Below are 56,805 nucleotides of genomic sequence, written 5' to 3'. Positions count from 1 at the left end.
CTCACGGGCCTCGCCGAGCACCTTGGCCGCATCGGCGACCCAGGCGCGGCGGAAAAATTCACGCCGGCGTCGACATGGCCGTAGAGCCGGTGCGGAACCAGGGCCTCCTCGCTCACGGTCGGCCGCGCCGTGATGATCCGGAGATCGCGATAGACCTGCATCGAGTCGGTGTTGATCACGACCCCGCCGGTGCGCTGCGCCAGCGCGAGCGCCAGGGCCGACTTGCCGCTGGCGGTCGGCCCTGCGATAAGCACTGCCTTGTCCAACAATCCCGAATGCGCCTGCATGTCCCTCGTTGCCACGCTGATCTGCAATCCTGCAAGCCCCGCGCTCGACTCCACCATCGTCGACGGGGCACGGGCCGTGCTGCCCTCACCCGGCCCGGCGCAGTGGCTGTTCAACGAGGTTGCCGTCGACATTCCGTTCGAGCGTGAGAACCCCAGCCGGGACGACATCAAGGCGATCGAGCTGCAGCTGCGCCAGGCCCGCGGCGACCTGCCGATCGACATTGTCGTGCAACCTCGGATCGGCCGACGCAAGAAGCTTTTTCTGGCCGACATGGATTCCACCATGATCGGGCAGGAATGCATCGACGAGCTCGCCGATTTCGCCGGGCTGAAAGCTCACGTCGCAGCCATCACCGAGCGCGCGATGCGCGGCGAGATCGCGTTCGAGCCGGCGCTGCGCGAACGGGTGGCGCTGCTCAAGGGCCTGCCGGTCGGCGTGGTCGACGAGGTGCTCGACAAGCGCATCACGTTGACGCCGGGCGGCCGCCAGCTGGTCATGACCATGCGCGCGCAGGGCGCCTACACCTGCCTGATCTCCGGAGGCTTCACGCTGTTCACCAAGGTGGTCGCGGAGAAGGTCGGCTTCCAGGAGAACCGCGCCAACCAGCTGCAGATCGAGAACGGCAAGCTGACCGGCGAAGTGATCGAGCCGATCCTCGGCCGCGCCACCAAGCTCGCCACCCTGATCGAGCTCACCGAATCCTTCGATTTGGACGATATCGACACGCTGGTGGTGGGCGACGGCGCCAATGATCTCGGCATGATCCAGGCCGCCGGCCTCGGGTTTGCCTATCACGCCAAGCCGGCGGTCGCGGCCGCTGCCGCGGTCCGGATCGACCACGGCGATCTCACCGCACTGCTGTATGCGCAGGGCTATCGGCGGGATGAGTTCGTCGAGGGATAACTCGCTTGTCGTCCCCGCGAAAGCGGAGACCCATACTCCGTGGCGAATGTGGTCACGAGGACTCGTCGTTCGACGATCGCGCAACAATGACCATCTGTGGTTATGGGTCCCTGCGTTCGCAGGGACGACGATGAGGATGGTTCGCAATTCAAGACGTCAAGCAACACGGCGGCATCCCCCGCTTTCGCGGGGGATGCCAGTTTATGAGCGAGGCACCGACGCGCCCTACTGCACGCCAAGCGCCACGAAGCGCAGCTCGCCGTCGCCGTTGGAGACCAGCAGCAGCACGGACTTCTTGCCGTCCTTCTTGAGCTGGTCGACGCGCTTCTTGATGTCGGCGGCGCTGGACACCGCCTCCTGCGCCACCTCGACGATGACGTCGCCGGCCGACAGCCGCTTCTCGGCGGCATCAGAGGCGTTGTCGACGCCGGTGACGACGACACCCTTCACGCTGTCCTTGATCTTGTACTTGGTGCGCAGGTCCTTGCTCAGCGCCGCGAGGTCGAGCCCGAGCGCCTTCTGGGTCACCGGTTTCTCGGCGGTGTCGTCCTTGGGCTTGGCGTTGGCCTGCTGAACCTTGTCGTTGTCCTCGAGCCGGCCGAGCGTGACCTTGCGGGTCTCCTCATTGCCCTTGCGGATGATGACGACGTCGACTTCCTTACCGACCGCGGTATCGGCCACGATGCGGGACAGATCCTTGGGGTCCTTGACGTCCTTGCCGTCGAACTTGACGACGACGTCGCCGGGCTCGATGCCGGCCGGCTTGGCCGGGCCCTTGTCGTCGACGCCGGCAACCAGCGCGCCGCGCGCCGGCTTGATGTTGAGGCTGTCGGCGATCTCGTCGGTGACCTGCTGGATGCGCACGCCGAGCCAGCCGCGACGCAGCTCGCCGAACTTCTGCAACTGGTCGACGACACCGGCGACCGTCTTCGACGGCACCGCGAAGCCGAGACCGATCGAGCCGCCGGTCGGAGAGATGATCAGCGTGTTGACGCCGATCACCTCGCCATCGAGGTTGAACAGCGGACCGCCCGAATTGCCGCGATTGATGGCGGCGTCGGTCTGGATGTAGCTGTCATACGGGCCCTGGCTGATGTCGCGGTTCTTGGCCGAGACGATGCCCGCGGTCACCGTGCCGCCGAGGCTGAACGGATTGCCGATCGCGACCACCCAGTCGCCGAGGCGGATCTTGTCGCTGTCGCCGAACTTGACCGCGGTGAGCGGCTTCGGCGGCTTGAATTTCAGGACCGCGAGGTCGGTCTTCTTGTCGACGCCGACCACCTCGGCCTTGATCTTGGTGCCGTCGTTGAGGATGACGTTGATCTCATCGGCGTCGGCGATGACATGGTTGTTGGTGACGACGATACCCGCGGTGTCGACGATGAAGCCCGAGCCGAGCGAGTTGGTCTTGCGCGGCTGGAACTCGCCGCCCTTCTCGCCGCCCTTGCCGCCCGGTCCGCGGCGGTTCTTGAAGAAATCGTCGAAGAATTCCTCGAACGGCGAACCCGGCGGCAGCTGCGGCATGGCGCCGCCGCCCTTGTTGGCCTCGATCGTCTGCGAGGTCGAGATGTTGACGACGGCGTCGATCACCTTCTCGGCGATGTCGGCGATGCCCTCGGGACCGCGCGCGAACGCCGGCGCAGAGCTCAGCATGCTCGCAGCACCGATCGAGATCGCAGCTCCCATCATGCGGAGGCGACGGCTCAGGGCTGGTCTGGCAGCGATCATGTCGGAGTTTCTCCAGGCAAACGGGTTCAAATTAGCTGGTCGCAGTGTGCGCCCGTGGTCGCAGCTTGCGCCCGAGGTCGCAGGTATGCGCCCGAGGCCGCAGAGTGCGCCCGAACGGGCATTTGGCGCAAGCATCTCAGCCGGGCATTTCGGCGAAAAACCGGCCGCGTCAGGCTCACGATTATGTTCATTACGGCGCGATCTGCGCGATGGAACAGGCAACGCTCAGCGCCGCACCACCCAGATCAGGATCAGTCCCGCGACCGCCGAGCCGATGCCGACGATGCGCAGGATGTTGTCGGGCGTCGCCAGCGCGCTCTTCATTGCCCGGCGCATCCAGGCGGGGCTTGCCGCGAACAGGATGCCTTCGAGCACGAACAGGATTCCCAGACCGATGAGGAAGTCGCCGAACGCTATTGACCTCATCGGATGGCAACCTCCCGCTCGATGATTGTTGTTCTTTAAGTGACGGCGGCGCGTTGTCCGCGCCGCCGTTCTGTCGTGAACTTACTGTTTCGGCGCAGCCGCCGCCTCAGCCGGCTTGCCGCTGGCACTGCCGAAGTATTTGAAGAATTCCGAGTCCGGCCGCAACAGGAAACGCGTGTCGCTGGACTTGAGGCCGTTCTCATAGGCCGTCATCGAGCGATAGAACGCGAAGAAGTCCTTGTCCTTGCCATAGGCCTCGGCGAACAGGCGGTTGCGCTCGGCATCGCCCGCACCGCGGGTCTGATCCGCAGCCGAGTTCGCCTCGGCGACGATCACGGTCGCTTCGCGATCAGCCTTGGAGCGGATTTCCTGCGCCTTCTGGTCGCCCTGGGCACGGAACTCGGCCGCCTCGCGCTGACGCTCGGTCTTCATCCGGTCGTAGACCGCCTGGCTGTTCTGCTCCGGCAGGTCGGCGCGGCGGATCCGGACGTCGACGACCTCGATGCCGTAGCCGTCGGCTTCCTTGTCGAGCTGTTCGCGAATCCGCGACATCAGCTTCTCGCGCTCGTCACGCACCACCGTGATGAAGTTGACCTCGCCGAGCACGCGGCGCAGCGCCGCGTTGAGCAGCGTGGTCAGCTGCAGGTTGGCCGCCTGGATCGAGCCGACGCTGGTGTAGTAGCGCAGCGCATTCTTGATGCGGTAGCGCGCGAACGCATCGACCACGAGCCGCTTCTGGTCGGAAGCGATCACTTCCTGCGACGGGTTCTCCAGATCGAGGATGCGCTTGTCGACGTTGATCACCGAATTCCACGGCGCCTTGAAGTGCAGGCCGGGGTCGGTGACGATGTCGACCGGCTCACCGAACCGCAGCACGATGGTCTGCTCGGTCTGCTGCACGGTGAACACCGAGCTGTAGCCGACGGCGAGAGCGATGAAGAGAACGATCAGGGCCAGAATGCCGGTGACAGGGGACCTCATCGGGTGGCTCCCTGCTGGCCGGTGGTGGCCGGCGCTGCCGCCGGCGGACGCCGCGGCGTCAGCTCGCTGAGCGGAAGGTAGGGCACGATGTTCTGGCCCTGGCCGTCGAAGACGAGCTTCTCGGAGCCGCCGAGCACGCGTTCCATGGTCTCCAGATAGATGCGCTCGCGCGTCACGTCGGGTGCCTTCTTGTACTCTTCATAGACTTTCAGGAAGCGGGCGCTCTGGCCCTTGGCTTCGGCGACCGCCTGCTCCTTGTAGCCTTCGGCGGCCTGCTGGATCTGCGCGGCACGGCCGCGTGCTTCCGGCACGATCCGGTTGGCGTAGGTCTGCGCCTCGTTCTGCTTGCGCTCGAGGTCGGCGCGCGCCGCCTGCACGTCGCGGAACGCGTCGATCACCTGCGCCGGCGGATCGACCTTCTGCATCTGCACCTGCGTGATCTGAATGCCGGCGTTGTAGGAATCCAGCGTCTTCTGCATCAGCTCCTGCACGTTCTGCTCGGTGACGTTGCGCGCCCCGGTCAGGATCGGCTGGATCTGCGAGCGGCCGATCACCTCGCGCATCGCGCTTTCGGCAACCGCCTTCACGGTGCCTCGGGATTCTGGATGTTGAACAGATAGGCGCCGGCCCCGCCCTGCTTGATGCGCCACAACACGGTGAAATCGACGTCGACGATGTTTTCGTCGCCGGTCAGCATCAGGCTCTCTTCCGGCACGTCGCGCATCGAGCGGCCGCGCCGTGCGGGATCGTCGATCAGGGTCATGCCGATCGAGATCGTGTTGACGCGCAGCGCCTTCGGCAGCAGCACCGTCTCGATCGGATATGGCAGGTGATAGCGCAGGCCCGGCTGCGCATCGCGGTCATACTTGCCGAAGCGCAGGACGACGCCGAGCTCTTCGGACTGGACGCGGAAGATGCCGGTCGCAAACCAGATCGCCAGCGCAGCAACCAGCACCAGCGCGATGCCCATGCCGCTGAAATGCCCGCCGGGCAGCCACTGCTGCAGCCGGTCCTGGCCGCGCCGCAGCAGATCCTCAAGATCCGGCGGCCTCGGCCCGGCCGACTGCGGACCGGTGCCCCACGGTCCTTTCGGACCCGAGCCCCACGGCCCCCCGCCTTGATTTTTCCACGGCATCAAACATCTCCTCGACAAGTCCGGACGGGACGCCCGGGCTCGAATGTCCGGCCCGGTTATAGGGGACCGCCAAGGCCCTTACAACGCAAGCTTCCTGAGCGGACGAGCTATGCGCCGGGCCATAATTGTCAATGCAAACATTGGTTAACGTTGGCCGCGCCGACGATATGTCACATAGGAGAAGTCGACGCTGTCGTCCGGACCTGCCGGATTTCGCACGCGCGCGACCTCCTCCCACTCCTTCGCATCGATGTTTTCGAACCGTGTATCGCCGTCCGGCCGGGCGTGGACCTCGGTAATCTCGAGACGATCGGCGATGCCCATCCACTGCGCGTAGATCTCGGCGCCACCGATGATTGCAATTTCAGTGGCGAAACGCCGCAGCGCGTCACCAAGCGCAATTGCGCGGGCGTTTTCGAGCGACGTAGTGACGATGGCCCCGCGTGCGCGGTAGTTCGCATCGCGCGTCACCACGATGTTGGTACGCCCCGGAAGCGGCCGGCGCAGCGACTCGAACGTCTTGCGTCCCATCACGATGGGCTTGTTCATCGTCATCGCCTTGAGGCGCTGCTGATCGGATTTCAGCCGCCACGGAATGGCGTTGCCGCTTCCGATCACGCCGTTCTCGGCGACCGCAACGAGGAGCACGATCTCCATCAGCGCGTTCCGTGCGCGAGCGCCGACAGCGCCTCGCCGGAAACGCGGCAGATCGTCCAGTCGTCCATCATCGCAGCACCCAGTGATTTGTAGAATGCGATCGACGGCGCGTTCCAGTCGAGCACCGCCCATTGCAGGCGCGACCAGCCATTGGCGAGGCAGTACTTCGCCAGATGCACCAGCAGCGCCTTGCCGATCCCCTTGCCGCGCAGCGCCGGGCGCACGAAGAGGTCTTCGAGATAGATGCCGTGGCGGCCGGCGAAGGTCGAGAAATTGACGAACCAGACCGCAAAGCCGGCCGGCTCGCCGTTCCATTCCGCGATGTCGCAAAACAGCCGCGGGCTTTCGCCGAACAGCGCCTCGGCGATTTCGGCCTCGCTGGCATGGACCTCGTGCAGGAGCTTTTCGTAGTCGGCGAGCTCGCGGACCAGCGAGAACACCAGTCCGGCTTCATCGGGCCGCGCGCGGCGGATCGTCAGCGACATCAGACCGCGACTTCGGCCTTGATGTGCGGATGCGGGTCGTAGCCTTCGAGTTTGAAATCCTCGTAGCGGAACGCGAAGATGTCCTTCACGTCGGGATTGATCGCCATCGTCGGCAACGGCCGCGTCGGCCGTGTCAGTTGCAGCCGCGCCTGCTCGAGATGGTTCGAGTAGAGATGCGCATCGCCGAGCGAGTGCACGAAATCGCCGGGCTTCAACCCCGTCACCTGCGCGACCATCATGGTCAGCAGCGCGTAGGAGGCGATGTTGAAGGGCACGCCGAGGAAGACGTCGCCGGAGCGCTGATAGAGCTGGCAGGACAATTTGCCGTTCGCGACATAGAACTGGAACAGGCAATGGCACGGCGGCAGCGCCATCTTGTCGACTTCGGCCGGATTCCAGGCGCTGACGATCAGGCGTCGCGAGTCCGGATTGCGCTTGATCATCTCGATCACGTTGCTGATCTGGTCGATGCTGCGGCCATCCGGCGCGGGCCAGGAGCGCCACTGCGAACCATAGACCGGGCCGAGATCGCCATTGGCGTCGGCCCATTCGTCCCAGATCGTGACGCCATTGTCGTTGAGATATTTGATGTTGGTGTCGCCGGCGAGGAACCAGAGCAGCTCGTGCACGATCGCCTTCAGCGGCAGCCGCTTGGTGGTCAGCATCGGGAAGCCGGCCGAAAGGTTGAAGCGCATCTGATGGCCGAAGATCGACAGCGTGCCGGTGCCGGTGCGGTCATGCTTCTCGGCGCCGTCGGCGAGGATGCGTTCGAGCAGGTCGTGATACTGGTTCATGGTGGTCTTTTCGGAGCTTCGAGAGAACGGCGAATGTAGCGGCCAGGGCCGCCGGTCGACACGCTGATTCGGCTGAACGCACCGATTATACCCTGAAAAATGAACACTCCCCCGGCAAACAACAAGAGGCGGAACTTGCGTTCCGCCCCTCGCCTATCCACTTGATCGCGCTGGATTAACTTGCCGGCTTGAGCACCGGGGTCCATTTCGCGATCTCATTCTTGACGAGCGTCGCGAGCGCCTCCGGCGTCCGGTTGGCGGGCGCCGGGATCACGCTGCCAAGCTCGAGCAGGCGCTTGCGGACGTTCTCGTCGTCCAGCGCCTTGTTCGCGGCAGCGTTCAGCGTGGCGATGATGGCGGGCGAAGTTCCCTTCGGCGCGAAGACCGCGTTCCAGGCCTGGGCCTGGAACGCCGGCAGGCCGGCCTCGGTCGTGGTCGGCACCTCGGGCAGCGACGGATTGCGCTCGGGGGTCGCGACTGCATAGGCCTTGATGGTGCCGGCCTTGATCTGCGGCACCGCGTTGACGATCTGGTCGCACATGTAGTCGACCTGGCCGGCGACCAGCGCGTTCATGGCGGGGCCGGTGCCGTTGAAGGGAACGCCGACCGGCTTGATGTCGAGGATGGAGTTCAACAACTCGCAGGAGGCGTGCGAAACCGAGCCGATGCCGGCATGGGCGGCGTTGACCTTCTCGGCATTGGCCTTCACGTAGGCGACGAACTCCTTCAGATCCTTCGGCGGGAAATCCTTGCGGGCCAGGATCAGGATCGGGGTGCCCGCGAGCAGCGCCACCGGCTCGAAATCCTTTTCCGGATGATAGGCAAGCTTCGGATAGAGCGGCACGGACGCAGCGTGCGTGCCCATGTGTCCGGTGATCAGCGTGTAGCCGTCATTGGCGGCGCGTGCCGCGCGCGTCGTCGCTGTCGTGCCGCCGGCGCCGACCACGTTCTCGATGACAATGCTCTGGCCCAGCGTCTGCGCCATATGCGCGGTGACGATGCGCGAGATGACGTCGGTCGGACCGCCGGCTGCGAACGGCACGATCATGGTGATGGTGCGGGTCGGATAGGTTTGCGCCGACGCCGGCACGGCGAATGCGCCGAGCGCAACACATGCCGAAAGGCATGCGCCCGCAAGCGAGCGAATGGACATCATCTCAATTCCTCCCGGGAACGTTTGACCAAATAAAAATGCCGGCCAAATCGGCCGGCATTTTCATTTCATGAGACGACAGCGCGAGTCGATTCGACTTCCGCCTGCGGCGCGCCGACGCAGGCGCTCAGGAGTGATCAGCCCTCCGACTCCACGAACACTTCGTCGCGCTTCGCCCGCAAGGTCGGCAGCACGGCAAGCACCAGCAGACCGGCCGCGATCGCCAGCAGCACCGCCGACAGCGGCCGCGAGACGAACACGCTCCAGTCGCCGCGCGAGATCAAGAGTGCACGACGCAGGTTCTCTTCCATCAGCGGGCCGAGCACCATGCCGAGCAGCAGCGGCGCGGGCTCGAAATCGTGCTTGATCAGCCAGTAGCCGACGAGGCCAAACACGCCTGCGAGCACGACATCGACCGGTGCGTTGTTCACCGAGTAGATGCCGATCGCGCAGAACACCACGATCGAGGGGAACATCAACCGGTACGGCACACGCAGCAGACGGACCCAGATGCCGACCAGCGGCAGGTTGATGATGATCAGCATGAGATTGCCGATCCACATCGAGGCGATCATGCCCCAGACCAGGTCGGGCTGCTTCTGCATCACCTGCGGACCCGGCACGATGCCATGGATGGTCATCGCGCCGACCATCAGCGCCATCACCGCATTCGGCGGGATGCCGAGCGTGAGCAACGGGATGAACGAGGTCTGCGCCGCGGCGTTGTTGGCGCTTTCCGGCGACGCCACGCCCTCGATCGCGCCGCGGCCGAACCGCGACGGATCCTTCGCCAGCTTCTTCTCCAGCGTATAGGCCGCGAACGAGGCGATCACCGCGCCGCCGCCCGGCAGGATGCCGAGGATCGAGCCGAGCACGGTGCCGCGCAGGATCGCCGGCGTGGAGTCCACCAGGTCCTTCCTGGTCGGCATCAGGCCGGTGATCTTCTGCTGCACCAGGTTGCGGTCCATCTCCGCGCCATGGTCGAGGTTGCGGATGATCTCGGCGAAGCCGAACACGCCCATCGCGACGGTGGCAAAGCCGAGGCCGTCGGCAAGCTCGGGGATGTTGAAGGCCATGCGCGAGGCGCCGGTCTCGATGTCGGAGCCGACCATCGACAGCAACAGGCCGAACACGATCATCGCGATCGCCTTCAGCACCGAGCCTTTGGCGAGCACCACCGCGAAGATCAGGCCGAGCACCATCAACGAGAAATACTCTGCCGGACCGAACGCCAGGGCGAGCTTGGTCAGCGGCGCGCCGAGCACCGCGATCAGCACGGTGGCGACGCAGCCGGCAAAGAACGAGCCGATCGCGGCAATCGCGAGCGCCGGACCGGCGCGGCCCTGCTTGGCCATCTGGTGGCCGTCGAGCGCGGTGACGACAGACGTCGCCTCACCCGGGATATTGACCAGGATCGAGGTGGTCGAGCCGCCGTACTGCGCACCGTAATAGATGCCGGCGAGCATGATCAGCGCGCCGACCGGCGGCAGGCCGAAGGTGATCGGCAGCAGCATCGCGACGGTGGCGATGGTGCCGATGCCCGGCAGCACGCCGACCAGCGTGCCGACCAGCGCACCGATCAGGCACATCAGAAGGTTGATCGGCGAGAATGCGACTGCGAAACCGTGGGCGAGATTGGCAAACAGTTCCATCACGCCCTCACTGGATCAGGAAGCGCGGGAACATCGGCATCGGAAGTCCCAGCACATAAGGAAACAACAGCGCGCAGCCGAGCGTCAGGCAGGCACCGACGATGACGGCTTCGAGCCACCTCGTCTCATGCGAGCCGAGCGCCGCGATCATGAAGGCGGCAAAGGCGGAGACGACGAGCCCGAGCGGACGGATCGCGACCGCAAAGAACAAGATCGCCGCGGACACGAACAACGGTCCGCGCCAGGAATAGGCCGCGATCTGCGGGCCGTCCTTCAGAATTCCCACCAGCGCCACGGCGGCGCCGAGCAACAGCAGCAGCACGGCGAACATCCGCGGCGCGGTTCCGGCGCCGAACGAAAATCCGTGCATGCCCTGCAAATCGCTGGAGGCCCACAACGCAAACAGCGCAACCGCCATCATGGCGAGCCCGCCGACAAAGTCCTGCGGGCCGCGCACCCATTTCGGCAAGTTCGATTTGACCGGCGCGTCGCTCGGCGTATCGCTCATGACTTCGCTTCCCCCGTCAGGGCTGTCCCGCCCGTATTGATTGAATGGCTTGGCTTGTGGTGCGTTGACCGAAAGCCTTGCTAGCGATTTTCGTCAGACAACGCCAGCAAAACCCAAGAGACCTCCGGCAAGCAACATCCACAAGGGATTGATCCGCGTCGCAAAAGCAAGCGCGGCCGCGACGATGGTGATCAGGACCGCGATCCAACTTTGGTCTGATGTCTGCGCCACGATCAGGCCGGAGGCAGCCATCAGGCCGATCGACAGCGGAACCAATGCCGCCTGAATGATCGCCGGCCAGCGCGCACCGCGCGAGCGATCGAGGAAACGGCTGACATAATAGGCAAGCAGCGCGGTCGGTCCGCACATCGCAACCGTCGCGGCCAACGCCCCGGCGACGCCTGCGACAGAATAGCCTATCAGGGTCACGATCAGCACGTTCGGTCCCGGCGAAAGCTGCGAAATCGCGAACACGTCGGCGAACTGCTTGTCGGTCAACCAGTGGTGCACGTCGACGGCGGCGCGGTGCATTTCGGGGATCGCCGAATTGGCCCCGCCGACTGCAAACAGCGACATCAGGCCGAAGGTCCAGACCAGCGCCGCGATCGGGTTGGCCTCCGAATTCATGCCTTCACCATGCGGCGGGTCAGGATCGTGATCGCGAGGCTGAGCGGGATCGCCACCAGCAGCACGATCTGCAGCGGCCAGCGGATCAGTCCGATCGCGACGAAAACCGCAGCGAGGATGACGAGGCCTGTGACATCACGCCGCTTCAACAGCGGCAGCATCATCTTGAAGACGACGGCGAACAGCAGACCGACCGCGGCACAGGCCACGCCGGCAAGGGTCCGGCGCAGCACGTCGACATCGCCGTAGCGGGCGTAGAGCGCGGCAAGAATGGTCGCGATCACCATCGGTGGCCCGACCAGCCCGGCGAAGGCCGCGAACCCGCCGGCGATGCCGCGAAAGCGCGAACCGAATACGACCGACAGGTTGACGATGTTCGGACCTGGCAGGAAATGGCACAGCGCGAAGGTCTCGTTGAACTCCTCCGCCGTCATCCAGCGGTGCTGCTCGACGATCGCCCGCCGGGCCCAGACCAGGACCCCGCCAAAGCCGGCCAGCGACATCTTGGCAAAGGCCAGGAACAACTCGAGCAGCCCGGGCTGGTGGGGCGGAGACGGTGCGGAGGCATCCGGCGCCGGGGCGGCTACCGGCGGGGATTCCGGGGGCATGGCCAAAATCTAGAACGGCGTCAGGACGCCAGCCAAGCCAAATTGGTGTGTTTTCACAACCGAAAGGGCCTGAATCGGCTCTGTTTTTCTACGGCTTTGCCGCTATATTGGGGGTGCCGGTTCGCCGGCTATGGAAATAAATGGCCGTCGCAATAAACCATTCGGACCCGGGGGCGGTACCCGGCGCCTCCACCAAAACCCATCCAGCCCGTGCTTCGGTGGCTTTTGGCGGGGGCGAAATAGGATCGACGAGGGCGTAAAGGGCGTGTTTTTTCTCGGTATGGTTCCGCCGTTATCGGGCTAATGCAATAGTTGCCAACGACAACTTTGCTCCGGTTGCTCAGGCTGCGTAACGCAGTTTGAAAGACCATCTTAAAGTCCTAGCGGGTTAAGCTCCGCTAGGCGGGGTTCGGAGGCACCTGGCAACAGAAGCCTCCACTTTATTCATCGATCGGGCGTCCGCCCGCATTTCAGCCATCGGCCCTGCTGATTTCCGGCTCCCGGCGAGGTAGCATGGGGCCAAAGCGGGCGAGTCGGATCATCCGGCGAGCCTCATCGGCTATTTTCGAAGCGACAGGATCACCATGGCGACCGATCACATCCGATATGACGTGCTGGCGCGCGATGCGCTGCGCGGGGTGCTGCGCCGGGTGTTGTCCGACGCCGCCGAACATGGCCTGCCGGGTGAGCACCATTTCTACATCACCTTCCTCTCGCATGGCGACGGCGTGAAGCTGTCGCCGCGGCTGCTCGCGCAGTATCCGGAGGAGATGACCATCATCCTGCAGCACCAGTTCTGGGATTTGGTGGTGACCGAGGATCACTTCGAGGTCGGCCTGTCGTTCGGCGGAATTCCCGAGCGGCTCCACGTGCCGTTTGCCGCGGTGACGCGTTTCCTCGATCCCTCCGCACCGTTCGACCTGCGGTTCGATGTCTCGGACGCGCTGTCCGAGGAAGCTCCTCCCGCGACGGCACCGGCGGCTCCCGTTCCCGCTCCGGCCGCCCGCGCGGCGGTCGAGACCGAGACGGCCGAGACCGACCAAGAACCGGCGAAGCCCAGCGAGGGCGCCGAGGTCGTGCGGCTGGATCGCTTCCGCAAGAAATAATCTAAACGCGGATCACTCCTCGACCTTGTAGGATGCATGCGAGGGTCGGGATGACAGATCGTCATCCCGGACTATCTTCTGCATGAACGTGTCTTCGCGCGGCCGCTTTCGCGTTGCCGCGGCGGAGAGCCCGGCGCCATGCCGGATCACGTGCTGATGACGCAACGGAGAGCATCCATGGCTCAATCGACCACACCATCCAGCGCCGCTACCCGCAGCGAGACCGACAGCTTCGGTCCGATCGAAGTTGCCGCCGACCGCTACTGGGGCGCGCAGACCGAACGCTCGCGGCAGAATTTCAAGATCGGCCACGACCGGATGCCGATTGCGATCATCCACGCGCTCGCCATGGTCAAGCTCGCGGCGGCCGAGACCAATCGCGAACTCGGCCAGCTCGATGCACGCCGCGCCGACGCCATCGTCAGCGCCGCGAGGGAAGTGATCGAAGGCAAGCTCGACGATCATTTCCCGCTGGTCGTGTTTCAGACCGGCTCGGGCACGCAGACCAACATGAACGTCAACGAGGTGATCGCCAACCGCGCCAACCAGATGCTCGGCGGCGAACTCGGCGCCAAGCAGCCGATCCATCCGAATGACCACGTCAACATGAGCCAATCGTCGAACGACTCGTTTCCGACCGCGATGCACATCGCGGCGGCGGGCCGCATCATCGCCGACCTGATCCCTGCCCTCACCGAGTTGCATCAGGCGTTGCACCAGAAGCAGGAGGCGTTCGCCAAGATCGTGAAGATCGGACGCACGCACACCCAGGACGCGACACCGCTGACGCTCGGCCAGGAATTCTCCGGCTACGCCGCGCAGGTCGAGAGCGGCGTCGCGCGGCTGCGCGTCGCGGTGAAGGAGTTGTTCCCGCTGGCGCAGGGCGGCACCGCCGTCGGCACCGGCCTCAACTCGAAGCCGGAATTCGCCAACCTCTTCGCCAAGCATGTCGCCGAGCTCACCAGGCTGCCGTTCACCAGCGCTGCGAACAAGTTCGAAGCGCTGGCTTCGAACGACGCCTATGTGCTGGTGCACGGCGCGATCAATTCGGTGGCGACCGGCCTGTTCAAGATCGCCAACGACATCCGCTTCCTCGGATCGGGCCCGCGCTCTGGCCTCGGCGAATTGATCCTGCCCGAGAACGAGCCGGGCTCGTCGATCATGCCGGGCAAGGTCAATCCGACCCAGTGCGAGGCCATGACGATGGTCTGCTGCCAGGTGTTCGGCAATCAGACCACGATCACCGTCGCCGGCAGCCAGGGCCATTTCGAGCTGAACGTGTACAAGCCCGTGTTGGCATATTGTATGATAAATTCCATTCAGTTGCTGTCTGATGTTGTCCGCTCATTTACTGAGCATTGCGTTGTCGGCATACGCGCCGACGAAAAGCGCATCAACGAGCTGATGCAGCGCTCGCTGATGCTGGTGACGGCGCTCGCGCCGAAGATCGGTTACGACAACGCAGCCAAGGTCGCGAAGTCGGCGCACGCGCACGGAACGACGTTGAAGGAAGAGGCTTTGCGGCTCGGATTCGTAACGGCCGACGAATTTGACCGCCTCGTGCAGCCGGACAAAATGACACACCCAGGCTGAGCCACGCGCGCGCAATGTCCGGATAATTACGGTCAGCGCGCGTGATATAATTATGGATCATAACGCCTAAAGACTAAGGCTGTTTGCCTATCAGCTCTGCGTTGGCGCATGGTACAGACGTCTAGTTTTCGCAGAGCGAAACGGATTCTTTGATGCTATCAGAAGCATCAAACGGGGATTCGGGATGGGTATCGAGCCGGGCGCGCAGCGCGATCGCTCTTGCTTTCGTCACGATGCATCACCAATTCCGCTTTGGGGACGATAAGGACGACGAGCATGGGCGACGTGGTCAACCTGAAACGATTCAAGAAGCGCGGTGAGCGCGAACAAGCGGCGAAGCATGCCGAAGCCAATCGTGCGCTATTCGGTCGCACCAAGTCCGAACGCGCGCGTGACGAATTTCTCGGCGAGCGCAATGCACGGCAACTCGATCAGCACCTCCTGGACCCGAAGCGTATCGAAAGTGGAGACGCATCATGAAGTCTCCCGTCGTTAAGCGCTCGATCGTCGTCGCCGGTCACAAGACCAGCGTCAGCCTCGAAGAAGCCTTCTGGAATGGCATGAAGGAAATTTCCGGTCTGCGGAACATGACGCTGTCTGAGCTGGTCGGCGAGATCGACAGCAACCGTCAGCAGGGCAATCTGTCCTCCGCGATCCGGCTTTTCGTGCTCGACTATTTCCGCTCGCGCGCCACCCCGGCGGTGCCGACGGATGTCAGGCCGCAGCAGGTCGACACGCGCCAGCAGGCCTGACGGCCCTCACCGGCCGTCGCATCAACAGACGGTCGTTCCGCCGCGCGGACTTCAGCATGAAGGTCAATCGCATCGTCGCGAACGTTGCCGCATCCGACATCGCGGCGGCGAGGTCATTCTATCGCGACATCCTCGGCCTCGCGCCGCTGATGGATTTCGGTTGGGTTGCGACTTACGGCTCATCCGAAACGATGCAGGTTCAAATCAGCTTCGCTTCCGAAGGTGGCTCCGGCACGCCGGTGCCTGATCTCTCGATCGAGGTCGACGACCTCGACGAGGCCCTGCGCCGGATGAAGGCAGCCCGGATCCCGATCGAATACGGACCGGCGGATGAGCCGTGGGGCGTGCGACGCTTCTTCGTCCGCGATCCCTTCGGCCGGCTGATCAATATTCTGCAGCACCAGCCTTGATCGAGCGCGTCGTTTGACGCGTTTTCCTCGCGCGAACCGGTGCCCACGTCGCTCGAGAACGTGTTCTAGTTCTGTATCGGTGGCCGCGGCGGCGGATTGGCGACCTGCGGCGTCAGCGACAATGGCGGCCGCAGCGGCCTCGACCTCGCGGCTCCGGGCACGGGCTTGACCTCGATTGGCGGCGGCAGCGGCGCCAGCTGGGGCTGGCTCGCAAGCGGCGCAGGCGGTACGATCGCGGGCACGGTGGCGACCGGCGGGACAGCCGGCGGCCGCGGCGCAACGATCTTCGGCTTCGGCGGTACGCGGCGCGGATCGGGACCGGCGCCGGCAAGTTGGCGGAAGGCGCTCCCGCCGAATTCGAGTTGGACGCATCGGGCGCCGGCGCGGCGGCCGGCGGAAGCGCCGCCGGGGTCGGCGGCGGCACCGGTTCGCCGCGTTCGATCGCATCGAGCCGCTTGGTCTCCCGGTCGATCGCGCGCACCGCGAGCCACGACGACAACGCCGCAATGTCGATGCTGCGCGACAATCCGTCGGGCGTGCCCACGGCGAGCAGCTGGATCTCCGGGCGGCTGTTGGTGGCGCCGACCTGCGTCGATGCCAGTGCGGCACGGATGTCGGCCTGGTCGGCCGGAATGTCGTAGCCGCCGGACAGGATGACGTTGGCGCCGCTCGCCGCCAGCGTGGTGGCACCGACCCGAATGCGGCCGTCGCGGATGTTGAAGGGAATCTGCGCCGAAGCGACCGGCAGCGGACCTGCCGCGAGCGCCGGTTCGACGATCTGTTTCAACCGCGTATCATCGGTCGCCTGCCCGGAATCGCTGGCGCGGATCGCGACGTCGAACGCGCGCGGATCGAGGCCTGGAAGGTTCAGCCCCTCGAGCGTCACGGCGCCGCTGCCGGACAACGCGCCGATCAGCGCCGAGGCGCTGCGGCCCTGCGTCAACAACGTCATCTGCATCGAGGCGCGCCCCTTGGGCATCGCCAGACTGCGATAGCGCAAGGCCGAGGCGTCGACGCCCGACAGCTGCACATTGGCGTTCAGCGCGAGCCCGTTGACGCCCTGTCGCGCGTCGATGGAGGCGGTCGCCTCGCCGCCGCCGAGCTTGCCCTTGATGCCGTCGAAGGTTAGCGCCTGCCCGTCCGACCTGATGGTGCCGCTGACCGGCTGCAGCTCGGCGCCGCCGGGCAGCAGACCGTGCAGCGCTTCGAACGTGACCTTGCCGCGCCAGGCGCTGGTCAGCCCCTGGCCGAGCGGCTCCGCCGCATCATGCCCGGCGCGCCGATCGCAGCCGCGAAAACCGGCGCCAGCGAGATCTGATCGAGGCCGACTTCGCCGTCGACGCTCTTCTGATCGCCGAGCGTCAGCGCCAGACGGCCGCGCAGCCGCGAACCGGCAACGATGCTGTCGAGATCGTCGAAGGTCAGTTTGTCGCCCGCGAGCGTGAGCTTCGACGACAGGCGGATGTTCGCGGCGGGATCGGATGATTTCAGATTGAGCAGTGGACTGATGTCGGCGCTGCGGACACGGAGGCTGACGTTCGATTTGCTATCGCTGGCGCCGTCCCTGCTCCACGGCTCGGCAGTTCCTTCCGCATCGGCGTCGAGCCCGGCGCCCCAGAGCCTCGCCTTCAGCCTGAGTGGCGCGCGCCACGCGCCGCTCACGGTGCCCTCGAACTGGGTCGAGCCCGCGCCCGCTGCGACCGCATGGTCGAGCCCAAGCAGCGCCAGCAGCGCGTGGCCCTCGCCGGCGGAGACTTTCGCCTCGGCTGTGACCTCGCTGGCGCGAAGCGCATCGAAATCCAGCGCACGGATCGCGGTGACGGTCGGCGTCGCCGAGATCACCGTATTGCCCTTGAGCTGCGGCGTGTCGAGATCGAGCGTCGCGCGCGCGCGACGCGATCGGCGGCCTTGCCCTTCGCGAGATCGAGCGCGAGCTTGGCGCGAACCGGGCCGGCATCCGCGCGGAGCACGCCGAGCCGCGCGGCAAGCGCCGGCGCGAACGGCTGAACGACGGCAGTCAGCCGGGCGAGCGACGCGGCGGTCGCGTCGAGCGTGAGCTTGCCGGTCGAGTTGGCACGGTCGAAATTGCCGCTGCCGTCCAGCGTGACGTTGTCGGGCTGACCGATCTTCACGCGCTCGAGCACGATGGTCTTCGGGTTGTAGACAATCTTCGCCAGCAGCGGGCGCAGTTCCTGCCCCGACGAGATGGCGCGCGCGACGTCGAGCGACAGCTGCGCCTCATCGGGCCATTCGGCTTGCGGACCAGCCAGCGAGCGGATGACGGCTGCGGTCGCATCGAGATCGAGCCGCTCTGCCTTCAACTGTGCCTCGACCTTCGATCCGCTCGCGGCCTCGCGATGCGCGACCGCGATGCGGCCCTCGAGCGCGCCGCCCTCGATCTCCGCCTTCATCGCGTCGATCGAAAAGCCTGATGGCGACACCGTGACGTCGCCGCGCAGGCGCAGCGGCTTCTGGCTGCGATAGGCGATGTCGCTCCGCCCCTGTAGCCAGGTCATCAGCGTATCGGGATCGGAGGATTCGATATTGAGCGCGGTCTTGAAGCTGTTCGCGGCCCCGGCTTGCGCGCTGGCGCCGCTCATCGAGACCCGCGTGGATCCCGGCGCGCGAAACTCCAGCCGGCGCACAGTCCATGATTTCGCATCCGATTGCAGCTCGGCCGAGATGTCCTGCAACGGGCGGCCACCGAGCATGACCTGCTCGGATGTGAGCTCGACCTGCGCCGGTATCGGGCTTTGCGGAAGACCCGACAGCACCGCACGCATCGCCGGCAGCACGCGCACCGGCTCGACATTGCCGTTGCCGCCGTCCTTGGCACCGTCCTTGGCACCATCCTTCGCGCCGTCCTTGGCGCCATCTTTGGCGGCGAACCTGTCGCCATCGAGCTGCCGCGCCGTGAGCGAGGCGCGCAGCAGCGGCGACGTACCGAACCGGAGGTCGCCATTGCCCGCGAGCTTCAGCGCACGGTCCTCTGCGCCATAGCTCACCTCGACCTGGTCGAGGCGCGCCGCCGAATAATCCGACTTGACCTTGGCCGCGATCCGCCAGGACGGCATCTCGCTGCCGCCGCGCTGGCCCGCCGCACCTGCCAGCGTCACGGTGCCGTCGAACCGCGGCGCGCGGGCCTCGAAGGTCAGGATGCCGTCGAGATCGGCCGACACCGGCCGCTGCCCGGGATCGATGTTGAAGTGCAGGCGGGTGCCGCTGCCGTCAACGCTTTGCCCCGAGGAGATCCGAAACGGGTAGCGGTTGCCGTCGAACATGAAATTGCCGTCGCCGCGGATCGCGCCGGCCAGCGAGCGGACATCACCGCTGAAGGCAATGTCGTTCAGCTCGAGCGTGCTGCGGCTCGTGGCATCGTGCAGCGCGACGCGGCCGGTCAGGTTGAGGCGGTCGATCGCCAGCGAAGCCAGGTTGAAGCTCCCGCTCGACGGCGACCAGTCGATCCGTCCCTTCGGATCGAGCCCGAGATCGAGCGACAGGCCATTGATGGTGAGTTCGTTGGCGCGCACCTCGCCGCGCATCAACGAGCTGAGGCTGAACTCGACGTCGAGATTGGCGGCGCGAACCTTGCCCATGTCGTTGGCGCCGCCGACGGTGACGGTCTTCAACCGCAGCGAGGGGGCGGGCAGCAGACGCGCGTCGAGATTGCCGGCGACCCGAACCGGCGCGCCGATGATCTTGGACGCCTCCGCCTCGAACTGCGGCCTGAACTGGTTCCAGTCAACGAAATACGGACCGACCAGCGCAGCTACCAGTGCCAGAATGAAGGCGATTGCCAGGCCGAGCAGCGTCGTCTGCACGGTGTCTCCCTTTGAGCCCGCTCCGCGGCAGCCTCCTCATGCTGAACGCTTTGCCAACCTTGGCCGGAGCAACCCAAATATAGGGGCAAGTATGGCGAAGTCACAGCGGCTTTACCGCTGCGACGTCGGGTGGACTACGGATTCCCGTTCAAGCGTGCGTGCACGCCGGCCGCCGCGGCAGGAGCGCTGCCCTGCCACGAATTAAGGCGGTCACCAGCTCGCCGGGAGCCGCTTCAGCCCGCGCAGCACGAAGGTCGGGCGCCACTCCGGATTTTCCGCGTCATCGAGCCGCAGATCGGGGATCCGGCGCAGCAGCGTCGAGATCGCGATCTCGGCCTCGATTCGCGCCAGCTGGGCGCCGAGGCAGAAGTGGATGCCGCCGCCGAACGACAACGGCTTCACGTTCGGCCGCTGGATGTCGAGCTTTTCCGGATGGTCCGGATAGACCGCCTCGTCGTGGTTGGCCGAGCCCAGCAGGCACAGCACGCTCTCCCCCTTCGGGATGCGCTTGCCGCCGAGATCCTCGATGTCTTCCAGCGCGACGCGGCCGGTCAGCTGCACCGAGGAATCGTAGCGCAGGAACTCCTCGATCGCGTTGGTGATCAGGCCGGGATTGGCCTTCAGCAACGCGAGCTGGTCCGGGTTGCGGAACAGCGCGAGCAGGCCGTTGCCGATCAGGTTGACGGTCGTCTCATGACCGGCGCCGAACAGCAGGATGATGTTGGCGGTCAATTCCTCGTTGGTGAGCTTCTGGCCGTCCTCCTCGGCCTGCACCAGTTGCGTGGTGAGGTCGTCGCCGGGCTGCTTGCGGCGCAGCTCGAACAGCTGATGGAAGTACATCGCGGCCATCGCGTTGCCGGCGTTGCCCTGCTTGATCTCCTCCGCCGTCATCGGCACCGGCTCGAGCAGGCGGCCGCCGTCGCGTGAGCCGTTGTAGAAGGCCTCGCGGTGCTCCTCGGGGATGCCGAGCATGTCGCAGATGATGGTCACCGGCAGGCGGAACGCGAAGTCCTCGATCAGGTCCATCCGCCCTTGCGGAATGATGCGGTCGAGCGTCTCGTCGACGATGTGCTGGATGCGCGGGCGCATGTCCTCGACCCGGCGTGCGGTGAACGCCTTAACGACGAGGCCGCGCAGGCGGGTGTGGTCGGGCGGATCCTGCTGCAGCATCCAGTGACTCATGCTGCGGAAGACCGGCTCCTCCATGATCTTGGGACCGTAGCGGCGGATCGTACGATCGACGTAATCCTTGCCGAACCGCTTGTCGCGCAGCACGAGGCTCGCCTCGGCGTGGCGGCTGGCGACGAAGGCGCCGTGCGCGTTGACATGCATCGGATCGAGCCGGCGCAGCCGCTCGTAATACGGATAGGGATTGCGAATGAATTCGGGCGCCAGCGGATTGAAAAGCGGCTCGCCGCTCGCCGGCTGAACTTGCTCGTTCATTGTGACCTCGTTCGCTCGCGGCCCCGGTGCCTGCACCCTGGCGCGCCTTGGTGTCATCCTCAAGACCGCACCATCACGGGTACGGTCATTCTGGTTTCGTCGAATGCAACTGGATACACTATTGTATCGAGTTGCATTGTGCCCTAAACTGTGCCGATGTCAAGGGTTCGAACCAGACCGACACGGGACGACACCTGCGAGAAGCTGTTCGAGGCGGCGGCGCGGGTGTTCGAGGAACAGGGCATCGGCGGCGCCAGCATCGAGGCGATCGCCGCCGCGGCGGGCTTCACGCGCGGCGCCTTTTATTCGAACTTCAAGAGCAAGGACGAGCTGATCTTCGCGATGCTCGAGGATCATGTCGAACAATCGATCCGGCGCAATCTCGATCTGCTCGCCAAGCACAGCAACCTCGCCGACTTCCTTGAGGCGCTGCGGACGGTTGATCGCAGCCAACAGGATCCGCTCGGCCGCTCGCCTCTCCTGCACATGGAGATGATCCTGTTCGTGGCGCGCGCCGAGAAGCGCCGTCCCGAACTCGCCAAGCGCCTGCGCGCGCGGCGCAAGCTGATCGCCGACATCGTCGAGACCGCGCAAAGGAACAGCGGCCGGAACGCCAGGCTCGACCCGGATTGGACCGGCGCAATCGTGCTGGCGCTGGAAGACGGTTTCCGCCTGCACCGGCTGATCGATCCGGAGACCACGCCCGCCGACAGTTGCCTGCGCGCGATCACCGACCTGCAACGCGCGATCGGCGTGTCATCCGCCTGATCTCTTAAAGCGCGATGAGATTGGATTGATCATCATCGCGCTTTGGCTCGTGGTCTAAGCATGATCTTTTCGGAAAACCGCTTCGCACTTTTCCGGATCATGCTTTAGGCCGCGCTTGCGACCTTGTGCATCTGTCCGGCGACAGCGCGGACCTTGCGCGGCGAAGCCTGCCAGATCGCGAGCGCCGACAGCAGGCTGACGGCAATGCCGAGCAGGAACGCGCTGGTGTAGCTGCCGGAGAGATCATAGAGCTGTCCCGTGATCCACGGGCCTGCGGCCCCGCCGGCGAGCGCTGCCAGCATCACCGTGCCGAAGATGCTGCCGTAATGCTTGCCCTGGAATATCTCGAGCACCACCGGTCCCATCACGGAAGTCAGGCCATAGCCGAGCGCGCCCTGGGTGAAGACCATGAGGTAGATCAGCGTCATGCTCGGCCAGTATTTCAGCGCCGCGAGCGCGGCGAAGCAGATCACGAAGCCGAAGCAGGAGATCGCCCACACCCATTCGCGGCCGATGCGATCGGACAGATGCCCGAGCCAGATCTGGCCGGGAATCCCGAGCAGGCTGACGACGCCGAGCGCCCAGACGCCGACATTGGAGCTGAAGCCGATGTCGAGCAGGAATTTGGTCTGGTGCACCTGCACCGCGTACCAGATGTACAGGCCGCAGAAATAGCCGGTTGCGATCCACCAGAACCGCGCGGTGCGCAGCGCGCGCGGCAGAGTCCAGTCGGTGCCGGCCCATACCGGATCGACGATGTTCGATGCCGGTTTCGCTGACGTGGCGGTCGGCGACGCATCGCCGTCCGGCTGCAGCCCGATGTCCTCGGGCCGCTTGTGCAGCAGCAGGTTGATCGGCGCCAGCACGACCAGCACCATGATCCCCATCGCGGTGCAGGCGGTGCGCCAGCCGGTGTGCTCGATCATGTGCTGCACCCATGGCAGCAGCGTCACCGATCCGATGCCGACGCCGGCGAAGGCGAGCCCGATCGCGAGCCCGCGGCGGCGGGTGAACCAGTTCGGCACGAACAGCGATTGGCCGGAATATCCGAGGCAGACGCTGCCGGACCCGACCAGCACGCCGATGGTGAGATAGAGGTGCCAGGGTTGCGTGGTCAGCGGCGCCAGCAGCAGGCCTGAACCCATCAACAGGACACCAAGCTCCATCACTGCGCGTGGCCCGCGGCGGTCCATCAGGCGGCCGATCAGCGGGCTTGCGATCGCGGAGGCGACAAAGCCGAACGAGAATGCGCCGGCCGTGACGCCGCGCTCCCAGCCGAACTCGGAGATGATCGGCGGATAGAACAGCGAGAATGCCGTCCGCGCGTTGACGCCGATCGCCATGGTGACGAATGTCACCGCGACGATGACCCAGCCGTAGAAGAATGGAAGCCGCATGGCATGACTATCGAAGTGGCGCACCGGGACGGGTGCGACCGAGCAAAGGGGAAACACGTGGTCGTGCATAATGCACGGCCAAATTTGTGAAGCAATTCATAGACAATTGTACCAACCGATGATTGTAGGTTTGGCAGTTTGTGACTTCGCGACTGGCCGGAGACCGCGAAGCGGGTTATCATGTCCTTTTCAGGAGGAATTTCCATGGGCGGATTGGTTGCCGACGGGTACGTCCCGCACGTTCAGGAGCAGTTGAATTCCCGATTCATTGGCGAAGCACTGGACGAGATGATCCAGTTTCAGAAGGAGTTCAAGGTATTCTCGTCGCAGCACACGCTGCAGATGTCCTTTGGCCTTCTCAACATCGCGCCGGTCGGCGAAGCCGATCGCCACGGATTTTTCCGGTACCTGAAGCTGCTGAAGAAGACCGGCGCATCGATCGACGGCAAGGCCTCGCGGAAGAACGGACACGACCAGATCGTCGCGTCACTGCAGGGAAATCTCGAAAGCGGCAGGGCGATGCCGGTGTTCTTCACCTGGCATCCCGGGGAGCACCCGAAGGGAATCGTACAGATCACGAACGGCGATCGCGTCCTGAGCTTTTCCAGCAAGGGCTTCTGACGATCTCGGTCCCGACGATCAGCGCCCACCGTCCCAAGGCCGGCAAGCGCAAGAAGAAATAGCGCGACACCGGCACGATGCGCGAACTGCAGACCAAGGTTCGCAACTATTATTCGGGAACGTTGCAACGTCACGGCCCGACCCCGCTCGGGGTCGATTGGCCGAACGTGGTGTCGCAATATCTGCGCTTCGTGCAGCTGCTGAAGCTCTGTCATTTCGGGCAACCGTTCAGCCTGAACGATTTCGGCTGCGGTTACGGCGCGCTGCTCGAGTTCCTGGCGATGCGGCATGGCGATGCCGTCGTGACCTATCGCGGCATCGACATCTCGCCGGCGATGGTCGATGCCGCGCGCGTCCGCTGGGCCAACAACCGCCGGGCCGTGTTCGCCGTGGGTTCGCAATGCGGCGCGCTGGCCGACTACTCGCTCGTGAGCGGGACCTTGAATGTCCGGCTCGGCCATCCCGTCCCGGAATGGGAAGCCTATGTCGAGGCGATCCTCACCGACCTCGAGGCCAGCAGCCGGATCGGCTTTGCCGTCAATTTCATGCTGCCCCGCGATGACGCCACTGCCGAGGCGGGACTGTATCGCACCGTGCCCGAGCGCTGGACGCCGTTCTGCGAACGGTTCGGCCGCGTCGAATTGATCACCGGCTACGGGTTGCGGGAATTCACGCTTCTTGTCCGCAAGACGCCGCCGCCGACTGCACGACCGGGAACAGGCTCTCGTAAGGCTGCGCGCCGGTCTCCTCGATGAGATACCGGGCGCGCGCAAGCAGCTCGCTCAGCTGATACTGCGGATAGCGCAAGCGATCCGTGCTGACTATCTGCGCCAGCACCAGCGTCGAGCGACATTCGGCGAGCCGCGCCTGCCGCTCCCGCGCGACCGCGATTCCCTGCTCAGCAGCGCCGAAAGCGGCGGTCAGACTGTTGCTCCTTAGATGAATTTCGGCGCGGAATGCCAGCATGTCGCTTTCATATTCGAGGCCGGCGAAAGCCTCCCGCGCGAGCCGGATCGCCGATTCAAGCTTCTGGATCGCCGCAACGTGGTCTCCCGCGAGCGACGACGCCAGTCCGCGGCAGACGCTCGCATACACTGCAACATAGGGCGTGTTGTTTCTGCTGGCGATCTCCTCGATACGCTGGCTGTGAAGATCGGCGAGCTTTTCGTCCCGCGTCAGCCAGGCCATTTCGACTCCGGCATGATGCGGAATGAACAGGACAGCCGGATCGGGATGTCCACTCTCGCTGGCAACCAGTTTGGCGATATTCTCCCGCGCAAGATCGAAACTGCCCGTGCGCACCAGCAACCGCGCATACAGGCTCTCAACCCATCGTTCAACATTGAAGCCAAGCTGCGCTTCGTGGGATTCCTCGATGCTCGAGACTTGCTTGAGCGCGGTCTCGCCGGCTGCGAGCGCTTCCCGAAGCTTGCCGGCATAGCCGTAGGCCTGACACAGGAACACATGCAAGATGGTCCTGATGCTCGGGTCTTCGCAGACCTCGATCGCGTGCAGCACTTGCCCCACGTATTCGTCCGCCGAGCCGGTGCAGGCCATGACCCGGCCATAGCCGGCCAGGATCAGCATTTCCGAAACCGAGTCCTTCAATTGCCGCGCCATATCCAGCGCCTCGGTGTGGAATGGCGCAGCTTCCTCCGCGCTCATTCCCTCGCGCCAGCCGAGGCTCACGATCTGCCCCGACGCGTGCATGCGCAGCCGATCGGTCTCGGGCGCATGAGGCAGCGATTGCAGCAATAGTCGGACCTTCACCCATGCCTTCATCGCCAGGCGGGAATTGGTGGTCCCGATCCAGGCCGCTGCGCGGGCGGTGTAGGCGGCCGCCGGCCCATAATCCTTTGCAGCCTCGAAATGATGGGCGATCGGGTCGGCATATTCGCTGAGCTGGTTGTGGTGGAAGCGTTCGAGCGCCCTGGCGACCGCGGCATGCAGCTCGACCCGCCGGCTGCGCAGCTGCATGGCGTAGGCAACCTCCTGGATCAGCGGATGGCGGAAAGCGAAGCGTTCCTGCCCGGTCTCGCCGGGCACATTCTCAATCAGTTCGACTTCCAGCAGACGGCCGAGGATGTCGGAGAGGTTGGGCGCATGGGCCCGCGTGACCTCGGCAAGCACCGGCAGCGGAAACTCCCGGCCGATCGTGGCGCCAACCTGCAGGACCTCCTTGTCCGCCGGCGCGAGCCGATCGATGCGCGCGCCGATCACGGTTTGAACCGTCGCCGGCAAGGTCTCGGTCGGCGATTGGCCGAATGCCTCATAATGACCCGGCCGCCGTCGAGCTCGCCGCTGTCGACCAGCGAGCGGATGAGCTCCTCGGCAAAGAACGGATTGCCCCCGCTCCGCTCGACGATGCGGTCGCGTACCGGGGCGGTCGACGGGTGGTCGCCGACCAGATCGCGCGTCAGGGCGGACACGTCCTCGTCGCGGAGTTCGTCGAGCCGCAGCTCCCGGAATCCGGGGCCGTCGGTCCAGGGTGCCTGGTAGGTCGGGCGATAGGTCAGGATGATCAGGGCGCGGCTGATATGCACGACATTCACCAGCGCCGAAACGAACTCGATGCTCGCTTCGTCCAGCCAGTGAATGTCCTCGATGATGATCACCGACGGGGTGCGAGTGCCGTCACGGACCAGACTCGCGACCAGATTGACGAGCCGTGCGTGCCGCACCTTCGGATCCATCGCGGGCGCCGCCGCCTGCGCGTCGCGGATGCCGAGGAAATCGGAGAGCAACGCAACGTCGTCCATCAGATGCGGGACCGAGGATTCGATCCGCGTCGCGATCTTGGCGCGCGCAGTTTCCGCATCGTCGGTGGACGCAATCCGGAAGAAGTTGCGGAAGAATTCCAGCAGCGGCTGCAACGGACCGGAGTGATCGTAGGGCGAAGCCCGAGCCTCCTGCACCGGCACCAGGCGCTCCCTGGCGACCCGCGCAAATTCGAAGCACAACCGGCTCTTGCCGAGGCCGGGCGCCGCCGAGATGCCGATCGCCTTGCCCTCCCCACGCTCGGCGCCCGCAAAGGCGTCGTGCAGGACGGCCAGCTCGGCATCGCGGCCGCGATAGGCGCCGACGACGGCATCGCGGAATGGCGCGCGCGCCGGCTTCATTCCGATCAGGCGGTAGACCGCGACCGGCCGCGGAAATCCCTTGACGTCCTGATGGCCGAGCGCGCGCCCATCGCAGGATCCCTGCACGAGCTTGAACGTCGATTCGGTGACGCAGATGTCGCCCGGCTGCGCCATGTGCTCGAGCCGGCTCGCAAGGTGAACGGCAGCGCCGTAGACGCCCTGCTCTTTCGTGAACTTGTCCGGCACACCGGCGACGATCTCTCCGGAGTGGATGCCGACCCGCAACCCGATGCCGTTGTCGCGCGAGGACTGGACCATGGCGAGTGCGGCCTGACAGGCACGCAGCGCGTGATCCTCCTGGGCGTGGGGGACGCCGAAGATCACCATCAGCCCGTCGCCCATGTTGCGCATGATCGTGCCGTGATACTGCTGGACCGCACTGCCCATCCGCGCCAGCGCGGGCGGAAGGCGGTCGAGCGCAAGTTCGGGATCATTGTCGCCGATGAGCTCCGTTGAGCCGACGATATCGGCGAACATCACGGTGACGACCTTGCGCTCCCCGAGCGGCTGGACCTGGTCCAGACGTTCGCCGCAGGCGCCGCAGAACCGCGCGGTCTCGAGATTTGGATGCTGGCAGTTCGGACAGACGGCGGAGAAGCTCAGCCCGCACGACCGGCAGACACCGTCCTCTGCCAGGGTCTCGGATCGACAGGCCGGGCACAGCATGAACACTACCCTCCCGATACACTGTCCGCTTGCGGATTCCGGTGCACTCTAACACGACCATGAGGCCAGACCCACCGGGCAATCAAGCCAGAAACGGCGCCGCGCGCCAAGCCCGAGTTTTGAGCGGGCGGGGAAGTCGGCCTCAGGCCCCCAGCGCATGGCTTTCATGGCCGAAATAGGCACGCTCGAGCCGGTGCGCGAGGTCGCCTTCCCCGGTCGGCGCCTCCAGCGCGATCGTCCCCTGCACCAGCGCGTAGACCCGGTCGGCGCAGGCCAGCGCCTTCTCGAGCAATTGTTCGACCAGCAGCACGGAGGTGCCCTGCGCGCGCAGCCGGCCGATGACGTTGAGGACACGATCGACCAGCACCGGCGACAGCCCCGCGGAGGGCTCGTCGAGCATCAGCAGTCGCGGCCGCCGGACCAGCCCCTGCGCCACCGTCAACATCTGCTGTTGCCCGCCCGAGAGCGCCCCGCCGCGCTCATGCCGTTTCTCGGCGATCTCGGGGAAGAACGACAGGGCTTCCTCGACGCGTGCGGCGCGCTCGGCGCGCGGCAGGTCGTAGCCGGCGAGCAGCAGATTGTCGGTGACGGAGATCTGCGTGAACACGCGATGCCCCTCGATCACATGCACGAGCCCGGCACGCGCGGCATCGCGCGGCGTGGCGTTGGTCATGTCGCGACCGCCGAACCGGACCTGCCCGGCGGTGACGGGCAACAAACCCGACATCGCGCGCAGCAGCGTGGTCTTGCCGGCGCCGTTGGGACCGAGCAGCGCGACGACCTCGCCGGCGGCGATCGTCATGTCGATGCCGTGCAGCACGCGGATCTTGCCGTAGCCGGATTCCAGCGCGCGCACCGCGAGCAGAGGTTCAGCCGCCGAGGTAAGCACTGACGACCTCCTTGTGGACGCGGATCTCCGCCGGCGTTCCCGCCGCCAGCGTGCGGCCGAGGTTGAGCACGGTGACCTGGTGGCAGATATCGAAGATCAGATCGGCATGATGCTCGACCAGCAGCACGCCGGTGCCGCGGCCGCAGACCGCCTTGATCAGACTGGCGAGCCGCTCGATCTCGTCGTTGGAGAGGCCGGCCGCGGGCTCGTCGAGCAGCAGGAAGTCCGGATCGAGCATCAGCGCGCGAGCTATCTCGATGAAGCGCAGCTCGCTGTGCTGCAGGCGGTCGGCGCGCACATCGCTGAGCGCCTCGAGCCCGACGACGCCGAGCAGCGCGCGCGCCTTGGCGGCCAGCATTCGTTCGTCGGCGCCGTTGCGCGGCAGCGCCAGCATCGCCTCGACGAAATTGGCCCTGCCCTCGATCGAGCCGCCGATCATGACGTTCTCCAGCACCGAGGCTTCGCCGATCACGCGCGGCGTCTGGAAGGTGCGCGCGATGCCGCAGGCCGCGCGCCTGACCGGCTCGCCCGGGGGCAACATCTCGTCGCCGAGCGTCATGGTGCCGGCCTTCGCGGCGTAATAGCCCGAGATCACGTTCAGCGTTGTGGTCTTGCCGCTGCCGTTGGGGCCGATCAGGCCGTGGATCTGGCCCGGCGCGACGTCGAGGTCGAGGCCGTCGATCGCCTTCACATTGCCGAAGCTCAGCGCGATGCGGCGCAGCTGCAGCGTCTTGCCGCCGTCGCGCCGCCGCACGATGTCGGCGAGCGCGGCCGGGCGCGGCACGATGGCGCGGTTGCTGGCGAGCGGACGGCGGTTGCGGAAGTCGAGCAGCGCCGCGATGCCGCCGGGCATCACCAGCACGATCAGGAGCAGCAGCACCGCGTAGAGGAAGGTCGACCAGGCCGCCAGCGGCGCGGCGATCTCGGGCAGGATGGTCAGGATAATGGTGCCGAGCATCGGCCCGAGGATCGAGCTGCGGCCGCCGATCAGGATCGCGATGAAGAACAGCACCGACAGATCGAAGGTGAACGCGTCGGGCGTGATGTAGGTCTGCAGGGTCGCGAACAGGCCGCCGGCGATCGCCGCCAGCGCACCCGCGAACAGGAAGATCGCGATCAGCATCTTCGGCTTGGAGATGCCGCTGGCCTCGGCAGCGACCTCGGCGTCCCGCACCGCGATCAGCGCGCGGCCGAACCGGCTGCGCGCGACATTGGCACTCATCCAGGTGGTGACGACCGCAAAGCCGATGCACAGCGCGTAGAATCCCCACGGCGTGTTGAACGGCGCCGGGAATTCCGGGCCTGATATACCGATGCCGCCGCCGGTCACGCTCTGCCAGGCCAGCGCGATCTGGGTCACGATGGTCGCAAAGCCCAAGGTCGACATCGCGAAGTAGAAGGTGCGCAGGCGCAACGCCGGCAGGCCGACGATCACGCCGAACACCGCGCCGATCAGGCCGGCGATCGGCAGCGCCGCAAACACCGGAAGCGCGGGCATCACATTGCCGGCGACCAGCACGCTGGTGGCGTAGGCCCCGAGCGTCAGCAATGCGACATAGCCGATCGCGAGGTGGCCGGCAAAGCCGACCACCAGATTGAGGCCGGACACCAGCACCCAGTAGATCGCCATCCGGGTGCCGATCAGCACCCAGTAATCATTGCTGACGAAGGGCAGCAGCACGGCGGCCAGCAAAATGCCGACGAAGGGCAGAACGTGCGGCAGCGTTGCGCGCCATGCGCCGCTTCCGGTCTGCGGCTGAGTGGTGGCGACCGCCGTCATCACACCCTCCGCGCGGTCGAGGCGCCGAACAACCCTTGCGGCGCGGCGAGCAGCACCACGATGAACAGCGTGAACACCGCGACCGAGGAGAAGATGCCGCCGACCAGGAAGTTCGCCGCCTGCTGGAACAGGCCGAGCGCCAGCCCGCCGATGATCGCGCCCCGGTTGTTGCCGAGCCCGCCGAGCGCCACCGGCACGAAGCCGTAGAAGTTGAGCAGCGCGCCATTGGCGAAGAAGGCGAGCAGCAACTGCCCGCCGGAAAATCCGGCGATGCCGCCGACCACACCGGCGAGCGCGTAGCTTGCGACACGCAGATTGCGCTCCGGCAGGCCGAGCGCCCGCGCCGCGAAATTGTCCTCAGCGATCGCGAGGAAGGCGCGGCCGACCAGGGTGCGGCGGTAGAGATATTCGAGGCCGATGATGGTGATCGCGCAGGCCACCACCGGCAGCCAGAATTTTTCATCCAGCACGCCCTCGCCGAATCCCGCGATGCGCGGGAACGGCTGCGGCTCGGTGCCCCATTTGATCGCCGTGACCTGCTGGATCATCAGCGCAACGGCCAAGGTCGAGAGCACGTAGAGATGCTGGTCGAGGCTCTTGAGCACCGGCCGCACCGCGACGAATTCGGTGACGATCCCGATGATCGCGCAGCAGAGCAGCGTCAGCACGAAGCCTGCGGCGATCGGCAGGCCGAGCTTCAGCGTGAACATCGAGCCGAACACGCCGCCCAGCATCGCGAGCTGGCCGGCGGTGAAGCTCATCACCCGCGAGGTCGAGAACATCGTGTTGTAGGTGACGCCGACCAGCGCGTAGATCGCGCCCGCCGCGAGACCGGATGCGAGGATCGAGGCAAGCATCGGCTACGCCCTCGCCCGTCTATGTGTACCCCGGCGCCAGCGCGAAGGTGCCGTTCTTCGCGGTGCTCGATTCCGACATCACGATCTCTTCGGTCAGATAGCCATTATGCTCGGTGGGCGAGAAGCGATAATTGCCGAAATAGCCGGGATAGGTCGACAGCGAGTTCCAGTACTTGATGATCCCGGCGCTGTCGGTCGAGCCGCTTTCCGCGACGGCCTTCGCGATCAGCTCGATGCAGTCGATGCCGCCCGCGACCCACCATAGCAGCGTATCGTTCAGCGCGACATTGGCCTTGGTCAGCCGCGCGACCAGGTCCTCGCTCTTCGGCGGCAGCTTGCCGGCGCTGTCGTAGCTGCAGCTCTTGTAGCCGATCGCATAGACCTTCTTCCAGTTCTCCGGCTTGGCGACCAGGCTCGCAAGCTCACCCGACGCCATCGATGGGTGGCCGACGAAAGGAACGTCCCAGTTCATCGCGGCGCGGGTGTTGAACATGCGCGCCTCCATGCCGGTCGAGACGCTCCACACCACGATCGCCTCGGCGCCGGCATTCTTGGCGCGCAGCATGTCCGGCGTCATGTCGGGCTGGGTGGCGTCGATATTGGCCTGATAGACCACCTCGGCGCCGTCCTTCTTGAACGCCGCGACCGACGCGCCGACCGCCGTGACGCCGTACCCGGTGGTGTCGCCGATCACCGCGACCTTCTTCACCTTGAGGATCTTGAGGCAATAATTGCGCACGGCATCGTCCCACTGATTGTTCGACGGTGCGATGCGGAACGCGTTGGGGTACTTGACCGGATCGATCAGGGTCTCGACCACGCAGGGGTGCAGGTCCGGCATCTTGGCACGCGCCATGATCGGCGTCGTCGCCAGCGCCTCGCCGGAGTTCAGCGGCCCCCAGATCGCGTGAACCTTGGCCTGGCTGATCAGCTCCTGCGTGGCGTTCACGGCCTTGGTCGGGTCGCCCTGGGTGTCGCGCATCACGAGCTCGATCTTGCGGCCCTTCACGCCGCCGGCGCCGTTGATGGCATCGACCGCGAAGTTGACGCCGCGGTTGAAGCCGACGGTCGGCGCCGAGCTCGGGCCGGTGATCGCCGCAAGGCAGCCGATCTTGATCGGTTCCGATTGTGCGATGGCCGGAGCCGGGAAGGAAAATGACGCGGCGCCCAATGCGCCAGCGCTGCCCAACAAGACGTCACGGCGTGACATGGCCATGTGATGCACTCCCTGTTTCCCTCTCGGCGCCCGTCGTTTGTTGCGGGACGTCCGTTGATTGATTGTCCGCGCGCTCATGGCCGCGGTTATCGCAAGCTCAAGTTTGGGCTGGATGCGAAGCTCTTGTCCAGCCCCGCGGACGGCATTGCGCCTTGTTGAACTTTCATAGCCGCGGCCGCCGCGTCCAGTGCTCGGCATTGACGGCGCCGACGGGCACCTCGCCCGCGACGATCTTCGCCACCTGGCGCACGGTCTCCGACGACTGATGCTCGATCGCCTGTGGCGTCAGGCCGCCGACATGCGGCGTTGCGATCACATTGCGCAGCTTCGCGAGTTCCGGCGTCGGCATCTGGTCGGGCGCGCAGCGACATCCAATGCGGCGCCGGCGATGCCGCCAGCGCGCAGCGCCTCCGCCAGCGCCGCCTCGTCGACGAGATTGCCGCGCGACAGGTTGATGAAGAATGCGTGCTTCTGCATCCGCGCCAATGCGGCCTGCCCGATCAGGTTCTCGGTCTGCGCGTTGGCGATCGCGAGGCAGACGACATAGTCGGCACGCGCCAGCAGTTCGTCGAGCGGCAGATGCGCGATCGCGGGGTCATCTGACATCGCGAAGGGATCGGCGACCAGCACGTTCATGCCGAGCAGCTTGGCGATCCCGGCGAGATAACGCCCGATGCTGCCATAGCCGATGATGCCGACCGTGCTGCCCGCAAGCTGGCGGCCCATCACGACCTCAGGCGCTCTGCCCGCGTGATAGTCCGCAGTGGCCCGCGAGACGCCGCGCGACAGATCGACCATGAAGCCGAGCGCGAGCTCGGCGACCGACTGAATGAAGCCGGCGCTCGCCTGTGTCACCAGCACGCCGGCCGCGGACGCCGCGGCCACGTCGATGTTGCGGATATCGACCGCACAGCGCACGAAGGCGCGCAGCTTTGGCAACTGCGAGAAGATCTCGCCGGGTCCCTCGGTCATGCGATCGGCGACGATGATGTCGACATCGGCCGCAGCCTCGACCAATGCCGCCGCGTCGAGCGCCTCGTCCCCGTCGTGCAGCCTGACGTTGGCAACCGCGCGCAGGCCGCTCAGGCTGCGCTCGCCGTAATAGTCGCGGCGCATCTGCGGGGTATGGGCCAGAAGCACCTTCACGATCGTCTCCCTAATAGCCGAGCGCATGCGGCAGCGCCGTGCTGATGACAGGCACGAACGCGATCACCAGCAGGCACAGCAACAGCAGGCCGAGATAGCCCGCGATCGGCTTGATGGTTTGCTCGATCGGTACGTTGCCGATCAGGCAGGCGCCGTAGAGCCCAAGACCAAGCGGCGGCGCAAACAGCCCGAGCCCCATCGCAATGACGAGCACGACGCCGAAATGCAAAGGATCGATGCCGAGCTTGACCGCGACCGGCAGCAGCAGCGGCCCGAAGATGATCAGCGCCGCGGCGCCCTCGAGCACCGAGCCCATCACCACCAGCACAAGGATCGACAGCAGCATGAACAGCCACACGCCATGGCTGCCCGAGATCGCCAGCATGAGATCGCCGACCGCGTGCGGCACCTGCTGCAGCGTCAGGATGAACGCGAGCGACTGCGCGGCCGCAACGATGAACAGGACCAGCCCCGAGCGGACAGCCGATTGCACGAAGCAGTGCGCGAGGCTCCTCGCGCCGAGTTCGCGGAACAGGAGGCTGCCGACCGCAATCGCGTACACCGCGGCAAAGGCCGAGATCTCGGTCGCCGTGGCGAAGCCGCTCTTGAAGCCGAAGAAGATCATGAAGATCAGCCCGAACGAGGCGATCGCGCCGGTCCATAAGCCGGAGACCGCGGCGCGCGGCTCGGCTTCGACAGCTGCCTCCGGGCGCTTGCCGAAGATGATCGACACCGCGATCAACGCCAGTGCCATCAGCGCGGCCGGCAGCATGCCGGCGACGAACAGGCCGCCGATCGACAGATTGGCGACGAAGCCGAGAATGATCAGGTTGATGCAGGGCGGAATGGTTTCAGCCATCACGGCGGAGGCCGCGAGCAGCGCCACGGCGCCGCCCGGATTCTGCCGCGAGCGGCGCGCCGCCGGGATCAGCACCGAGCCGACCGCTGCGACATCGGCCATCTTGGAGCCGGAGATGCCGGAGAACAGCACCATCGACATCACCATCACGACGTTGAGCCCACCGCGCATCCGTCCGACCGCGCGCTGCAGCAGTTCGATCAGCCGCACCGACATGCCGTTGGCTTCCATCAGATAGCCGACCAGGATGAAGAACGGGATCGCCAGCAGCACGAAATTGTCGATGCCGCGCGCCATCTGCTGGGCGAAGATCACGCCGGGCAGCGTGCCTTCGACCCAGATGAAGATCAGCGCGGCGAGCGCCAGCGCAAAGCCAATCGGCAGTCCGCCGAACAGCGTAAGGAAGAAGCCGATCAGCATCAGCGTCTGCGATGACGGCACAGATGACGGCGCAAACGCATCCCAGGCTAGATAGAGCCCAACGATCACGGCGGTGGCGGCGATCCCGGCCAGCATGTCGCGCAACGGCCGGCCGCAGAACGTCTCGACGGCGAAGATCGTCATGAACACGGCACCGACGCCCATCGGATAGAACGTCCACTCCAGCGGCAGTCCGGAGCCCGACGTTTGCCCGGTGGTCAGCCAGCCCATCTTGATGGCGTTGAATGCGACATAGGCGGCAATGACGGTGACGAGCAGCGCACCGACCGCGTCGACGACCCGCCGCACGCCTGGAGGCAGCATATTGACGAAGAAGGCGACGCCGAGATTCTCGCTGCGCGCCAGCGCACTGGCCGCGCCGAAGAAGCTCGACCCGACCATCAGGCCGCGGGCGACGTCGTCGGACCATTCCACCGGTGCGTTGAACAGGAAGCGGGCCAGCACCGAGACGCAGACCACCAGGAGATCGGCGGCGAGCAGGATCGCGGCGATGGCGTCGCTGATGGCGAGCAGCGGCGCCGTGATCCGATCCGTGCTGCTTCTCGTCGCAATCGCGGCGATCGACATGCGTCGACCTCAGGCCTGGGTGGCGCGGATCAGATCGACGACGGCCTTCGCCTCGGGCCGCGCCTTGATGAAATTGTCGGTCTGCGGCAGCACGCGCTTGCGGAACGCCTCCTTGTCGCATTCGACCACCGTGACGCCCTTCTCCACCAGGCTAGCCAACGCCTCCTTCTCCACCGCGAGCCCGTGCACGCGGGTGTCGGCCGCGGCCGACTTTGCGGCATCAAGGAAACCTTCGCGCAGCTTGGGGGCCATGCGGTTGAAGGTGGTGTCGCTGAAATAGACCGCGAGCGGCGAGAAGATGTGCTGGGTCAGCGCGTAATGTTTCGCGGTTTCGTAGAATTTGCTGGCCAGGATGGTCGGCGGATCATGCTCCAGGCCGTCGAGCACGCCGGCCTGCAGTGCGGTGTAGATCTCGCCGAACGCCAGCGGCGTCGCCGCCGCCCCCATCAGCCGCAGGCATTCGGTGATGATCGGGTTGGGCAGCGTGCGGATCTTCAGGCCTGCGAGATCCTCCGGCGTCTTCACCGGCTTCTTCGCCAGCACGCTGCGTGCCCCGAAATTGTAGGCCCAGGCGATGATGTGGATGCCGGCGCCCTTGAGCAGCGCATCCTCGATCGGCTTCGCCGCACCGGCATCGAACGCCTTGGTCTGCTGCTGATAGCTGGTGAAGAGGTAACCGAGGTCGAACGTGCCGACCAGCGGCACCAGGTTCGCCGAGATCGACGAGCCCGAGACCATCAGGTCGATCACCCCGAGCTTCACCGAGTTGATGACGTCGATCTCCTGGCCGAGCTGGTTGTCGGGGAAGAAGGTGACCTCGATCTGCTCGCCGAGCCCGTTCGCCTTCAGGCTCTTGACGAGGTTGTCGTAATAGACGCGGCCGTTGGCGTATTTGGGGTCGTTCGGAAGCGACGACGAACACCGCATCTTCATCGTCGCGGCCTCGGCGCGGCCAATGATGGCGGGCGCGGCGGCGAGCCACGCTGCGGCAGCGGCCGATGACCGCAACAAAATACGGCGGCTCACGCGCATCGACGTCATGATGGTGCTCCTCCCCAGGAACGGATCGTTATCGGCTGCCCGCCGGTTGGCCCGAGCTTGGCAGCACTTTTATCATAATGTATGACAAAAGCAGTACGGTTGCGCAAGAGCGCGGCGCGGCGGCGCAAGGTTCAACCGCAGCGAGGCTTTCGATGTTCCAGACATCCAACGCGTTGCGTCGGAGCGTGCACAGTCAGGTCACCGACCGGGTCGGCAGCAGCATCGTGCGCGGTGAGATCGGCGTCGGCGAGGCGCTCCCCCCGGAGATGCGGATCTGCGAGATGATGGACGTCAGCCGCACGGTGGTGCGCGAGGCGATCCGCACCCTCACCGGCAAGGGCCTGATCGAGTCGCGGCCCAAGAGCGGCACACGAGTGCGGCCGCCCGAGCAATGGAATCAGCTCGATCCCGACGTGCTGCGCTGGCACCTCGAGACCGCGGAGATCGATCGCTATCTGGCAAAACTGTTCCAGCTACGCTCCGCGGTTGAACCGGCCGCCGCGGCGCTTGCAGCCAGCCATGCCCACGAAGACGACTTCGCGCGGATCCGCGCCGGATGCGACGGGATGGACGCGGCGCAAACCAACGAGGCGTTCGTCGCTGCCGACATCAAGTTCCACCAGGCAATCTATTTCGCGACCCGCAACGAGTTTTTCTGGCCGATCGCCCAGATGTTCGAAATCACGCTGCGCCAGAGCTTCACGATTGCGGCAACCGGCTCGCACCGTCCACGCGCGCTGATCGAGCATCGCGCGGTGCTCGACGCGATCGTGGCCGGCGACGCGGAGGCGGCGCGCGCGGCCACTGTGGTGCTGCTCGCGCATTCCGCCGACGATCTGGTGCGAATTCGCGGCCGGGAGTTCGAGACGCCGTCGGCGCGGGGTCCGCGCAAGCGGTAGTGGTATGAGACTGGGGACACCGCTCTCACCCACGTCTTCCCTGCGAAAGCAGGGACCCATAACCACAGGGTTGCGTTGTTGAGGCGCGCCGCGCAAAACACAATGACCATCGGTGGCTATGGGTCCCTGCTTTCGCAGGGACGACACCGAGTGTGTTGCACGAGCTATGACTAAGACGTCCGCATTCTCGCGTTACGACCCGCCCTCGGAGAACTTCCTGCCGACCAGGACGTACGCGCCCTCGGCCTCGATCCACTCGTCGTGCAATTCGCCTTCGGCGACCGAAAATATCTGCCCGGAACGATAGACGACGGGTTCACCGGTTTGCCTGACGACAAAAGTTCCGGAGATCACCAGGCCGCGGATCTCGAAATGATGCCGGTGCCGTCCCTTGCCGGGGCGAGGATCGAGCTTCTGAAACTCGATTTCCTGGAAACCGTCGGCCTTCAATTGCCTTTCGAAATCGTGCTCGTTCATGCCGCTCTCCCGTGGATCGGCCGCGCAATCGGCGAACGATAGCGCCATTTTCCGCGAGCTGGCAAACCTGGCCGCATTTCGCGCGCGGCGCCGTCGTGCCGTTCCTGGCAGCGCGCCGGACACGGGCCTGTGACCATAGTTGAAGGCCTTAGCGACGAAACTTCTGGATTGTTGGCTGCGTAGACGCCAAGACAGAACGGTTATTCCGCGAAGGTCCTTTGATGCACGACGTCTCGATCCCGGCAGCCCTGATCGCCGGCCTAGTCAGCTTCCTGTCGCCCTGCGTGCTGCCGCTGGTGCCGCCCTATCTGATCTATTTGACCGGCGCGACCATCGAGCAGGTCAACCAGGACGGCGACACCGCCGCCTCCAAGCGCGCGGTCATGATGGCGGCGCTGATGTTCGTGCTCGGCTTCTCCACCGTGTTCGTCGCACTCGGCGCCAGCGCGTCCATCGTCGGCGGGTTGGTGCGCGCGTGGTCGGCCGAGCTCTCGATCCTGGCCGGCATCGTCATCATCATCATGGGCCTGCATTTCCTCGGCGTCACGCGGATCGGCCTGCTGATGCGCGAGGGGCGGCTGACCGCGCCCAAGCCGGTCGGGTTGTGGGGCGCCTATGTCATGGGCCTTGCGTTCGCTTTCGGCTGGACGCCGTGCATCGGACCGATCCTCGCGGCGATCCTCTCGATCGCAGCTTCCCAGGCCACGGTGACCAAAGGCGCCGGCCTGCTCGCAGTCTATTCCGCCGGGCTCGGCATCCCGTTCCTGCTCGCAGCCTTCCTGGTCGAGCAGTTCTCTTCGCTGTTCGCACGGATGAAGCGTCATCTCGACACCGTCGAGCGCGTGATGGGCGTGCTGATGGTGGTCACCGGCATCGGCTTCCTGACCGGCGCGGTCTCCAGCGTCAGCGTCTGGCTGCTGGAGACCTTCCCGGCACTGCAGAATATCGGCTAGCCCTTCGCGCCTGCACACGCGCGTTCGCTGGCTTTTGGCCACGCGATGGCGGACTATTGCCGCTCCTTCGCCGCCAGCTGAGTCGGAGACCGATGGCCCCAACCCCTGCGACGTCAGCCAACTGGCCGATCTTCCGTTCACTCAGGGCGTTCCGGCCGAGCGACCTGCCAGGTGATCTGATCGCCGGGCTGACGCTCGCCGCGATCGCGATCCCGGAACAGATGGCGACCGCGCGGCTCGGCGGCTTCTCGCCACAGATCGGCTTCTTCGCCTTCATGGCCGGTTCGCTCGGCTTTGCGATGTTCGGCGCCAACCGCTTCCTGTCCTGCGGCGCCGATTCCACGATCACGCCGATCTTCGCCGGCGGGCTGGCGCTGATGGCGACGGCAGGCTCGCCGGACTATCAGGCGTTCGCGATGGCACTGGCGCTGATGGTCGGCGCGATCATGATCGCCGGTGGCCTGTTCAAGCTCGGCTGGATCGCCAATCTGCTCTCGACGCCGGTCACGGTCGGCTTCCTCGCCGGCATCTCGGTCCACATCCTGGTCTCGCAGCTGCCGGGTGTGCTCGGCCTGACCACACCGGACGGGCCGACGCTCTACAAGCTCGGCGTTCTCGTCGACAAGATCGGCCAGACCAACGTCTATACGCTGGTGATCGGCCTCGGCGTGCTGGCCCTCGTCGCCGGATCGGAGAAGATCAGCGCGCGGATTCCGGGCGCGCTGATCGGACTCGTCGTCGCCACCATCGCCGTGATCGCCGGCCATCTCGAGAGCAAGGGCGTCAAGGTGGTCGGCACCGTGCCGGGCACACTGCCCAAGCCGGCATTCCCGGACATCGCGCCGGAGCGATGGATCAAGCTGATGTCGCTCGCGATCCTGATCGCCGTCGTCGTGATGGTGCAGACCGCCGCGACGACGCGCTCGTTCCTGTCAGATCCGGACAAGCCGGCCGACGTCGATCGCGACTTCCTCGGCGCCGGCGCCGGCAGCGTTCTGTCGGGGCTGTTCGGCGCCTTCCCCGTCAACGCCAGTCCGCCGCGCACAGGGATCGTCTCGGAGACCGGCGGACGCACACAGGTCGCGGGGCTGTTTGCCGCCGCCATCGTGCTCGCGCTGCTGGCGTTCGGCGCGACCTTGCTGCAGCACGTGCCTGACGCTGCGCTCGGCGGCGTCCTGTTGTTCGTGGCGCTGCGCATCATCCGCGTCAAGCAGATCGTCACGATCTTCCGCCAGTCGTTCTATGAATTCCTGCTGGTGGTGGCGACGGCAGCCGCGATCATCGTGTTGCCGATCGAGCAAGGTGTTGCCGTCGGCATCGCGCTGTCGCTGCTGCACGGCATCTGGACCACGACGCGCGGCCAGCTGGTCGAATTCGTCCACGTCCCCGGCACCACGATCTGGTGGCCGACGGGCCCGCATGTCACCGGCGAGCGCAAGCCGGGCATAGCCGTCGTCGGCCTGCAGGCACCGCTGTCGTTCCTCAACGCAGAAGGCTTCCACGGCAGCGTGCTCAAGACCGTCGGCGCCGCGACGCCCAAGCCGCGGCTGCTGGTGATCGAGGCCAGCGGCATGATCGAGATCGATTTCACCGCGGCTCAGGCGCTACGCGACCTGTTCCGCGAATGCCGCGATGACGGCCTGACGGTGGCCGTGGCGCGGCTGGAATCCACCCGCGCGCAGGACGCATTCGAGCGCTTCAACCTTTACGATGTCCTCAGCCGGGACCACGTGTTTCATAGCGTCGATGAGGCGGTGCGCGCGCTGGGCGGAGACCAGGGATCGGCTTGATTGCCGCTGAGAGCGGCCATGACGACGCGGAAACGTCGGTTGCGGAACCACGCAACTGCCATATGCACCGCGGGGGCGGGCGTGCACCCGGGTGATTTCGGAATACTGGAAGAATATCCGTGAGTTGCCCGACGCGTCGAGCGGCCTGGTCGAACGCCGGCCCACGGCCGGCTGCTTTGCATGGGGTTGTTTTCGATATTTTGGCAGCGCGTTGCGAAACCGATCGAGCCTGATTTCAAGCAGCTCGGGTCAAGCGGCTCAAGCCTGCTCGCCATCCAGCGACGGATGCTCGATCAAGACTTCGGCCTTGATCGAGCCCGCGTGGATGGCACGAAACAGCGCCCGCCCCGTCTTGATGTTGTTGGCCTTCATGCACAGACCAATGATCTCGCGCACCGCGGAATCGCGCACCAGCTCGTCGGAGATCTTCATCGCGGTCTCCATCGCGGCCTTGGCGGCGCGCTCGTAGCGATCGCGTTCGACCTGCTGGTTCTTCGGCGAACGCTTGGCGGGCGAACCGACCGCCTCGGCGCAGCCGGCGGCGTCGCGGCAGATCTCACGGATCCTGTGCGCAGCTTCGATGTCGCCGAGCGGCTGCTCGACCGGATCGTCCCAGATATCCTTTCGCCTTGTCTTGTTGAACAACCACATCGCAATGTCCGTGGCAGGAATATCCGACTGGCTAGACGGCAGGAACGATCTTTCCGGGATTGAAAATGTTCTGCGGATCGAGCGCCTGCTTCAGCGCCCGCATCGCATCGAGCGCCTCGGGGCCGAGCTCGGCTATCAAATATTTCTGCTTGCCCTGGCCGATGCCATGCTCGCCGGTGCAAGTGCCGTCCATTGATTGCGCACGCTCGACCAGCCGGTGCATGAACTCCTCGCCGCGCGCCATCTCGTCCTTGTCGTTGACGTCGCAGAGCAGCGAGCAGTGGAAATTGCCGTCGCCGACATGGCCGACGATCGGCGACAGCAGATTAAGCCGTTTCAGATCCTCTTCAGTCTCGGTGACACAGTCGGCCAGCCGCGAGATCGGCACGCAGACGTCGGTGGCGACGACGCCGATGCTGTCGCCGGGGCGCAGCGCCTTGACCGACCAGTAGGCGTCATGCCGGGCCTGCCACAGCTTGGTGCGGTCCTCCGGCTTGGTGGTCCAGGTGAAGTCGCCGCCGCCGCATTCAGCGGCGATGTCGCGGAAATTCTTCGACTGCTCGGCGACCTCGACCTCGCTGCCGTGGAATTCGAGCAGCAGCAGCGGCGTCTCGGGCAGCGACAGCTTGGAATAACTGTTGCAGGCCTTCACCTGCGCGGCGTTGAGCAACTCGATCCGGGCGACCGGGATGCCGGTCTGGATCGCGAGGATCGTCGCCTGGCAGGCGCCGCGGACGGTCTCGAACGAACAGGCGGCGGCGGCGATCGTGTCGGGAATGCCGCGCAGGCGGATGGTCAGTTCCGAGATGATGCCGAGCGTGCCCTCGGCGCCGACGAACAGATGCGTCAAATCGTAGCCGGCCGACGACTTCTTGGCGCGCGTGCCTGTCGTGATGATCTCGCCGTCGCCGCGGACCACCTTCAGCGCCAGCACGTTCTCGCGCATGGTGCCGTAACGCACCGCGTTGGTGCCGGAGGCGCGGGTCGAGGTCATGCCGCCGAGCGAGGCATCGGCGCCGGGATCGATCGGGAAGAACAGGCCCTGGTCGCGCAGGTGCTCGTTCAGCGCCTTCCGCGTCACGCCGGGTTGGATCACGCAGTCGAGGTCCTCGGCATGCACCTCCAGCACCTTGTTCATGTCGCGCAGATCGATGCAGACGCCGCCCGCCGGCGCGTTGACCTGGCCCTCCAGCGAGGTTCCGGTGCCGAAGGCGATGACGGGCACGCGGTTTGCGGCACAGATCCGGACCACGTCCTGGATGTCGGCGGTTTCCTGCGCCATCACGACCGCGTCCGGCGGCTGGTTCGGCAGCCATGTGGTGGTATGGGCGTGCTGTTCGCGCACCGCCTGCGACGTGACGAGCCGGTTGCCGAACCGCGCCGCCAGCGCGTCGATCGCGCGCTTCAGGGCCTGCGGTTCAGGTCGCGTCACATTGCTCGAAATCGTTGTCGCCACGTCAATTTTCCTCCCGGCTTTAGCCGACCGTGGCAAAGCTTGTATAAGGGGTCAAGAGAGCCTGACTTGAAAAAGTGGTCGCAGGAGTCACAGAAAAGTTCATGCTCGCACGCCAACGAACCGGGGATGGAAGATGACGTCAGAGACTGCCACGAGCGAGATGCCGCTTCCGTCAGCCCCGTTCAAATCGTCCGTGATGCAGATCGACCCGCAATGGATCGACTATAACGGCCATCTCAACATGGCCTACTACAATGTGATGTTCGACCGCGCCATCGACGAGATGTGGCTGCAGCTCGGCATTGGGCCCACCTACATGAAGGCGCGGCACTGCTCGACCTTCACGGCCGAATGCCACGTGCGCTACTTGCGGGAAATCCATCTCGGCGATCCCGTGCAGGTTTCGGTCTTCCTGCTCGGCGCCGACGAAAAGCGGCTGCACACGTTCGAGGAGCTGCGCCATGCCACCGAGGGCTGGCTGTCCGCGACCTCGGAAAACCTCACGCTGCACATCGACATGGAGGCGCGCAAGGTGGCGGCATTTCCGCCTGACATCCGCGCCCGCACTCAAGCCATTGTGGACAGCTATGCGGGCGTGCCGCGTCCCAAGGGCATCGGCCGCAACGTGGCGATGCCGTCGAAAAAATAGCCAGCCGTTGGCTAAACCCTCGTGCGGCCGCGCGCCAATCCGACCACCGCCGACACCAGGAACAGGATGATGGCGATGAAGAAGATCGCCTTGGCGATTTCGATCGAGGCGCCGGCGATGCCGCCGAAACCCAAAATGCCCGCGATCAGGGCGATGACCAGGAATGTGACGACCCAGCTCAGCATGATCGAACCTCTGCTCGGTTTCCTCGCGCCGCCTCTCGCCCGGCGCCATAGCTTGAGGAAACAAACCGGCAGCGGAACGCTGGTTCCTGAGCCCGAAACCGCGATATTTTCGCCGATTTCAGGAACCAAGATCACGGCAGACTGCTGCCAAAACCGTTCCCGCCGCGCACGATAAAACCTGTCAAAACGGCCGATCAGGCCCTATATGGCCTTCAATCCCTGTTAAGAAGGCTCCCCTTCACCGTCCCACGGTGCCATCGTGGGGCCGAGACGATTCGCCAATGACCGAGCCGAGCAAATTGCCCCATCACGGCGTTCCCGAGCACCAGCCTGTGGCTGGCGGCATCGCCGCGCGCGCGCGGGCGGCCGCCGGTCCGCAATATCTCAACGGCCTCAACCCCGAACAACGCGAAGCGGTCGAGACGCTCGACGGTCCCGTGCTGGTGCTCGCCGGCGCCGGCACCGGCAAGACGCGCGTGCTGACCACGCGCATCGCGCATATCCTGAGCCAGGGCCGCGCGCGCCCGCAGGAAATCCTGTCGGTGACCTTCACCAACAAGGCGGCGCGCGAGATGAAGCTGCGGCTCGGCCAGATGCTCGGCCAGGCGGTCGAGGGCATGCCGTGGCTCGGCACCTTCCACTCGATCGGCGGCCGCATCCTGCGCATCCACGCCGAGCTGGTGCAGCTCAAATCCAACTTCACGGTGCTCGACGTCGACGACCAGGTGCGGCTCTTGAAGCAGCTGTTGCAGGCCGAGAACATCGACGACAAACGCTGGCCGGCGCGGATGCTGGCCGGGCTGATCGACAGCTGGAAGAACCGCGGGCTGTCGCCGTCGCAGGTGCCGGCGGGCGAAGCCGCCTCGTTCGGCAACGGCAAAGGCGGCAAGATCTACGCGACCTATCAGGAGCGGCTGAAGATCCTCAACGCCGCCGATTTCGGCGACCTGCTGCTCGAGAACATCAGGCTGTTCCGCGAAAATCCTGACGTGCTGCGGCAGTACCAGAACCGCTTCAAGTTCATCCTGGTCGACGAATATCAGGACACCAACGTCGCGCAATATCTGTGGCTGCGCCTGCTGTCGCAGGCGCCGGCGCGGCAGGGTCTTCCGATCTCGGCAATCATTCCCGGAGCGACCGACGCCGAACCGGCGAAGGAAGACGCCACCGCGCAACCGGTGCTGGCTCCGCCGTCCGCACCGCCGCGAAACATCTGCTGCGTCGGCGACGACGATCAGTCGATCTATGGCTGGCGCGGCGCCGAGGTCGACAACATCCTGCGCTTCGAGCACGATTTCCCCGGCGCCAAGGTGATCCGGCTCGAGCGCAACTACCGCTCCACCGGCCACATCCTGGCCGCCGCCTCGCATCTGATCGCGCACAATGAAGGCCGGCTCGGCAAAACGCTGCGCACCGAGGATGTCGACGGCGAGAAGGTCACCGTCACCGGCTCCTGGGATTCGGAAGAGGAAGCGCGCGCGATCGGCGAGGAGCTCGAGGAGCTGCAGCGCGCCGGCGAGAACCTCAATGACGTCGCCATCCTGGTCCGCGCCTCGTTCCAGATGCGCGAGTTCGAGGATCGCTTCGTCACGCTCGGCCTGCCCTACCGCGTGATCGGTGGTCCCCGGTTCTACGAGCGCGCCGAAATCCGCGACGCGCTGGCCTATTTGCGCACCATCAATTCACCGGCCGACGATCTCGCCTTCGAACGTATCGTCAACGTGCCCAAACGGGGACTCGGCGACGCCACCGTGCAGCTGCTGCACGACCACGCCCGCAAGCGCCGGATTCCGCTGTTCGAGGCGGCGCGCGCGGTGGTCGAGACCGACGAGCTGAAGCCGAAGGCGCGCGGCTCGTTGCGCGACCTCGTCATGCAGTTCGACCGCTGGCGCGCCCAGCGCGAAGTGACCTCGCATACCGAGCTTGCCGAGATCGTGCTGGACGAGAGCGGCTACACCGAGATGTGGCAGAAGGACCGCTCGGCCGACGCCGCCGGCCGGCTCGACAACCTCAAGGAACTGATCCGGTCGATGGAGGAATTCGAGAACCTGCAAGGGTTTCTCGAACATATCTCGCTGGTGATGGACCGCGACGGCGAGGCCGGCGACGAAGCGGTGTCGCTGATGACACTGCATTCGGCGAAGGGCCTCGAATTCGACAACGTGTTCCTGCCGGGCTGGGAGGAAGGCCTGTTTCCGAGCCAGCGCACGCTGGACGAGCAGGGCCGCGCCGGGCTCGAGGAAGAGCGCCGCCTCGCCCATGTCGGGCTGACCCGCGCCCGCCGCCGCGCCAAGATCTACTTCGCCACCAACCGCCGCATCCATGGCACCTGGTCGACCACGATTCCCTCGCGCTTCCTCGACGAGCTGCCGGCGCACAATGTCGAGATCACCGAATCGAAGGGCGGGTCGGGCTGGGGCGGCAGCGGCGGCTACGGCGCCTCGCGCTTCGACAACCTCGAATCATTCGGCTCGAGCTATTCGACCCCGGGCTGGCAGCGCGCCCAGGCCAACCGCGGCCGCGGTGGCGGGGGCCGCAGCGGCGGCGGCGGATTCGATGAGCGGCAATCCTCGTTTTCCTCGGAAGGCTTCAGTCGCACCAAGCGCGGTCCGATGGTGATCGAGGGCGAGCTGGTGGCGAAGTCCACCGGCACGACGTCGGAATTTTCGCTGGACGATCGGGTGTTTCACCAGAAATTCGGCTACGGCCATGTGGTGAAGATCGACGGCAACAAGCTGACCATCGCCTTCGAGAAGGCCGGCGAGAAGAAGGTGGTCGACAGCTTTGTGGAGCGGGCGTGACAGAACGGCGCCTTCTCTGTTCGTAGCTCTTGACCCCAGTTGAATTCATGGGTTGAGATGGCCGCATGGTCCGGGGTGGGTTTTTCCTTTTTGTCGTCGCGCTCACTGCGCCGTCGCTGGCGGTCGCGGAGACGATCAGCTTTGGTGATTCCGCAGCGCAGCTCGCCAAGGCCTGCGGCGCCGACATCACCGCCAACTGCCGCGGCGTCAATCTGGACTCCAACCGTCTCAAGGAGTGCCTGTCGCGCAACCGCGACGTGATCTCGCCGACGTGCAAGGAAAGCTACTTCTCCACCCTCGATGCGATCCAGAAGCGGATCGCGGCGCGCGTGACGGTTGCCAATGCCTGCACCCGCGAGATCGTCAAGGTGTGCGGCGGCTCGACCAAGGAGACCAGCAAATCGGTGCCCTGCCTGGTCGCCGCCAAGGGCCTCAGCCGCAATTGCGCACAGGCGATCAATGACGCGGGGTATCAATGATGCGCGCGTCGAGGCGAGGCCTGCGTGATGTTAGCCTGTTGGGCCTGCTCGGCACGCTCGCTTTGCTGGCGACGCCGCCCGCACACGCGCAAACCGCCGTCACGCGCGACGACATCATCGGCAAGCTGAATCACTACCAGACGGACGCCGAGATCGACGTCGCCGCGCTGCGCCAGCAGGCGGCCGAACGATCGAAGTCGCGATCGAAGAACGAGCCCCCGCCGCAGAAGCGGCCGCCGATCGCGCCCGACCTGAACAACCTGCCGGCGTTCAATGCCGACATCCAGTTCGACGTCGACACGCCGATCGTGCTGCCGGATTCCTACCAGACCGTCGGGCGCATCGCCGATGCGCTGACCCACTCCTCGCTGCTGCCGTACACCTTCCTGATCGTCGGTCACATCGAATCGACCGGCCGGCGCGAGAACAACGTGATCCTGAGCCAGCGGCGCGCCGACGCGATCCGCGACATCCTGGTCAACACCTTCAAGATCACGCCGAAGCGCTTGCAGTCGGTCGGGCTCGGCGAGGAACAATTGCTCGACCCCGCCCGTCCCAACGCGCCTGTCAACAACCAGGTGCAGATCATGCTGGTCGGCAAGCTCGCCGACACCGCGCCGCCCGCGCACCCTGCCCCGGCTGCGGCCAAGAAGCCGCCGAAATCAATGAAGAAGCGCTGAGGGCGGCTCTCAGCCACACCGCAGAACGAATTTTCCGCCCTGCCGGGTGATTGCAGAACGGATTATGCGTCCCTATCTGCGGTTGACCCCGCATCTCGCCGCCGCCCGGACCGCAATCCGCGCGCGTGCTCCCTTTCTCACGCTTCCGATCCTCCATGTCGCCGATCATTTCCGTATCCAATCTTTCGAAGACCTATGGCTCCGGCTTCAAGGCGCTGAAGGGCATCAATCTCGATATCGCCAAAGGCGAGATTTTCGCGTTGCTCGGACCGAACGGTGCCGGCAAGACCACGCTGATCAGCATCATCTGCGGCATCGCCAATCCGAGCCAGGGCACGATCAAGATCGGCGGCCACGACATCATCAGGGATTATCGCGCGGCGCGGTCGATGATCGGGCTGGTTCCGCAGGAACTGCACACCGACGCCTTCGAGTCGGTGTGGGCGACCGTCAGCTTCAGCCGCGGCCTGTTCGGCAAGCCGAAGAACCCGGCTCATATCGAGAAGGTGCTGCGCGACCTGTCGCTGTGGGACAAGAAGGACAACAAGATCATCACCCTGTCCGGCGGCATGAAGCGCCGCGTCATGATCGCGAAAGCGCTGTCGCACGAGCCGCAGATCCTGTTCCTCGACGAGCCCACCGCCGGCGTCGACGTCGAGTTGCGCAAGGGCATGTGGGAGGTGGTCCGCACGCTGCAGGCGTCCGGCGTCACCATCATCCTGACCACGCATTACATCGAAGAAGCCGAGGAGATGGCCGACCGCATCGGCGTCATCAACAAGGGCGAGATCATCCTGATCGAGGACAAGGCGACCTTGATGCAGAAGCTCGGCAAGAAGGAGCTGACGCTGCAATTGCAGAACAAGCTCGACGCCATCCCGCCTGCACTCGCCGCCTACAATCTCGAACTGTCCGACGACGGCCACGCAGTGACTTATGACTACGACACCAAGGGCGATCGCACCGGGATCACCAGCCTGCTCAACGATCTGCGCAATGCCGGCATCCGCATCTCCGACCTCGACACCAGGCAGAGCTCCCTCGAAGACATCTTCGTCAGCATCGTGAGGGCGCCATGAACTATCGCGCAATCCGGGCGATCTATCTGTTCGAAATGGCGCGCACCTGGCGCACGTTGCTGCAGAGCATCGTCTCGCCCGTGGTGTCGACCTCGCTGTATTTCGTGGTGTTCGGTGCGGCGATCGGCTCGCGCATCACCGAGGTCGAGGGCGTCAGTTACGGCACCTTCATCGTGCCGGGCCTCGTGATGCTGTCGGTGCTGACACAGAGCATCTCCAACGCCTCGTTCGGCATCTACTTCCCGAAATTCGCCGGCACGATCTACGAGATCCTGTCGGCGCCGATCTCCTATTTGGAGATCGTGATCGGCTATGTCGGCGCGGCTGCGACCAAGTCGATCATCCTCGGCCTGATCATCTTGGCGACCGCCGGACTGTTCGTACCCCTGCATATCCAGCATCCGGTCTGGATGCTGACCTTCCTGGTGCTGACCGCCGTCACCTTCAGCCTGTTCGGCTTCATCATCGGCATCTGGGCCGACGGCTTCGAGAAGCTGCAGATGATCCCGATGCTGGTGGTGACGCCGCTGACCTTCCTCGGCGGCAGCTTCTACTCGGTGAACATGCTGCCGTCGGGCTGGCGCACCATCACCCTGTTCAACCCGGTGGTCTACCTGATCTCGGGTTTCCGCTGGAGCTTCTACGAGATCGCCGACGTCAGCGTCGGGCTCAGCCTCGGCATGACCGCGGCGTTCCTGATCGCCTGCATGGTGATCGTGGCGTGGATCTTCAGGACCGGATACCGGCTGAAGAACTGACTCGCGAAACCAAGTCATTCCGGCCCGCGCTTTGCCGCGAACCCGGAATGACGATCCCGATCAGTAGCAATGGAAATGGCCGTGGCGGTAATAGCCGCGGCAGCGGTGGCCGCGACGGTAGCCGCGATCCGGGATACCGAACACGCCCTTGACCGCGCCCATCGCGCCGCCCACGCCGGCACCGACAGCTCCGCCGACCACGCCACCTACGGGCCCGCCGATCCGGTTGCCCTCATAGGCACCCTCGTGGGCTCCGCGGACGATGCCCTGGGCATGGCCGGCATGGGGGACAGCGGCCAGTGTCAAAGCGAGGCCAGCGGCCGCAAGCAGGAGCCGCGCGGAGAGGCCGGCTGGGTGGACGGCCGCGGTCTTAACCTTGCTGTTGTTCATCGGAGTTCCTTAAAGTGCGACGCGAATGCGTCGTCGGGGCGGGATTGTGAAACGCCCATGCGGCCAAATGGTTGCGTTGGCGGTTCATCGGGGCTGTTGTCGCGCCCTGCTCGCGAAAAAGTCAGCACGTCGTGACGGGCCCGCCCGGCTTCGGCCTTGTTTGCGCCGCGCGCGGGATTAACGATGCACCGGGTCCGCGACTGGAACCAAATTCGGATTCCGTGCATATTGGTTGCGGGGACGGAGAGCCGCTGCTGCGACAGGCCTGGAGGCCAAGGGTAATAAAATGCGTTCGTTCCTCATTGCGTTCACGTCCGTAATGCTTTTCACCGCCGGCGCCGCGCAGGCCAAGGTCGATATCACCATCGACAAGGACAACCAGCAGATGACCGTCGCGGTCGACGGCGTCGCCCGTTACCACTGGCCGGTATCGAGTGGCATTCCCTCGCGCGAGACGCCGAACGGCACCTTCCGCGCCTTCCGCATGGAAGAGGATCACTACTCCAAGGAATTCGACGACGCGCCGATGCCGCATTCGATCTTCTTCACCAAGATCGGCCACGCGATTCACGGCACCGACTCGGTGAGCCGCCTCGGCACCCCGGCCTCGCATGGTTGCGTGCGGCTGTCGCGCGACAACGCCTCGACGCTCTACGCACTGGTCCAGAAGGAAGGTGTGCTCAACACCACCGTGACGCTGACCGGCTCGGCGCAAGTCGCGCTGGCGCGTAATCCCCGCGGGCGCAACGGCACCGCGGTCGCCCGCCGCGCGCCGCAGCAAGACGAGCAGTATGGCACCGCCGCCGCCGGCGACCCCGTCGTCCTGACCCCGCAGCCGCGCGAATATCCGGCGCAGGCCCGCGTCGACGACGGCTACATCTATCCGGCCGACGGCAGCTCGACCGCGCAGCGCTACCCGGCGCCGCCGTCAAGCCGCCGCGTCTACGACGCACAGGCCTATGGCCAGCAGCAGTATTACGGCAACCAGGGCTACGCGGCGGCACCGCAAGGCTATTATCAGCCGCGGCCGTACTACCCGCGGCAGCGCGACTTCTACGGCAACAACTATCAGGACTGAGACGCGCGCCTGAGCCCGCCGGCGGCGCCGTGATCGCGCGCCACCGGTCCCGAAGCCTCCTCACCCGCTTGTGATCGTCTTGAACGGCACGCGACGTCGTGCGCCAGGGCCCGTCGTCGCGTCGTCATCTGATTGTAAAATTAGCCCGATATTCGGCGGCAAAAGCGCCCGCCTGGCCTCCGGAGGCCGATTCACGCGGAATGCCCCATGAGAACAGGGCCAGAGCGCGGGTCAGTTAGGCAAGATCAGAGGTCGAAATGAAACGGGGCATCATCGTCCTTTGCCTGTGCGTCGTCACGATGGCCGGCTACTTCACCACGGACAGATGGGCCATCAGCCACACGACCATGACGTTCCACGACGTGATGCGCGACGACCGCAACGTCACCGTCGAGGTGGCGGTCCGCCGCGACCGGCAAATGCAGGCCATGGCCGAGATGATCGAGCTGCCTGTCGCGATCCTGAGCCACGGCAACACGGTCAGGAACACCGAGTACTCGTTCCTCACCAACGTGTTCGCATCGCGCGGCTACCTCGTGGTCAGCATCCAGCACGATCTCGACACTGATGCGCCGATGGTCACCAAGGTCGGCGAGGAATATGTCGGCCGCCGCATGCAATATAATCGCGGTGTCTTCAACATCATGTATGCGATCGACGAGCTCAAGAAGCTTTATCCGAACGCAAACTATCGCGCGCTGACGCTGATCGGTCACTCCAACGGCGGCGACATCTCGATGTTCTTTGCCAAGCAGCATCCCGACCTCGTCAAGAAGGTCGTGACGCTGGACAATCTGCGCGTCCCCTTCATCACCGACAGCAAGATCAAGATCCTGTCGTTCCGTTCCAGGGACCCGGTGTTCAAGGCCGATCCGGGTGTCGTGCCTGACGAGGAGACCTGCGCCAGGCTCGGCATCAAGGTGGTCCGGACCGAATTCCATCACAACGACCTCAGCGACCGCGGCCCTGAGAGCGCGAAGTCGTCGATCCAGGCAGGCGTCGAGCAATTCCTCGACGAGGATGCCGGCGAGACCACACCGACGATGCCGCTGCTCGCCGCTTCGACGCCCGCAGCAGCGGCGACGGCACCGGAGAAGAAATAGCGATCGCGCTGACGTCGACGCGCGCTCGCCGGTGCCGCCAGGCCGCGCCTACGCACGCGCGCTGCGTTGCGCCCTGGCAACGAGCCAGATTGCCGACAGCAGGAAATAGAACGCGCCGAAGCCCGCATAGGGAGCGACGTCGAGAATCGTCGGCGCTGCGGTGCCGATCGATCGGCTGATCATGTAGCCGCCGGCGAGCGCCGACTGCGCGCCGCTCAGGATCATCGCCCATTGCGCGCCATAGTCGCGCCAGCGCCTGGCGCCGGTGACCAACTGCAGCACGCCCGCGAGGATCGCCCAAACCCCGAACACGGCGAGAACGGCGTAGCTGCTGTGGCCGATCGCCACGATGACGGCGACCGTGGTGATCGCGCTGACCGCGACATTCAAGGTCTGGGATGGATTGGCGATCAGCCCGCCATTGACCCGAGCGTCAGCCAGATTGGCGACGGCGTCCCATGCCGGGTAGATCATGAGTAGAAACGCAGCCGCGCCGGCTTGCCTGCTGAACAGAACGGCAGCGGCAACCCAGGCGATCGAGAAGATGGCGCGCCCAAGATAGTAGGATCGCAGCCAGGCGGACTGGGTCGAAAGGTGGCCTTGCATTGACAGACTCCCAATTTACCTTCCTACTAGTAGGTAGCCGGCAAATTCAAGTCAATCTGGCGCCTGGACACGTCTCTGTGTGAGACGAGGAAAGCTTGATATGTCTTGGTAATTTACCTACTGGAAGGTAGGTCTGACATGAATGCGATGATTTCGACGTCCGAAAAAATTCTCGATGTCGCGCAGTCTCTCATCGTTGCGGGGGGCTACAACGGCTTCAGCTATGCCGATATCTCGGCTGCGATCGGCATCAGGAAGGCGAGCATCCACCATCACTTTCCGACCAAGGCCGAGCTGGTTTCGGCGCTGGTCGATCGCTACAGGCAGCAGACCCAACTGGGCCTGACGGCGCTTCGGGAGCCGTCCGCAAGCCCAGCCGATCAACTGCAGGCTTACGTGAACTTCTGGCAGGCGTGCATTCGAGATGCGACGCTGCCGTTCTGCGTTTGCGCGATGCTTGCCGGCGAGATGCCGATCTTGCCGGAACAGGTCGCATCACGCGTGCGCGCGCATTTCCATCATCTCGCGACATGGCTCACCTCGGTGCTGCGCGCCGGCGCGGAGCAGCGGCTGCTCCGGCTGGACAAGCGGCCGGAAGAGGAGGCCCAGATGCTGATGGCATCGGTCCATGGAGCGATGCTCTCCGCGAGGGCGTTCAACGATCCGGGGCTGTTCGCAGCAATCATCACGCCGCAGGTCGCCAAGCTGCTAGTATCGGAAAGCTAGAGACCAATCAAATCTGCAATCTCCGGGGAGCCTTGACATTGTTCCCTACACTCCTCCAAAGCCGACCCGGCCGTTTGAGCGGAACTCCGGTTACGTGACGAGGATACATCCGGTGACGCACGAGGAGAAATTCCCTGCCGGCGTGGATTCGCGTTTTCTTCACGCGAACCGGTGTCCACTTCGCTCGAAAACGCTCTAGAGACCGATCGGACTCATTGCTCGCCGTCGCGCAGGCGCCGGTAGACCGCCCCCAGCACGTTGGAATAATCATCGGTCCAGACCCGCTGCTTCTCGTTGGCATCGGTCTCGGTCCAGACATCTGATGATGCGAGCTTGCCGACATCGGCGTCCTCGCGCGCGGAGACTACGACCGAGGTCGAGAAGATATACTCGTTGTCGCGGCCGGAGTCCTCGCTGTAGACCCAGCTCTTCATGTCGTTGGCGTCCGCGATACCGACCACGACGCTGGCAAGTTCGAGATGGCGGTTGGAAACGTGCATCACGACCGCGCCCTGCGGCGCCAGCTTCTCCTTGTAGATCGCCATCGCCTCTTCGGTCGCAAGATGGATCGGGATCGCGTCCGACGAATAGGCATCGACGATGATGAGATCGTAGACACCGTCCGGCTCCTTGGCGAAGGTCAGCCGCGCGTCGCCGATCACAGGCTTCAGGTTCGGTTCGCAGTTCTGGATGTAGGTGAAGTATTTCGGATCGCGCGCGGTGTCGACCATCGACTGGTCGATCTCGAAGAACTTCCAATCTTCTCCCGGCTCCGACGCGCAGGTCAGCGTGCCCGAGCCGAGACCGATCACCGCCACTTTCAGCGGCGCCCCCTTGCGCTCGCGGATCGCCGTAATCGCCCGCCCGATACCGCCATCCTTGTGATAGTAGCTGATCGGCTCGGGCCACCCGGTGACCGGCGTGCCGTCGTCATTCTTGAACTTCTCGGCGCGTGGATCGTGGTGCCGTGCATCAGCACATGATACTGCCCGTTCGGCGTCACCACGATCTTGTGCACGCCGAAGAAGCTGCGCACGGTCTCGACGCGGCCGTCGTCGGACGGATAGGTGCGCAGCACGACCAGAGCGACGACGACGGTTGCGAAGATCTTCCAGCGATTGGCGTTCAGCGCGAGCGCGAGCAGCGCCGAGAGCACGCCGACTGCGCCGATCACCCAGACCCGGTGGTCGTCGAACCAGTTGAAGATGTCGCCGACCGAATAGCTCGGCGCGATCAGCGCTACAGCCAGCACAGCGAGGAACGGCCAGTACCAGGCGCTCCAGCGCGGCAGCCGCTCCGCGCCGCCGGTCGGACGGCACAGTGCCGCCAGCGCCAGCAGGATCGGATATTCGGCGATCCATGAGAAGGTGAACGGCGCGATCAGCCCGGCGAACAGGCCGCCCACCATGCCGCCGAACGACAGCGCGACGTAGAAGCCGGTGAGGTATTTCGCCGCGGGGCGGGTGCGCGCGAGCTCGCCGTGGCAGGCCATCGCGATGATGAAGAAGCAGAGCTGATGGCCGCCGAGCGTCAGCAGCAGGTTCTGCTCGCCGCCGACCGCGAGCAGGATCACGACGCCGGCAATCGCCAGCGGCTGCGCCAGCAACATCCATTTGTGCGGCAACAGCGGCCGCGACTGGAAGACCAGCACCCAGGTCAGCAGATACAGCGACAGCGGCAGCACCCACAGCAAGGGAGCCGCCGCGACGTCGGTCGAGATATGCGCCGTCACCGCGATCAGGAGGCCGGACGGCACCGCGGCCAGGAAGATCCAGCGCGCCCGCCGCGGCCAGGACGGCGCCAGCGCTTTGGCATCATCCGCTTGCGAGTCGCGTGCGGCGGCATAGGCCGGTGAACGCAACAGCAGCACGCCGCAGGCGGCGATCAGAGCGATCAGCAGGCCATAGCCGCCGGTCCAGATCAGGTTCTGGGTGCGCAATGTGAACATCGGCTCGAGCAGCACCGGATAGGACAGCAGCGCCAGGAAGCTGCCGATGTTCGACGACGCATAGAGAAAATACGGATCGGGCCCGTTCGGGTGCCCGGTGCGCACGAACCAGGCCTGCAGCAGCGGGTTGTTGGCGGCGAGCGCGAAGAACGGCAGCCCGATCGAGACCGCGAACAGGCCGAGCAGCCAGACCGCATAGCCGGAGGTCGGTGGCTCGCCCCAGCCGCTCCTGATCGCGAGCGGCAAAGTCAGCAGCGCGACGACGAGCAGCACGAGATGCACCGCAACCGGCACGACACGGCGCTTCAGCTTCATCAACAGATGCGCATAAGCATAGCCGCCGAGCAGCAGCGACTGGAAGAACACCATCGCCACCGACCACACCGCCGGCGAGCCGCCGAGCCGCGGCAGCACCATCTTGGTGAACAGCGGCTGCACCGAGAACAGCAACAGGGCGCTGACGAAGATCGCCGCGGTGTAGACAACCAGCACCAGCCGGTTTCGCGAAGCGGACGGCTCAGACGTCATGGATACTCCCGGTCACGATCCGGCAGATCAACACCGGGCACATGCATTGCATTGAATCATAGCGCCACGCAGCGGGCAACACGGGCCCCGGATTGCTTGGGCCGTTCACGTCATCCTGATGTCACCGGCCTCCTGTTCCGCGCTCGTGGCCGACGCGGATGTTTCCATTTGTGGCCGGAACGGCGTCCGGCCCATCCATGGCTGCAGCTCGATGTGCTGCAACCAATCCTTGACCGACGGAATCCAGCCGAGATCGTCCTTGACGTGCTGCTCGCCGACCGTGCGCACCGGCACCTGCTTGCCGGCGCTGTTGGTCAGCGTCGCGCCGAAGATCGCCTCGCACAGGAAGATACCTTCGCTGTGGTGGCGCAGCGCGCGATGACGCACGTCGGCGAGATGCGCCTTGCTCTCGTCGAACCAGTCGTGGATCGCGAGATAGTCCTCGGGCGTTCCGCCGAACAGGCGCGCGGAGCGGACCGCATGATGATAGGGATGCGCCATCGTCTGGCTACCTCGCGATCTCTGTGTTTCGGGTCACCGGATCGGCGCCGGGGTCGTCAACCACGGTGCCAGCATCGAAATCGACCGTGAACGCGCCGTAGAGGACATGTTCGCCAGTGCCGTAGCCGCTACCGAGCAGCATGACCGCAAACTCCGTGCACAGCCAGTCGTGCATGAAGGAGGCGACCTGCTTGTGCTCGCTCATGGCGTCGTACCGGCGCGTCACGCCGCGGGCGATCAGTCGATCGAGCAGCTTGTGCGCGACGAGTTGCTCGACCAGCACCTCGCGATCGATGCGCGTACCGTCGCGAAGCGTGGCACTGTCGAGCCAGGTAAATCCCTCGTCATTGCCACCGTCATAACGGCAGTAGATCTGCCGGACGCCGAGCTCGCCGAGTGCCGGCACTGCCGCCGCGAGCAGACGCTGCCGGACAAAGGCGGCGTGCGCGGCGCGCGCGTCATGCCAGGCTGCGACTGCCGGTGCCCGTTGCGCAGCCGAGGGCTTTCGGCCGCGCAGGCGATCCCACAAGCTCGGCCGCGGAAACGGCACGCTCTCGGGAGCCGGCGGTTCGGGCGGGACGTCCAGCGAAAAACGAACGGGCTCGTGTTG

50 protein-coding genes, 1 other RNA gene and 5 pseudogenes (2 of these 56 running past the window's edge) are annotated in these 56,805 nt (G+C 65.3%); 22 read left to right on the top strand and 34 right to left on the bottom strand.

All coding sequences use genetic code 11. The features are described from left to right. Positions 1-287, bottom strand: a pseudogene (gene miaA, locus ALC15_RS18105) (tRNA (adenosine(37)-N6)-dimethylallyltransferase MiaA); it reaches 642 nt to the left of the window's first position. Between miaA and serB the strand changes: the two are divergent. Beyond that, positions 286-1,191, top strand: coding sequence for a phosphoserine phosphatase SerB (serB, locus tag ALC15_RS18100; RefSeq protein ID WP_050628418.1), 906 nt, complete (start codon positions 286-288; stop codon positions 1,189-1,191). The pseudogene miaA and the gene serB sit on opposite strands and share 2 nt — an antisense overlap. A gap of 225 nt (positions 1,192-1,416) precedes the next feature. Here serB and ALC15_RS18095 read toward each other — a convergent pair whose 3' ends face one another. The 12 genes and pseudogenes from ALC15_RS18095 to ALC15_RS18040 form a co-directional block, all read right to left on the bottom strand. Beyond that, positions 1,417-2,919, bottom strand: coding sequence for a Do family serine endopeptidase (locus ALC15_RS18095; protein ID WP_050628417.1), 1,503 nt, complete (start codon positions 2,917-2,919; stop codon positions 1,417-1,419). A 225-nt stretch (positions 2,920-3,144) separates the two neighbouring features. Beyond that, positions 3,145-3,345 carry a DUF2065 domain-containing protein gene (locus ALC15_RS18090; protein ID WP_050628416.1) on the bottom strand — a complete coding sequence of 67 codons (201 nt, stop codon included), beginning with the start codon at positions 3,343-3,345 and terminating at the stop codon, positions 3,145-3,147. Between the two features lie 81 nt (positions 3,346-3,426). Next, positions 3,427-4,326, bottom strand: coding sequence for a protease modulator HflC (gene hflC / locus ALC15_RS18085; RefSeq protein ID WP_050628415.1), 900 nt, complete (start codon positions 4,324-4,326; stop codon positions 3,427-3,429). Continuing rightward, positions 4,323-5,461, bottom strand: a pseudogene (gene hflK, locus ALC15_RS18080) (FtsH protease activity modulator HflK). The gene hflC and the pseudogene hflK overlap by 4 nt, the downstream one beginning before the upstream one ends. Positions 5,462-5,605: 144 nt before the next feature. After that, positions 5,606-6,118: a dihydrofolate reductase gene (locus ALC15_RS18075; protein ID WP_050628414.1), complete on the bottom strand. Its 513-nt coding sequence runs from the start codon at positions 6,116-6,118 to the stop codon at positions 5,606-5,608. Continuing rightward, positions 6,118-6,603, bottom strand: a complete 486-nt coding sequence (locus tag ALC15_RS18070) for a GNAT family N-acetyltransferase (protein WP_050628413.1) — start codon at positions 6,601-6,603, stop codon at positions 6,118-6,120. Before ALC15_RS18070 ends, ALC15_RS18075 begins: the two co-directional genes overlap by 1 nt. Further along, on the bottom strand, positions 6,603-7,397 hold the full coding sequence (locus ALC15_RS18065; protein WP_050628412.1) for a thymidylate synthase: 795 nt from the start codon (positions 7,395-7,397) through the stop codon (positions 6,603-6,605). The genes ALC15_RS18070 and ALC15_RS18065 overlap by 1 nt, the downstream gene beginning before the upstream one ends. 175 nt (positions 7,398-7,572) lie before the next feature. Further along, positions 7,573-8,553, bottom strand: coding sequence for a tripartite tricarboxylate transporter substrate binding protein BugD (locus tag ALC15_RS18060; RefSeq protein ID WP_050628411.1), 981 nt, complete (start codon positions 8,551-8,553; stop codon positions 7,573-7,575). Positions 8,554-8,687: 134 nt separating this feature from the next. Then, the gene (locus ALC15_RS18055; protein ID WP_050628410.1) at positions 8,688-10,202 is read right to left on the bottom strand and encodes a tripartite tricarboxylate transporter permease; all 1,515 of its coding nucleotides are present in this window, start codon (positions 10,200-10,202) and stop codon (positions 8,688-8,690) included. A gap of 7 nt (positions 10,203-10,209) precedes the next feature. Beyond that, on the bottom strand, positions 10,210-10,710 hold the full coding sequence (locus ALC15_RS18050; RefSeq protein ID WP_050628409.1) for a tripartite tricarboxylate transporter TctB family protein: 501 nt from the start codon (positions 10,708-10,710) through the stop codon (positions 10,210-10,212). 93 nt (positions 10,711-10,803) lie between these two features. Next, positions 10,804-11,337: a chromate transporter gene (locus tag ALC15_RS18045; RefSeq protein WP_050628408.1), complete on the bottom strand. Its 534-nt coding sequence runs from the start codon at positions 11,335-11,337 to the stop codon at positions 10,804-10,806. Then, positions 11,334-11,945, bottom strand: coding sequence for a chromate transporter (locus tag ALC15_RS18040; protein ID WP_050628407.1), 612 nt, complete (start codon positions 11,943-11,945; stop codon positions 11,334-11,336). Before ALC15_RS18040 ends, ALC15_RS18045 begins: the two co-directional genes overlap by 4 nt. Positions 11,946-12,022: 77 nt before the next feature. Between ALC15_RS18040 and ssrA the strand changes: the two genes are divergently transcribed. The 6 genes from ssrA (at position 12,023) to ALC15_RS18015 (ending at position 15,806) form a co-directional block, all read left to right on the top strand. Beyond that, positions 12,023-12,385, top strand: a transfer-messenger RNA (tmRNA) gene (gene ssrA / locus ALC15_RS41160). A 144-nt stretch (positions 12,386-12,529) separates the two neighbouring features. Further along, positions 12,530-13,051, top strand: coding sequence for an SspB family protein (locus tag ALC15_RS18035; protein ID WP_050628406.1), 522 nt, complete (start codon positions 12,530-12,532; stop codon positions 13,049-13,051). Positions 13,052-13,228: 177 nt separating this feature from the next. Beyond that, the gene (fumC, locus tag ALC15_RS18030; protein ID WP_050628405.1) at positions 13,229-14,644 is read left to right on the top strand and encodes a class II fumarate hydratase; all 1,416 of its coding nucleotides are present in this window, start codon (positions 13,229-13,231) and stop codon (positions 14,642-14,644) included. A gap of 276 nt (positions 14,645-14,920) precedes the next feature. After that, positions 14,921-15,124: a DUF4169 family protein gene (locus tag ALC15_RS18025; RefSeq protein ID WP_050628404.1), complete on the top strand. Its 204-nt coding sequence runs from the start codon at positions 14,921-14,923 to the stop codon at positions 15,122-15,124. Then, positions 15,121-15,396 (top strand): ribbon-helix-helix domain-containing protein, encoded by a 276-nt coding sequence (locus ALC15_RS18020; protein WP_021077181.1) that lies wholly within the window; start codon positions 15,121-15,123, stop codon positions 15,394-15,396. Before ALC15_RS18025 ends, ALC15_RS18020 begins: the two co-directional genes overlap by 4 nt. A 56-nt stretch (positions 15,397-15,452) precedes the next feature. Beyond that, positions 15,453-15,806, top strand: a complete 354-nt coding sequence (locus ALC15_RS18015; protein ID WP_050628403.1) for a VOC family protein — start codon at positions 15,453-15,455, stop codon at positions 15,804-15,806. 65 nt (positions 15,807-15,871) lie between these two features. Here the strand turns inward: ALC15_RS18015 and ALC15_RS18010 are convergent. Both ALC15_RS18010 and ALC15_RS18005 read right to left on the bottom strand, forming a co-directional pair. Continuing rightward, a pseudogene (locus tag ALC15_RS18010) lies at positions 15,872-19,627 on the bottom strand (AsmA family protein). Between the two features lie 210 nt (positions 19,628-19,837). Further along, on the bottom strand, positions 19,838-21,070 hold the full coding sequence (locus tag ALC15_RS18005) for a cytochrome P450 (RefSeq protein WP_050628402.1): 1,233 nt from the start codon (positions 21,068-21,070) through the stop codon (positions 19,838-19,840). A 156-nt stretch (positions 21,071-21,226) separates the two neighbouring features. Between ALC15_RS18005 and ALC15_RS18000 the strand changes: the two genes are divergently transcribed. Continuing rightward, positions 21,227-21,838: a TetR/AcrR family transcriptional regulator gene (locus tag ALC15_RS18000; protein ID WP_050628401.1), complete on the top strand. Its 612-nt coding sequence runs from the start codon at positions 21,227-21,229 to the stop codon at positions 21,836-21,838. A 104-nt stretch (positions 21,839-21,942) separates the two neighbouring features. Here ALC15_RS18000 and ALC15_RS17995 read toward each other — a convergent pair whose 3' ends face one another. Further along, positions 21,943-23,235: an MFS transporter gene (locus tag ALC15_RS17995; RefSeq protein WP_050628400.1), complete on the bottom strand. Its 1,293-nt coding sequence runs from the start codon at positions 23,233-23,235 to the stop codon at positions 21,943-21,945. Between the two features lie 204 nt (positions 23,236-23,439). On the opposite strand from ALC15_RS17995, the gene ALC15_RS17990 reads away from it, so the two are divergent. Together ALC15_RS17990 and ALC15_RS17985 are read left to right on the top strand one after the other, a co-directional pair. Then, positions 23,440-23,856 (top strand): hypothetical protein, encoded by a 417-nt coding sequence (locus ALC15_RS17990; protein ID WP_050628399.1) that lies wholly within the window; start codon positions 23,440-23,442, stop codon positions 23,854-23,856. Between the two features lie 77 nt (positions 23,857-23,933). Then, a complete protein-coding gene (locus ALC15_RS17985; protein WP_050628398.1) occupies positions 23,934-24,611 on the top strand; it encodes a class I SAM-dependent methyltransferase in 678 nt (225 codons plus the stop codon). On the opposite strand, the gene ALC15_RS17980 is transcribed toward ALC15_RS17985, so the two are convergent. From ALC15_RS17980 to ALC15_RS17940, 9 genes and pseudogenes are all read right to left on the bottom strand, one after another. After that, the gene (locus tag ALC15_RS17980) at positions 24,526-26,097 is read right to left on the bottom strand and encodes an ATP-binding protein (protein ID WP_128089535.1); all 1,572 of its coding nucleotides are present in this window, start codon (positions 26,095-26,097) and stop codon (positions 24,526-24,528) included. The two genes, ALC15_RS17985 and ALC15_RS17980, sit on opposite strands and share 86 nt — an antisense overlap. Next, entirely contained in the window at positions 26,073-27,662 is a 1,590-nt protein-coding gene (locus ALC15_RS17975; protein ID WP_128089534.1) for an adenylate/guanylate cyclase domain-containing protein, read from the bottom strand. The genes ALC15_RS17980 and ALC15_RS17975 overlap by 25 nt, the downstream gene beginning before the upstream one ends. 142 nt (positions 27,663-27,804) lie before the next feature. Next, positions 27,805-28,551, bottom strand: a complete 747-nt coding sequence (locus ALC15_RS17970) for an ABC transporter ATP-binding protein (protein ID WP_050628395.1) — start codon at positions 28,549-28,551, stop codon at positions 27,805-27,807. Further along, positions 28,532-30,331 carry a branched-chain amino acid ABC transporter ATP-binding protein/permease gene (locus tag ALC15_RS17965; RefSeq protein WP_050628394.1) on the bottom strand — a complete coding sequence of 600 codons (1,800 nt, stop codon included), beginning with the start codon at positions 30,329-30,331 and terminating at the stop codon, positions 28,532-28,534. The genes ALC15_RS17970 and ALC15_RS17965 overlap by 20 nt, the downstream gene beginning before the upstream one ends. Then, positions 30,331-31,188, bottom strand: coding sequence for a branched-chain amino acid ABC transporter permease (locus ALC15_RS17960; protein ID WP_050628393.1), 858 nt, complete (start codon positions 31,186-31,188; stop codon positions 30,331-30,333). The genes ALC15_RS17965 and ALC15_RS17960 overlap by 1 nt, the downstream gene beginning before the upstream one ends. A gap of 19 nt (positions 31,189-31,207) precedes the next feature. After that, positions 31,208-32,404, bottom strand: coding sequence for an ABC transporter substrate-binding protein (locus ALC15_RS17955; RefSeq protein ID WP_244486131.1), 1,197 nt, complete (start codon positions 32,402-32,404; stop codon positions 31,208-31,210). A 163-nt stretch (positions 32,405-32,567) separates the two neighbouring features. Then, positions 32,568-33,550: pseudogene (locus tag ALC15_RS17950) on the bottom strand (NAD(P)-dependent oxidoreductase). A gap of 10 nt (positions 33,551-33,560) precedes the next feature. Then, positions 33,561-35,417 carry a TRAP transporter large permease gene (locus ALC15_RS17945; protein WP_050628391.1) on the bottom strand — a complete coding sequence of 619 codons (1,857 nt, stop codon included), beginning with the start codon at positions 35,415-35,417 and terminating at the stop codon, positions 33,561-33,563. A 9-nt stretch (positions 35,418-35,426) separates the two neighbouring features. Next, positions 35,427-36,458 (bottom strand): TRAP transporter substrate-binding protein, encoded by a 1,032-nt coding sequence (locus ALC15_RS17940; RefSeq protein ID WP_050628390.1) that lies wholly within the window; start codon positions 36,456-36,458, stop codon positions 35,427-35,429. A 152-nt stretch (positions 36,459-36,610) separates the two neighbouring features. Here ALC15_RS17940 and ALC15_RS17935 point away from each other — a divergent pair, with 152 nt between their 5' ends. Next, positions 36,611-37,357 (top strand): FadR/GntR family transcriptional regulator, encoded by a 747-nt coding sequence (locus tag ALC15_RS17935; protein ID WP_244486128.1) that lies wholly within the window; start codon positions 36,611-36,613, stop codon positions 37,355-37,357. A gap of 192 nt (positions 37,358-37,549) precedes the next feature. On the opposite strand, the gene ALC15_RS17930 is transcribed toward ALC15_RS17935, so the two are convergent. Continuing rightward, the gene (locus ALC15_RS17930) at positions 37,550-37,834 is read right to left on the bottom strand and encodes a hypothetical protein (RefSeq protein WP_128089533.1); all 285 of its coding nucleotides are present in this window, start codon (positions 37,832-37,834) and stop codon (positions 37,550-37,552) included. A 221-nt stretch (positions 37,835-38,055) separates the two neighbouring features. Here ALC15_RS17930 and ALC15_RS17925 point away from each other — a divergent pair, with 221 nt between their 5' ends. After that, a complete protein-coding gene (locus tag ALC15_RS17925) occupies positions 38,056-38,787 on the top strand; it encodes a cytochrome c biogenesis CcdA family protein (RefSeq protein ID WP_094193945.1) in 732 nt (243 codons plus the stop codon). A 92-nt stretch (positions 38,788-38,879) separates the two neighbouring features. After that, positions 38,880-40,577, top strand: a complete 1,698-nt coding sequence (locus tag ALC15_RS17920; protein WP_050628386.1) for a SulP family inorganic anion transporter — start codon at positions 38,880-38,882, stop codon at positions 40,575-40,577. A 258-nt stretch (positions 40,578-40,835) separates the two neighbouring features. Here ALC15_RS17920 and ALC15_RS17915 read toward each other — a convergent pair whose 3' ends face one another. Beyond that, positions 40,836-41,228, bottom strand: coding sequence for a hypothetical protein (locus ALC15_RS17915; RefSeq protein WP_050628385.1), 393 nt, complete (start codon positions 41,226-41,228; stop codon positions 40,836-40,838). A gap of 31 nt (positions 41,229-41,259) precedes the next feature. After that, on the bottom strand, positions 41,260-42,684 hold the full coding sequence (locus ALC15_RS17910) for an FAD-binding oxidoreductase (protein ID WP_050628384.1): 1,425 nt from the start codon (positions 42,682-42,684) through the stop codon (positions 41,260-41,262). Between the two features lie 160 nt (positions 42,685-42,844). On the opposite strand from ALC15_RS17910, the gene ALC15_RS17905 reads away from it, so the two are divergent. Beyond that, positions 42,845-43,333, top strand: coding sequence for a thioesterase family protein (locus tag ALC15_RS17905; protein WP_094193949.1), 489 nt, complete (start codon positions 42,845-42,847; stop codon positions 43,331-43,333). An 11-nt stretch (positions 43,334-43,344) separates the two neighbouring features. Here the strand turns inward: ALC15_RS17905 and ALC15_RS41985 are convergent, their stop codons facing one another. After that, positions 43,345-43,518, bottom strand: coding sequence for a DUF1328 domain-containing protein (locus tag ALC15_RS41985; RefSeq protein ID WP_021077209.1), 174 nt, complete (start codon positions 43,516-43,518; stop codon positions 43,345-43,347). Between the two features lie 281 nt (positions 43,519-43,799). On the opposite strand from ALC15_RS41985, the gene ALC15_RS17900 reads away from it, so the two are divergent. From ALC15_RS17900 to ALC15_RS17880, 5 genes are all read left to right on the top strand, one after another. Then, positions 43,800-46,319 (top strand): ATP-dependent helicase, encoded by a 2,520-nt coding sequence (locus ALC15_RS17900; protein WP_050628382.1) that lies wholly within the window; start codon positions 43,800-43,802, stop codon positions 46,317-46,319. 65 nt (positions 46,320-46,384) lie between these two features. After that, complete coding sequence (locus tag ALC15_RS17895; protein WP_050628381.1) at positions 46,385-46,798, top strand: hypothetical protein; 414 nt, start codon at positions 46,385-46,387, stop codon at positions 46,796-46,798. Then, complete coding sequence (locus ALC15_RS17890; protein ID WP_050628380.1) at positions 46,795-47,478, top strand: OmpA family protein; 684 nt, start codon at positions 46,795-46,797, stop codon at positions 47,476-47,478. Before ALC15_RS17895 ends, ALC15_RS17890 begins: the two co-directional genes overlap by 4 nt. Positions 47,479-47,633: 155 nt before the next feature. Next, the gene (locus tag ALC15_RS17885) at positions 47,634-48,557 is read left to right on the top strand and encodes an ABC transporter ATP-binding protein (RefSeq protein ID WP_050628379.1); all 924 of its coding nucleotides are present in this window, start codon (positions 47,634-47,636) and stop codon (positions 48,555-48,557) included. Then, on the top strand, positions 48,554-49,315 hold the full coding sequence (locus ALC15_RS17880; protein ID WP_050628378.1) for an ABC transporter permease: 762 nt from the start codon (positions 48,554-48,556) through the stop codon (positions 49,313-49,315). Before ALC15_RS17885 ends, ALC15_RS17880 begins: the two co-directional genes overlap by 4 nt. 60 nt (positions 49,316-49,375) lie before the next feature. Here ALC15_RS17880 and ALC15_RS17875 read toward each other — a convergent pair whose 3' ends face one another. Continuing rightward, entirely contained in the window at positions 49,376-49,705 is a 330-nt protein-coding gene (locus ALC15_RS17875; protein ID WP_050628377.1) for a hypothetical protein, read from the bottom strand. Between the two features lie 286 nt (positions 49,706-49,991). Between ALC15_RS17875 and ALC15_RS17870 the strand changes: the two genes are divergently transcribed. After that, a complete protein-coding gene (locus tag ALC15_RS17870; RefSeq protein ID WP_050628376.1) occupies positions 49,992-50,783 on the top strand; it encodes a L,D-transpeptidase in 792 nt (263 codons plus the stop codon). A 257-nt stretch (positions 50,784-51,040) separates the two neighbouring features. Further along, positions 51,041-51,886 (top strand): alpha/beta hydrolase, encoded by an 846-nt coding sequence (locus tag ALC15_RS17865; protein WP_244486127.1) that lies wholly within the window; start codon positions 51,041-51,043, stop codon positions 51,884-51,886. 48 nt (positions 51,887-51,934) lie between these two features. Here ALC15_RS17865 and ALC15_RS17860 read toward each other — a convergent pair whose 3' ends face one another. Continuing rightward, positions 51,935-52,492, bottom strand: coding sequence for a DUF308 domain-containing protein (locus ALC15_RS17860; RefSeq protein WP_050628374.1), 558 nt, complete (start codon positions 52,490-52,492; stop codon positions 51,935-51,937). Between the two features lie 138 nt (positions 52,493-52,630). Here ALC15_RS17860 and ALC15_RS17855 point away from each other — a divergent pair, with 138 nt between their 5' ends. Then, a complete protein-coding gene (locus ALC15_RS17855; protein WP_050628373.1) occupies positions 52,631-53,218 on the top strand; it encodes a TetR/AcrR family transcriptional regulator in 588 nt (195 codons plus the stop codon). A 212-nt stretch (positions 53,219-53,430) separates the two neighbouring features. Here the strand turns inward: ALC15_RS17855 and ALC15_RS17850 are convergent. The 3 genes and pseudogenes from ALC15_RS17850 to ALC15_RS17840 all read right to left on the bottom strand — a co-directional run. Next, positions 53,431-55,694 (bottom strand): annotated as a pseudogene (locus ALC15_RS17850) (spermidine synthase). 105 nt (positions 55,695-55,799) lie between these two features. Then, positions 55,800-56,195, bottom strand: coding sequence for a DUF6915 family protein (locus ALC15_RS17845; RefSeq protein WP_050628372.1), 396 nt, complete (start codon positions 56,193-56,195; stop codon positions 55,800-55,802). A gap of 7 nt (positions 56,196-56,202) precedes the next feature. Continuing rightward, positions 56,203-56,805, bottom strand: partial view of a hypothetical protein gene (locus ALC15_RS17840; protein ID WP_050628371.1) — the 3' portion only. It continues 111 nt past the right edge of the window; only the last 603 of its 714 coding nucleotides appear in the window; its start codon lies off the right edge, out of view; it ends in the stop codon at positions 56,203-56,205.

The sequence above is a fragment of the Bradyrhizobium viridifuturi genome (assembly GCF_001238275.1).
In the GTDB taxonomy this organism is placed as follows: Bacteria; Pseudomonadota; Alphaproteobacteria; order Rhizobiales; family Xanthobacteraceae; genus Bradyrhizobium; species Bradyrhizobium viridifuturi.
The sequence above is the reverse complement of the archived record's forward strand: the minus strand, read 5'-3'. Positions and strand labels throughout refer to the sequence as shown.

Bases quoted from the DNA above. Each gene is read 5' to 3' on its own strand.
- ALC15_RS17865 (WP_244486127.1), top strand. From the start codon at position 51,041: ATGAAACGGGGCATCATCGTCCTTTGCCTGTGCGTCGTCACGATGGCC.
- ALC15_RS18015 (WP_050628403.1), top strand. From the start codon at position 15,453: ATGAAGGTCAATCGCATCGTCGCGAACGTTGCCGCATCCGACATCGCG.
- ALC15_RS17965 (WP_050628394.1), bottom strand. From the start codon at position 30,331: ATGACGGCGGTCGCCACCACTCAGCCGCAGACCGGAAGCGGCGCATGG.
- ALC15_RS17890 (WP_050628380.1), top strand. From the start codon at position 46,795: ATGATGCGCGCGTCGAGGCGAGGCCTGCGTGATGTTAGCCTGTTGGGC.
- ALC15_RS18045 (WP_050628408.1), bottom strand. From the start codon at position 11,337: ATGAATTCGGAGGCCAACCCGATCGCGGCGCTGGTCTGGACCTTCGGC.
- ALC15_RS18060 (WP_050628411.1), bottom strand. From the start codon at position 8,553: ATGATGTCCATTCGCTCGCTTGCGGGCGCATGCCTTTCGGCATGTGTT.
- ALC15_RS17985 (WP_050628398.1), top strand. From the start codon at position 23,934: ATGCGCGAACTGCAGACCAAGGTTCGCAACTATTATTCGGGAACGTTG.
- ALC15_RS18020 (WP_021077181.1), top strand. From the start codon at position 15,121: ATGAAGTCTCCCGTCGTTAAGCGCTCGATCGTCGTCGCCGGTCACAAG.
- ALC15_RS17885 (WP_050628379.1), top strand. From the start codon at position 47,634: ATGTCGCCGATCATTTCCGTATCCAATCTTTCGAAGACCTATGGCTCC.
- ALC15_RS18065 (WP_050628412.1), bottom strand. From the start codon at position 7,397: ATGAACCAGTATCACGACCTGCTCGAACGCATCCTCGCCGACGGCGCC.
- ALC15_RS41985 (WP_021077209.1), bottom strand. From the start codon at position 43,518: ATGCTGAGCTGGGTCGTCACATTCCTGGTCATCGCCCTGATCGCGGGC.
- ALC15_RS17925 (WP_094193945.1), top strand. From the start codon at position 38,056: ATGCACGACGTCTCGATCCCGGCAGCCCTGATCGCCGGCCTAGTCAGC.
- ALC15_RS17995 (WP_050628400.1), bottom strand. From the start codon at position 23,235: ATGCGGCTTCCATTCTTCTACGGCTGGGTCATCGTCGCGGTGACATTC.
- hflC (WP_050628415.1), bottom strand. From the start codon at position 4,326: ATGAGGTCCCCTGTCACCGGCATTCTGGCCCTGATCGTTCTCTTCATC.
- ALC15_RS17905 (WP_094193949.1), top strand. From the start codon at position 42,845: ATGCCGCTTCCGTCAGCCCCGTTCAAATCGTCCGTGATGCAGATCGAC.
- ALC15_RS18005 (WP_050628402.1), bottom strand. From the start codon at position 21,070: ATGAACGAGCAAGTTCAGCCGGCGAGCGGCGAGCCGCTTTTCAATCCG.
- ALC15_RS18055 (WP_050628410.1), bottom strand. From the start codon at position 10,202: ATGGAACTGTTTGCCAATCTCGCCCACGGTTTCGCAGTCGCATTCTCG.
- ALC15_RS18090 (WP_050628416.1), bottom strand. From the start codon at position 3,345: ATGAGGTCAATAGCGTTCGGCGACTTCCTCATCGGTCTGGGAATCCTG.
- serB (WP_050628418.1), top strand. From the start codon at position 286: ATGTCCCTCGTTGCCACGCTGATCTGCAATCCTGCAAGCCCCGCGCTC.
- ALC15_RS17915 (WP_050628385.1), bottom strand. From the start codon at position 41,228: ATGTGGTTGTTCAACAAGACAAGGCGAAAGGATATCTGGGACGATCCG.
- ALC15_RS17875 (WP_050628377.1), bottom strand. From the start codon at position 49,705: ATGAACAACAGCAAGGTTAAGACCGCGGCCGTCCACCCAGCCGGCCTC.
- ALC15_RS18050 (WP_050628409.1), bottom strand. From the start codon at position 10,710: ATGAGCGATACGCCGAGCGACGCGCCGGTCAAATCGAACTTGCCGAAA.
- ALC15_RS17990 (WP_050628399.1), top strand. From the start codon at position 23,440: ATGGGCGGATTGGTTGCCGACGGGTACGTCCCGCACGTTCAGGAGCAG.
- ALC15_RS18095 (WP_050628417.1), bottom strand. From the start codon at position 2,919: ATGATCGCTGCCAGACCAGCCCTGAGCCGTCGCCTCCGCATGATGGGA.
- ALC15_RS18070 (WP_050628413.1), bottom strand. From the start codon at position 6,603: ATGTCGCTGACGATCCGCCGCGCGCGGCCCGATGAAGCCGGACTGGTG.
- ALC15_RS18000 (WP_050628401.1), top strand. From the start codon at position 21,227: ATGTCAAGGGTTCGAACCAGACCGACACGGGACGACACCTGCGAGAAG.
- ALC15_RS17920 (WP_050628386.1), top strand. From the start codon at position 38,880: ATGGCCCCAACCCCTGCGACGTCAGCCAACTGGCCGATCTTCCGTTCA.
- ALC15_RS17930 (WP_128089533.1), bottom strand. From the start codon at position 37,834: ATGAACGAGCACGATTTCGAAAGGCAATTGAAGGCCGACGGTTTCCAG.
- fumC (WP_050628405.1), top strand. From the start codon at position 13,229: ATGGCTCAATCGACCACACCATCCAGCGCCGCTACCCGCAGCGAGACC.
- ALC15_RS17895 (WP_050628381.1), top strand. From the start codon at position 46,385: ATGGTCCGGGGTGGGTTTTTCCTTTTTGTCGTCGCGCTCACTGCGCCG.
- ALC15_RS17870 (WP_050628376.1), top strand. From the start codon at position 49,992: ATGCGTTCGTTCCTCATTGCGTTCACGTCCGTAATGCTTTTCACCGCC.
- ALC15_RS17900 (WP_050628382.1), top strand. From the start codon at position 43,800: ATGACCGAGCCGAGCAAATTGCCCCATCACGGCGTTCCCGAGCACCAG.
- ALC15_RS17880 (WP_050628378.1), top strand. From the start codon at position 48,554: ATGAACTATCGCGCAATCCGGGCGATCTATCTGTTCGAAATGGCGCGC.
- ALC15_RS18035 (WP_050628406.1), top strand. From the start codon at position 12,530: ATGGCGACCGATCACATCCGATATGACGTGCTGGCGCGCGATGCGCTG.
- ALC15_RS17855 (WP_050628373.1), top strand. From the start codon at position 52,631: ATGAATGCGATGATTTCGACGTCCGAAAAAATTCTCGATGTCGCGCAG.
- ALC15_RS17975 (WP_128089534.1), bottom strand. From the start codon at position 27,662: ATGCTGTGCCCGGCCTGTCGATCCGAGACCCTGGCAGAGGACGGTGTC.
- ALC15_RS17940 (WP_050628390.1), bottom strand. From the start codon at position 36,458: ATGACGTCGATGCGCGTGAGCCGCCGTATTTTGTTGCGGTCATCGGCC.
- ALC15_RS18075 (WP_050628414.1), bottom strand. From the start codon at position 6,118: ATGGAGATCGTGCTCCTCGTTGCGGTCGCCGAGAACGGCGTGATCGGA.
- ALC15_RS18040 (WP_050628407.1), bottom strand. From the start codon at position 11,945: ATGCCCCCGGAATCCCCGCCGGTAGCCGCCCCGGCGCCGGATGCCTCC.
- ALC15_RS17860 (WP_050628374.1), bottom strand. From the start codon at position 52,492: ATGCAAGGCCACCTTTCGACCCAGTCCGCCTGGCTGCGATCCTACTAT.
- ALC15_RS17935 (WP_244486128.1), top strand. From the start codon at position 36,611: ATGTTCCAGACATCCAACGCGTTGCGTCGGAGCGTGCACAGTCAGGTC.
- ALC15_RS17845 (WP_050628372.1), bottom strand. From the start codon at position 56,195: ATGGCGCATCCCTATCATCATGCGGTCCGCTCCGCGCGCCTGTTCGGC.
- ALC15_RS17945 (WP_050628391.1), bottom strand. From the start codon at position 35,417: ATGTCGATCGCCGCGATTGCGACGAGAAGCAGCACGGATCGGATCACG.
- ALC15_RS17960 (WP_050628393.1), bottom strand. From the start codon at position 31,188: ATGCTTGCCTCGATCCTCGCATCCGGTCTCGCGGCGGGCGCGATCTAC.
- ALC15_RS17955 (WP_244486131.1), bottom strand. From the start codon at position 32,404: ATGGCCATGTCACGCCGTGACGTCTTGTTGGGCAGCGCTGGCGCATTG.
- ALC15_RS18025 (WP_050628404.1), top strand. From the start codon at position 14,921: ATGGGCGACGTGGTCAACCTGAAACGATTCAAGAAGCGCGGTGAGCGC.